Here is a 45,468-nt window from a genome sequence, read left to right as displayed (position 1 = left end):
GTTTGGACATCGATTCCCCAAGAAAAACTAAATTGGAAACCCGATGACGAAGCAATGACTTGTATAGAGATGATTAGGCATGTTCTAGAAGGTGAACATTATTACCATCTAGCTATCCAAAATCAAGGCAGTCTGGCTGTATTTGATTCTCCTTTCGAAAAACGGCCTTTTTCCACTGTAAATGCAGAATTGGAATTTGCAGAACCATATAGAAATCACTTCATAGAAACTATTAAGTCATTTTCTGAAGAAGATTTAACAAGTATCAAAATTGATCGTTCTGATTCAGGTTACATAAGAAGTTTAGGTGACATGCTGCTAAGAATCGCCTATCATGAATCAGTCCATACTGGTCAATTGCTGGATTACCTAAGAATGGCAAGGGTTCCAAGAGTACGAGTTTGGGATTAATTTATCTCACGGTGTAATCACTTAGGTGTTATGCCTTTTCTTTTTTTGGTTACTACGCATTTTGCGTCTACTTATTTCTATCATTCATGTTTTACTTTTATTATGAGAAGGGTTAGACTAATATAGGTTTTATATACTTATTACCGATTACTAAGAAAGGATTTGATGAATGTGGAATCGACTAATTTCAAAGTTATACCTGACAAACTGAAAGGTAGGACGGTTGAAGATGTCGCCATCACTACTAATGCTGTGGTTATTAAATTTACTGATGGTACTTTTTTAGATATCTATCTCGATGAGGCTGCACAAATATTAAAGACATCAACAAACAAGCTGGATAGTTAACTCAACCCTTTACACTTAGCTATCATTTTCCCAGCTTCCTCCTTCACAGTTTACGTCTACTATTTATCTACTTGGTATGCCTGAAGTGTCATATATGCAGCTTCTCCCTTAATGATCTGGTTCTGACTTATAGGAGTTATCCCCGTTGATCTACCACTTTTACCTCGCCGATCGTTTGGCTGTTTGTTTCTCCACACTCATATTTGAGCCAAAGATAGACGGCCATAGTCTTATATATTTCCAAGAGTCCGGTAGATCCGGTTATATAGCAGACATGATAATGTTTATACTCAACAGTACCCTGAATTACATCTCCCGTTTGCGGAGGATTTTGGTTTGGACGGCGAGGTTGCATGATAGCAGAAGATAAGTCCAAGAAGCGAAATATAAAAACCGCGAAAGTCCTTGTATAATCAAGGATTTTCGCGGTTTATTTAGAATTAGGGTATGGGGGCAATATCCAGCCGGAGTAATAATCGATATCTATTTTGAACGCATCAATTAGATATACGAAGTAAGGCACACTCAGCATTGTTACAATAATCCCTGCGGGAATATCCGATTTAAAGCTGACCGTTCGAGCAATCGTATCCGCTACAAGCAGCAATAGCGCACCAATAAGCGCTGAAGTTGGTAGGAGTATTTTGTAGTCGTGATCTACTAGTTTGCGAGCCACATGCGGACTAATCAATCCAATAAAAATGATCGAGCCACCGAGCGCTACACAGCCAGAAGCAATGCCTTCATTGAAGCGGCAAGATATGTTCCGTTACACAATCTATTTAAGTTAATTACATCTTAAACAATGATAATGATTATCGATTAGAATTAGGCAGCTCCTCTATTTTTCAATCGCTGTTTAGTATCGTGCTTGCTGATAGCTTCGCATGAAATTTCGTAAAGTTAAAAAACATCGCCCTAGATCTACGACCCTAATAGCGATGGTTCGGTTAGAAGTGGAGCTTCCTTAGACCCCATCCATATATCCCATCCCTTTACAGTAATCATTCTGAGCGCAAATAGGCTAACGGGGAAAACCCAGAAGGATTGGCCAAAGCAATTTATAACGGCATACGAGCAAAATAAACATCCACGAAAACCACCGGTCTAAGGTGCCCCCGATCTTTCCAATAACCAACACGTATGAACTCTTCATTCAATGCAAAAAAACCCTCCGGGCATGAATTTTAACATACAAATTTATCCCTCATGCCTATGATTTCTTTTATAAACGTACTTGAACTAAAGAGGAATAATCTCTCAACATTGCACCTCCTATAATTTAGCATTAATATAAAATAATGAGACTTACTTAAAATCGTTAATGAGTATCGTTTTGAGGATTATTGCATTTTCGCAAACTCACTAAGGAGTAGGAGTGTTTTTTATATGTTATAGGGGAAAACGAATATTGGGACCAATGACTGAAGCTGATGCTCTACGTGAATGGTTTACTCTTTCCGGTACAGTGAAGGACATTTATATTATTGAGGTTGATGAGAACAATAAAGTAAGGCGCCAGATCGGACCCACAAAGAAGAAAAAGAAATAAGCATTACCTGCAGCAACCTACTATAACTTGATTGAAAAAGCGATAAACCGTAAAAAAGCCCCACCGACCCTTATAGGTTGATGGGGTATTTTATTAAAATGGAAATTTAGTAAGCGAGAATATTAAGAGTACCATCCCAACAATCGAAGACAGAGCCGCCATTTTATCTTTAGTTTTAAAATAGGTAGCTCCTCCATTAAAAATCAGAGCTCCACACATCCCCATCATTGTCCAAGACATGATCACTTGATCCTGACCGCGGAAAAATAGTATTGCCAGAATGATTGTTGCTGCACTAAATAGAATACCGAACAGCCTTAGTGCTTTCAGCAAAAAATCCCCTCCCGAAATATAATGGGCTAATGAATTTGCAGCTTACTCGATATTACAAGAAAAAATGTAGCCAATGGGCCACAAAGCAAAGAAATTAAAAACCAGTTTAATCCACTCCTATTTTTACCTTGTGCTAACCCAGCATTTATTAATGCTAATGTACCCCATCCAACAAAATACCCGTTATCCATCACGCACACGACCTTTCAACATCATTTTATAGGAATACGAATATCCAATATAATGGTTTCATCATACATAGATTACCATTCCTATATCTGGTAGAATTAATTAGTATTTACTATCAGATTTAGGGGGATATAAGATTGAAAATAAAGGCTTTTTTATGTATCGTTGCAACTATTGTACTTCTTACAGGATGTGGTAGTTCCAAATCAAATTCAGAGGAAAAGAAAACAACATCTGCAGAAGTTACTCAGTCTGAAGCAACAGCTGACTCTTCAAAAACAGCTGCTGCAACACCAGTGCCAGAGAAGAAACTTTCAGAATCCGAGAAATTAGCTCTCGATTATGTGGAAATTTTCCTGAATGGTTCGGATATCGAAGCGAAAAAGAAGTTCGTATCCGAAAATATACTTCCTGATGTACAACCAATTTTTCAAATGGCTGAATCTACCGAGACACCTGAGAATAACAAACTTAAGAACGCTTCAGTAATAGAATCAGCTGATTATACAGACAAAGATGGTGGAAAAGATAAAATCGTCCTAATTCAAGGTGAAAAGTCGTCCTCCAGTAGTGAACTTATAATTTTTATGAAGGATGATAAAATTGGTTGGGGATATTCGTCTAATGACAAGAATAAAGAACCCTTTAACGAAATGAGAAAATTCTTCAAAGAGCCCGTAAATAACACATCTGATTCAGGTACAACTGAACAGTCTCCTGAAGCGACACTTAAAGAAATTAGTAATTTTGTCATTTCAGATATTTGGAATGTTGGATTTGTTGATATTAGTTGGTATGCAAGTTCAGGAACTAGCTCTACAGGTGAAGCCATAGATATAGATTTTACAATTGAACAATTAGGAAAAGCGATGAGTACAAAATTAGAATACGATAATTACATCAACAACCTGGATACAAAATACGATTCAATTAAAAACATCTGGTCTAAGCTCTCTGGTGAGATTGATCGTATGTACAAGCAAATCCAAGACACTCCTCCTATAGCAAATGATGCTACCACCAAATTAGATACAGGAATATTCAATCAGTACCAGGATGCTTTTAGTGATGAGGTAGATAAATTATCCAATTCTTAGATTAAGACAAAATCCCTGCCAACCACCCAGGTTGCAGGGATATTTTATACATGCTGAGATTTCAACAACTACTTTATTCTTGTGGAAAAAACGATCCAAAAATACAAAATAAAATGTTTGATATTTTATACTGTAGTTTGATCACCGCTCATATTTTGTACTACTATTTCTCTTTTATCTACTGACACTACATTAACAACAGCAGATGTACCTGCCATATTATAAATAAAAAAATGATCAAAGGAAGAAATGAGAAGATTTTACGATTATTCATATCTATCACCTCCGAGTAAGGATCATCTAATGGACAAAATAGTTACCTCCTATCCATTGCCGAACAATTCTTGTATGTATTTTTCCGACATATATTCTCTAAACTCTTTATCTAATAAGTATATTTCATCTTGTTTTATCCACTGGTAGTTAAAAACAGTTCCACAGTCCTCTCCTTCACCCTCTCCAGTGAATCTCCACTTTTCAGGTAATCTTGTTTCTGGAATCAGAAGGTAGTCATGTCTTTCAACATTTGCATCTATATAATCTTTATAATAATATTGTGTTCCTATTTTCTTTACTAATTTAAATTGTTTAAGTCCACTTTCTTCTTGAATTTCCCTGAATAAGGCTTCTTCTTCTGTTTCCCCGGCATCGACATTACCACCTACTAATCTAAAGGGTACTTCTGATTCATTAAGATAAACTAATAAGGTCTTTTCTCCAATTTCATTGTCTTGCAAAATAAATCCGTATACCTTTTTTCTAATCGGTTTCCCTATCTTCATCGTGTCCCCCTATTTAGCTTCTTAAAAACGAAAATAAAAAAGTATTTGATCATTGATCAAATACTTGCTCAGTCGTACGGTGTTATGAATATATGCTCCCTTGTGGTCATCTACGTTTACGCCATTCGAAAATACCATAAATTTACTTTATTGTATTCCGAAAACATAAATTAAACAAGAGTAACTCTTTAATTCTCACCACTGATCAAAATAGCACTCCGCTTCTGTTTAGCACATTACAATCTATTGTGCATTTTATATAGAGAAGCTTAATAGAAAGGGGTGGAACTGATTGGCAACTCGTCAACCTGATTTGGTATTGATCACTTGGAGCAGAAATCCTTTGGTTCGTGGCTCTGCACGTAGGATTATTTCTGTCCGCATCATTGGAAATGCTGAGCCTTGTCGACCTAGCTTAAGACCCAACGGGCTACTTGACACCGCCTTAGCTTGTTTATTAGATAATGACGTTGGTTTTAAAGTGGTGTTTCGTAAAAAAACTTCAAAGATTAGCGGCTATTTGCTGTTACAACGCCATTAATTTTTCAGAGGGCAGCTAAGTTGCTGCTCTTTTTTAACGTTGAATAGAACCTGAACCTGAATCTGATCGAAATTAGGTGAGTCCATGTACTTACAAGATGTAAAGAAGAGCTATGATTTAATCGTAAGCTTAGGTATGTCTTGTGCTCCTGCTATAAATATGCAAAGAAATAACTTGAGAACATTTTCCATGCCTCTCGACTGGATGATTTCTTATTCATTAACTGATATAAACAGACTTTATAAGAATAGATTTCAGAATTTCATGGAGTTAACAAATCTGAAAATGCTCGAAGAGACACATTTTTTTCTAGAGGATGGAGTGCCCGCTTATCCTAATGGAAACAAGAATGAGTTAGTGAAATCGTATTTTATTCAGGATACCTTTTATAACATTATCTCTGTACATGATTTCCCAATCACCTTGGGTAAACATTGGTCTACGACCTATCCATCTTATAAAGCAAAGCTGGATTTACGAATTAAGAGATTTTGGGACAAATTACTACGCAGTAAAAAAATTCTATTCATTAGATGGTTCGCCACATACGAAGAGGCAATAGAGCTACAAGTGATTTTGTCTGATATATTAAAGCCAAACGAATTCACTGTCCTTATCCTTTATCCCGTTCGAGAATTAACATCAGTACGAGAAATCCATTGGAATATTAATCATATTTGTGTGTTAGAATTTCCTGATGATATGAACGATTATGATAGCTGGGATTATATTTTGAAAGATATACAAGTAACGAGCGAATAATTTATCTCTTATTAAAAAATGACCCTCTCATGGGTCATTAATGTTGTCGGCTTCGGTCAATCAAATGATTAATCATTTCTTGTGCAGCAAAAACATATGGATTCAGATATAACCTACTGATACCTACAAATATAGCAATAGGGCTACTGACTCCAAAATCGCTTTGGCTCCAAAGTGATTTTGGATTTGTAAGTTCAGGCTCTACAAGATCATACTTTTCCATCAGCCTTTCCTTTGTTCCACTATCCATTACAGCTCGGTTTCCTTTATCCGGAAAGACTACTCCTGATGAAAAACAAGCCATGATCAGAACAAAGGAAAAAATGAGTATTGCTAGTTTCTTTTTACACATAATACAGCTCCTAATTCTTTCTATGGTCTACACTAAACTCTAAACCTTGTACCAACTCAAATATTTCTCGGGTAATCGCAGGAAATCTATGTATTCGACATTCTTGATCAGTTCTAGATCATATTCTATAAAAATAATGGGATAAAAAGTATTAAATTCTATAATACACCTTTCTCCATATAAAAACAAAAGCACCCCACAGCTATAATTAGTAGGGTACTTTTGAATAATTTCCGTATTTACAATATCAATATCCCACTAAATATTCTATGGGGTTGGAGTTCCGCCATTGGCATTTAGCGTTTCGCCACTAATATAGCTCGATTCCTGGCTAGCAAGAAATACATACGCCGGAGCCATCTCTGCAGGCTGTCCCGGACGGCCTAGTGGTGTGCTCGCACCGAACTCCTTCAGCACTTCCTCTGGTTGCCCACCCACCACCTGAAGAGGTGTCCATACGGGACCCGGCGCCACTACATTGACTCGAATCCCCTTATCAGCTACTTGCTGAGCGAGAGATTTACTGAATGTATTGATCGCAGCCTTGGTCGTCGCGTAGTCCAACAGGATGGGCGAAGGGTTATAGGCTTGAATGGAAGAAGTGTTGATGATGGTGCTACCCGGTTGCATATGTTTCACTGCCGCTTTACACAGCCAGAACATAGCATATACGTTCGTTTTAAAGGTATCGTCAAAATGCTTCGTAGTAAGATCAGCAATATCGGGGACGAATTGCTGTTTGCCCGCTACATTGGCTAAAATATCAATCCCACCCAGTTGCTTGACCGCAGTATCGACGAGCAGTTCACAGTACTCCTCGTCCTTAAGATCACCTGGGATGGCGATTGCGGTTCGTCCTGCTTCCTGCACCAGCTTGAGAACCTGCTTTGCATCCTCTTCTTCCTCCGGCATGTAGGATAGAACAACATCTGCGCCTTCACGAGCAAATGCAATTGCCACAGCTCGGCCTATCCCGCTGTCTGCCCCTGTAACAATCGCTTTTCGTCCAGTCAGACGTCCGGTGCCTTGATAGGTATCTTCGCCTGTATCAGGCACGGGATTCATCTTCTTCTGAAGCCCCGGCTCTTGTTGCTGCTGTTGAAATTCAGGTCCTGCCTTGGTGTACTGAGTAGTAGGATCTTGCATCGTATATTGGTTAGACATCGATCAATTCCTCCTTTATTTTAGAAAACCATTTTGTATTTAACGAACTCTTTTTTATGTAAACACAACAGTACACCGCTAAACATACCTCATCGATAGCATAGTACTGAATATTTCCACAAAAAATACCCCAACTACCTGATAAGGTGGCTAGGGTATTTCATACTCTAAGTATCATTAATCATTTAATGGCCTTAAATTTCCTCTGACCTGTCTGGAACCGACTCATAACGAGTACGTATTTCACGATTTTTAGCGTAGATGTATAAATCTAAAGCCACTATTCCTCTACGTGCCAATTTTACAAGCAGGACGAAAAAGTAGATTCCCAAACCAATGGATATCAACCAAATTAAAAAGAACAAAACACCTACTCCCCCGCCGAAAAAAAGACCTGTGTGTTCCATACAATTTATCCGCCCCTTAAGCAATTTTCATTTTTTATCAGTCTATATTGCTTAAGCTAAAATAAATATATGGAAACTCACACATGAATCGGGACACCCTCCACACAGTTTCGCGTATACATTACATAAAGGAGTGATAAATCATGGGCTTTTTTATTTTCCTCTTTGTTCTGTTAGCGCTACTTAACATCTTTTTCCCACGATTCGGGTGGTACATGAGATATGGATGGATGGTCAAAGGTGACGTTGAGCCGAGTGAGGCTTATTTATTAATGACCCGCGTTAGCAGTATTGTGGCACTTATTGTCCTCTTAGTTATCTGGTCTAGTTTCTGACTTATCCTAACGCTCTTAATACATCCTCAATCTTACGCTGATGCGACAATACGCCGTAATTCATCCAGGCCATGAAATCCACCTCATATACGCTGCCGTTACGTACAGCAGGCAAGCTGCGCCAGAGTTGTGTATCCAGCAGTTCCCGTCCTCCCCCTTCAAGCTGATCAAAGGTAATAAACAAATGATCCGCAGTCAGATTGGCAAGCTCTTCTTTTGTCAGGTTCACCCTATTCTTTCCACGGGTCAACTTCCGAACCAAGCTATGGGGTTGCAAGCCCAAATCATGATGAAGCACGCTTCCTGTATACCCCAAATGCTCACATCCATAGAGAGTGATTCCGTAGACTGAGATTCTTAAACAAGCTATGGTCTGACTATGGACGGAACGGGTAAGCTGCTGCTTGGCTTGCTGTGCCTGATGCTCATAATTGTCGATCACTTCCTGAACACGTTCCGTTCTGCCAAAGACGGCTGCTGCGGAATACAATGTGGCACGCCAATCCTCTTGATGAACAGGCAGCTTGAACAACGGTGCGATCCGGCTGCACTCCTCCAGATGCCAACGATGAAAGCCATTATCCAGCAAGATCAATTCGGGCGTATACCGGGAGAGCTCCTGCCAATTACGAGTCGAAATATCTACCTCAGGCACATTGTGGAGAGTCAAGTACTCTTGTTTCCCCCACTCGGCGTGAGAATATTGCGCCACAGGCGTAATATCCAGAGCCAATAGATAATCTTCCAAAAAAGGAGCAAACACCCTCAACCCATCCTGATGGAAGCTTCTGTATTGGCCTGGAGTAACACCAACCGATCTTTTAAAACGCCGATTAAAATAATACTCATTACTATATCCGACGGATACCGCGATATCATGCATACGGTCATTTGTCAGCAGTAGCTGCTGCTGCGCTCTTTCGATACGAAGCCCGTTCAAATGCTCCAAGGGAACCCTCCCTGTCACCTCTTTAAATGTTTGTGTGTAACGCGCACGTGTAATACCTGCAACTTCAGCCAACTGATCGACGGTTACGGCTTGGTTATAATGCTCCTCCATATAGTGAATGGAACGCTGTATTGCCTCATGATCACCCGTGACCTGAACGAAAGAGGAATTTGCACGCATGATTAGCAGCAGCAGCTCCTGAAAGCGCGTATGGCCTGCGAACCATTCGATCTCATCTGTGCTTCTACGGCTATTGTAGATAGCCTCTAGCAGTAATTTACATTGTGAAAAGGGTCTACAGCTTAACAAACCAGATCGAAGGATGTCCTCTTTAGTCCTTCCTTCTATTTCACTCTGCCTGTTTTCCCCGGTTTCGATGATTTCAAAAGTAAGCCGATAAAAGCTAAGCCCCCGCTCCTCGGCATTGATTTTGCTTAATAACCCTGGTTCGAACAAGAACCCAGTACCTTTTTCCAGTGGAAACTGCCTCAACTCAGCCTCAACATACCCCTGCCCTTCCGATACAATGAGTAGCGTATGATCCTGAAACACCTCACTCTGTCCGCTTCCTGACAGAGATTGGGTTTCTATATTTATTAAGCTATAGAATAGCTTCCTTCTATTGCTGTCTTGCAAATCTTTTGCCATTCTCCCGCCCCCAATTGAGAACCATTTTCATTTACTTCAGTGTAAAACAAAAAAGAAGGTCTATCAAGGGTGCTGATAGACCTTCTTTTTGCTATTCCTTCAAGGCGGCTGCCGTTTATTTCACAATAGCTTCCAGCAGGTCGTCAAGCTTCATCGAATTGGCCGTGATGGCACCAGTCTGCCAGTGGGAACGTTCCATTCTATAAACATTCCCGTTCTTCACTGCGGGTAGGCTCTTCCACAGCGGCCCATCAAGAATTTGGATCGCTTCCTGATTTCCTTCAGTATCCCAGCCCCCGTTGTCAGGGAATACGATGATATGATCCGCTTCGAGCTGAGGGATAAGTTCTTCGGAAATAATAGATTGATATTCGGTCATTTCTGCAGCCATAGGTACGGGTGTCAGGCCAAATTGAGAATAAATCACACCGATAAAACGGTTTTTAACACCGAACAAAGCAAAGGTCTTATCCGCCACGTTTAGCCGGATCACTGCTACTTTTTCTTGCCCCAGAGCCTGTTGCAGTTTAGCTTTTCCATCTGCCACTTTCTGATCATACTCGGAGAGCACAGCCTCAGCCTTCTCCGGAATACCGAGCGCATCTGCAATCGCTGTAAGCACTTGTCTTGAGTCCTGCAGCGCCGCCTCAGGGAGACGATACGTTGGTGCTATCTTGGAATATTGTTCATACCTCGCCGCATCCGCGCCTCCGTCCGCAATAATCAAGTCAGGATCTTTCTCCAACAACGCTTCCAAGCTTCCGGTGATATCAAATTCTGGCACATCGAGATTTAAGTAATCTTGTTTGCCCCAGCTTGGATGATACCACTGAACCACCGGTGTAACCCCCAATGCCTTCAAATAATCTTCAAGGTAAATCCCGGCCACCCGTTTAGGGTTGACTGGAATCTCAACATCTCCGAATTCCCCTGTAATCGTCCGAGTTGCAACCTCTTCCGAAGCATTTCCACTTTCTTCGCTCGGTGTGCTGCTAGCTGAGGTTGATTCCTCTGCATTCTCTGTTTTAGCAACATTATCTTTCGTAGTATTGCTATTCGTTCCGCATGCCCCCAGCGCGGTCAATGCCATAATAAGTACTGCTGACCATAAAAACTTCCGACCCCATCTTACCATTATCACTTCACTCCAATGCTATATTTTCATTGATTATCATTCTCAATAATCATTATCACAATAGTAGCATGACTTTTATAGCTTTCAATGCACTTTTTCTGCAAAAATCTTATACAAACTATTAACAAGTTTCTTCCCTTCTTCACAAATTTCTTATTATTTACGATTGATTTATACAATGCTTTCGCTTAGAATAAACTCATAAACGCGCGTTTATGAAAAGAGGGGAAACATGCGCAGCGAAGATATAGCTAAGTTGGCCGGGGTTTCCCGAAGTACGGTATCCCGCGTGATCAACAATTATTCCAACGTCCCTGAAGAGACCCGGGCTAAAGTGCTGCGGGTGATTGAGCAACATCAGTACGAACCGAACAGCTTTGCAAGGGCTTTAGCCGGTAAGAAGACCGATACGATCGGACTCTTCGCCATCAGTATGAACGAGAAGGAGAACACTACCCGAATTTATCAGAACAATTACTTTGCTCCATTCGTTGATGCCGTAGTCGACACCTCGAATGCCCGCGGATGTTATGTACTGATTCATACGGTTTACTCTCCCGACGATTTCATCAAGGTAAAGCAAGCTTTTCTTCAAAAACGGATTGACGGCGGTATCATTGTCGGCACTCAGAAGGATATTAATATCGTCCGAGAAATGGTAGGGCTCGACTCTCCTCTCGTATTAATTGATTATGATATCTCTGAGATTATGTCGGAGCATCTTGACCGCAATCATCTGGCCATTGTGAACTCCAAAGATTACGAGGGCACCACAGAAGCGATTGAATATTTGATTTCTCTGGGTCATCAAGAGATTGGCATCATCTGTGGGCAAATGAATACGTACTCTGGACGAGAGCGTTATACGGCTTATGAAAATACGCTGAAGAAACATGGCCTGCCTGTAAATGAGAGATTTATTCTGAAAGGTGATTTTCTGAAAGAGACTGCTTACGAAGAGGTTAAGAAGCTCCTTGCTTCTGGTGAACCTTTGCCAACGGCCTTCTTCTCCTCCAACGATGATATGGCTATATCAGCGATGGAAGCGTTCTCCGAACACGGAATCATTGTCCCTGAAGATCTCTCCATGGTCGGATTTGATGACATTCAGCTAGCATCCCGTATTCAGCCTAAGCTGACCTCTGTACGCTTGCCGATCTATGAAATGTCTAAGGCTGCAGTGGAAAAAGTAATCGAGCTGTGTGATTCACAACAGCCGACGTTTAGCACGATCAGCTTTCCAGCTCGTTTAGTGGAGAGAGATTCCTGTCAACCGCCGAAGAAATAGCTTAAGATCAATCCTTCGCTGAAGAAATCTACATATTTTTCCGTGAAGCTGCTATTTGATTCGGTATCGAAACTACTGCTTTAATTGTCCTGCTTAAAAGTATTGAAAAACTCCCTTCCCTCGAGGGAATTTTTTCTGAAACTTATAAACGCGCGTTCACAATCGAAAGGAGACTTTCTCACATGAAATTCGGAACCTTTGACGACACTCGTAAAGAGTATGTAATTAACACCCCAAAAACCCCTTACCCTTGGATTAACTATCTTGGTAATGAGCAATTTTTCGGACTTATTTCTAATACAGCTGGTGGTTACACCTTCTATAGAGACGCTCGTCTCAGAAGATTGACCCGTTACCGTTATAACAACATCCCACTGGATACTGGCGGCCGCTACTACTATCTTTATGACGATGGTGATTTCTGGACCCCAGGCTGGATGCCAGTAAAACGTGATCTCGACTTCTACGAATGCCGGCACGGTCTTGGCTACACTTCTATTACTGGCGAACGGAACGGAATTTCTGTGAACCAGCTTGCTTTTGTACCTATGGGTCATAATGCTGAAGTACATCGTCTTGTAGTGAAAAACACGGGCTCCGCTAAAAAATCCGTGAAACTGTTCTCTTTTGCAGAGTTCTGTCTCTGGAATGCACAAGATGATATGACCAACTTCCAACGCAATCTCAGCACCGGTGAGGTTGAAGTGAAGGATTCCGTTATCTATCACAAAACAGAATATCGTGAGCGCAGAAATCACTATGCTTTCTACTCCGTAAATAAAGAAATCGCTGGTTTCGATACTGATCGTGAAGCTTTCGTAGGGATGTACAACGGTCTGGAAAGCCCACAAGCTGTAGTTGCAGGTGAACCTACTAACTCCGTAGCTAGCGGCTGGTCCCCTATCGGATCACACGCACTTAACATTACGCTTGAACCAGGTGAAGAACAAAGCTTCATCTTTGTACTCGGCTACATCGAGAACCCTGAAGAAGATAAATGGGAATCCCTGAATGTGATCAACAAAAAACCAGCAGAAGCTATGATCGCACAATTTGCTACAGATGCACAAGTAGATGCTGCACTCGCTGCACTTGCTGCTCACTGGGATAACCTGCTGTCTAAATATCAAATCCAAAGCGGCGACGAGAAACTGGATCGCATGGTTAACATCTGGAATCCATATCAATGTATGGTTACCTTCAACATGTCCCGTTCTGCTTCCTACTTTGAATCCGGTATTGGCCGTGGTATGGGCTTCCGTGATTCTAACCAAGACTTGCTCGGATTTGTTCATCAAATTCCTGAACGTGCTAAAGAACGTATTCTCGATATTGCGGCTACACAATTTGAAGATGGCAGTGCCTATCACCAATACCAACCGCTCACTAAAAAAGGTAACAACGAAGTCGGCACCGGCTTTAACGATGATCCGCTTTGGTTGATCCTAGGAACGGCTGCTTACATTAAAGAAACTGGCGATACCTTGATTCTTGATGAGCAGGTTCCTTTTGACAGTGATCCGAATAACACCGCTACGCTGTTTGAGCACTTGAAACGTTCCTTCGAGCATGTAACTAACAATCTCGGACCTCACGGCTTGCCGCTGATCGGGCGCGCAGACTGGAATGACTGCTTGAACCTCAACTGCTTCTCTACTGAGCCGGGTGAATCTTTCCAAACTACTGCCAACATCGAAGGTCGCGTTGCGGAATCTGTATTTATCGCGGGTCTGTTCGTCTTCGTTGGTCCTGACTATGCAGAAATCTGCCGGATGCGCGGACTTAACGATGTAGCTGTGGATGCAGAAGCTAAGATTGACAACATGAAAGAAATCACCTTGACACACGGCTTCGATGGCGATTGGTTCCTGCGTGCTTATGATCACTATGGCGACAAGATCGGTTCCAAAGAAAATGAAGAAGGTAAAATTTTCATCGAGCCACAAGGGATCTGCGTAATGGCCGGTATCGGTGTGGAAAATGGGCAAGCTGAAAAAGCTCTATCATCCGTACAAGAGCATTTGGATACTAAATACGGTATCGTATTGCAACAGCCACCGTATTCCAAGTACTATCTTAACCTGGGTGAAATTTCTACGTACCCTCCGGGCTACAAAGAAAATGCCGGTATTTTCTGCCACAACAACCCTTGGATCATGATCGCTGAAACTGTACTTGGACATGGCGACAGAGCGTTTGAAATTTACGCTAAAATTGCTCCTGCTTACCTGGAGGATATCAGCGAAATTCACCGCACAGAGCCTTATGTTTACTCCCAAATGATCGCAGGTAAAGATGCCGTTCGTCACGGGGAAGCTAAAAATTCCTGGTTGACTGGTACTGCTGCATGGAACTATGTAGCTATCACTCAATCGATCCTTGGCATCCAAGCGGATTTCAATGGTCTGAAGATCGATCCTTGTATTCCTACTGAATGGGATAGCTTTGAAATCACACGTGTCTTCCGTGGAGATACTTATGTGATTCAAATCAAGAACCCGAACCATGTATCCAAAGGTGTAGTTAGTCTTACCCTGGATGGCACAGCTGTAGAAGGTAACATCATTGCTCCAGTTGGAGACGGTGCTGTACACCAAGTAGTTGTAGAACTGGGTTAAAAAAATCCGCTCAACCGTTCACTTGAACGATTGGGCGGATCTATAATTAACGCTGGATGACTCCTGAACTCTTCAGGGGTCATTTTTTACCCTTCCACAACATCTGCTCTTAAATCACTCGCAACCTCAAGCATTCTCGGGATCACAGCTTCATTATTTCCAGAAACGTAAATATCGCCTTGATAATGCCTAAATGGGATTGTAGTATCACCAAAGCCCCACATAAAGAAATCTCCCTCAATGGACATCGTAGTGGCGCCTGCTACTGTATAAACTGATGTATAGGTGAAATCAGGTTTGGATGCGAAGTACTGCTTGCACTCTTCTAAAGATATGGTTTGTGTTGAACCTCCATCATTTTGCATAGCTCGTGTAATTCGATAACGTTTGCTCATTGTGATGCCTCCAATATTTTCTGTAAAATAATCAGCTACCTTGTCCCGATCAAATATAGCATACAATAAAGCGTAAATCCCAGCTATCCTAAACCTTAAATTACTTTGCCTGTCCCATAACTCACATACTACCTTCCGGAATCCATACCTTCATTTCACCACTGCCACGATTGCCCCACAAGTAATATGGAACAGCTTTGACCTTAACGGATTGAAGAGGTGCTTTCTCTCTGCTGTAAAGTCCACCACTCCAGCTCTCTTGATCAACACACAGTCCATCTGCCTCGACAACAGCAGCGCCACCAAGCAAAGTCTCATCAAAAGCCGCCGTAAGTTCACCGTCTTCTTTTAAAGAAATAGAGCTTAAAGGCTCACCATTATCGATACTTTCAAGGCAATACACAAGCGGTCCGCGTTGAATCGTTACTTTTTGAGCATCTGCACGCAGATTGGGATGAGCGTAAATGCGATGTGCCTCCATTGGGTCATTCACTTCGATTATGTCTCCTGCTCTCCACATTCTCCGAATAACGAGGTATCCCTGCTCGATGTTCTCAGCAGCGTTCAGTGCTTCACCATTGACTCTGATTTCTATTCCTAGACTCCACGATGGAATCCGTAAAGCAATTCCGAACTCCGCTTCCTCTTTCGGATTGATCTTCATCGAGACTGTACCTTTCCATGGATAGGTACTTTGTTGTTGAATGGCGACATCCGTTCCGCCCAGCTTTGTTGTCAGCTCACTGCCAATATATAAATTCGTATAGAGTGTATCGCCATGAACCGTGTAAATATATTGATTGAGCGAAGTAAGTAGACGCGCGACATTCGGAGGGCAGCAGGCGCAGCCAAACCAGCCTTGACGTTCAGACTTCACATGATGTTTCTCCGGGTTGCAACTGCATGCCTGAGGCCATACTTCTAGTGGGTTCACATAAAAATAGTGCTTGCCATCCTGTGCCATCGAGCCCAGTACATTGTTGTATAGCGCCCGCTCCATGACATCGGCATAACGTGCATCCGGTGATATTCTCAGCATACGTTGTGCAAAAAAGATCAACCCAATAGAGGCACAAGTCTCTGCGTACACCGAATCGTTAGGCAGATCATAATCAAAGGTGAACGCCTCCCCTCTATGTGTAGAGCCGATCCCGCCTGTGATGTACATTTGCTTGTTCGTAATGTTATTCCACAGTCTCTCGCATGCTTCACGAAGTGATTCATCTCCCGTAATAGCGGCAAGATCAGCCATAGCAGTATACATATAAACCGCACGTACAGCATGGCCTACAGCCACCTTCTGCTCTCTTACTGGAAGATGACTCTGGTAATATTTTAAATCAAGATCCTCCTTCCGACCTGTGAAAAAATTGATCTTCCCCAGATTTTCCCATTGTTCCTTTAAGAAATTCGGCTGTTGACCTCGCTCATTAATAAAAAAGCTGCTGAGCTTCAAATATCGTTCCTCACCTGTCAATCGATACAGCTTAACGAGTGCGAGTTCAATCTCCTGATGCCCATCATAGCCCTGCATTTTGCCTTCTTCCGGTCCAAACACAGAATCGATATGATCAACCATTCGGCACATGATGTCGAGCAGTTTTCTTTTGCCAGTAGCTTCATAATAAGAAACGGCAGCCTCAATGAAATGTCCAGCACAGTACAGCTCATGACAATCGTTCAAATTGGTCCAGCGTTTACCCGGTTCTTTTATCGTAAAATAAGTATTTAAGTATCCATCTTCCTGCTGCGCCTCGCCAACGAGGTCAATCACTTCATCCGCTTGACGCTCTAACTCAGGATCACGTGTGATGCTTAAGGAATAACCAACAGCCTCTAGCCACTTAGCCACATCACTATCTTGAAATACCCAGCCGTAAAACTCGCCATTCTTCCGGCCTGCAGCAATCTCAAAATTAGCAATGGCATGGCTGGGCTCAGCTCCCAGTGCTCTATCGTTCAATACCTCATATTGATAGGGAATAACAACGTTCTGGACCAGCCTAATATATCGACCCCAGAAATCATCTTGAATGGTAACAGTTTGATCTTTTACAACTTCTTGATTCTGTATAGTTTTGTTCATCCTCATCTTCCCCTCAGCCTTATTTCATACTCGCTAATAATAATTATAGGGGGTAGAATAGATTAAAAATACGATCAGAAGCAACCCCTTTTTTGTACTATTTCACACTTTAGAAAGGAGGGATAATTAAAAATGGGCCCTTCATTTATACATTTCGCTGCGCCGCCATTTCCTTATTTTCTAGAATGCAATCGCACGGTTTATCAACCCGGAGATCAGCATCCGAATAGAAGCCATATTGGAGTGTTTGATCTACTTATTGTAGAACAAGGCTGTCTATTTATCGGGGAGGACCATATTCAATGGGAGGTTTCGGCGGGACATACACTGCTATTGCTGCCCGATCGCTATCATTACTCCGTTAAGCCATGTGATGAGACCACTTCATTTATATGGATTCATTTTCATACCCTTGCAGATTGGTCTAGCTCTGAGGGTGGACCCGTGTATATCAACCGTGAAACACATTTTCGGCAGTTTCTTACTCATCCGTATACCATTCGAGTGCCACAGTTCGGCCCCCTCCCTGACCCTTTTGAACGGAGTGGACAAGCACAGATGCTATTACAACTGTCTACTAGCCGGCGTTCCAGCGCAGTTTGGCAGCAGCAACGGATATTTGAAGAAATGCTGCGGATGATGGATCTGGCGCAGCATGATACTTCAGAAAGTCACGCGGTGGAAATCGCAGAGCAGACGGAGACTTATATCCGTAATCATTATGCGGAGCCTCTCTCCAATGCCTCACTAGCGGACGCACTGCATTTTCACTATAACTACCTTACTCGCTGCATGAAACGAGTATATGGGCTGACTCCGATGGAGTATTTGACGGATTACCGTTTGGAACAGGCTAAGCTATTGCTGCTTAAGACTGAGCTTTCTATAGCCGGAATCGCAGAACGTACCGGCTTCGAGAGTGCCGCCTACTTCTCGCGTCGATTTGCTCAGCAGATCGGAATCTCTCCGCTTCGCTTTCGTAAGCGTTACTCCCGTTAATTACTTGTCTGGCGTACTTGGTATCTAATACGCGTTTCGATCCCTAACCCACACACACTACGTAACATAAGACACTTTAAGCCTGGTTTCAATCAGGTTTTTTTGTTCATCTGCAATTTTTTGGAAGTGACAAGCATATTTATAGACATGCCTTTAATGTGGAGATGTTAAATATGCGGCCATTAAGATACCTTATCATTCTTTTAGGAAGCTTACTCGTTGCTGCGGGAACTAATTTTTTTCTCGTACCATATAAAATCTTGGATGGGGGAATAATAGGGATAGCCCTCATTATTAATTATTTATCCGACGCTAAAATTGGCGTAGCTATAATTCTCTGCAGCTTTCCTATCTTTCTGCTCGCTTGGTTAAAGGAACGCGATATCTTTTACAACAGTGTACTCGGCCTATTGATCTCATCATTTCTGATCGAGCTTCTCGGTCCTTTCCAATATCACTTTCTATATTATTTTGAGTTTGGTTCCATTTCTAGCGCCATTATTGGCGGTTTTTTGATGGGAACGGGACTTGGGATTATGCTGCGGTTTAAAGCTAGTACGGGTGGCACCGATCTGCTCGCTCAATTTATAAAAAGGTATGTCCCGCTGAACCTTGGATTCATCATTTTTTTGACCGACTTTATGATTATCGGCGCGGGGGGACTCCTGATTTCCAAGGAAACCTTCTTCCACTCCATCCTCACGATTATCTCCGGGGGCGTGGCTACGGGTCTATGCACACTTGAGACGAAATAAATGGAAATAAATAAGAATACGCACGATCATACGTTCGTATTATAATAAGAAGAAAAAATATAAGGTATCTCTACCTCACCTGGAGCGTGTGAACCTATGAATAAAGAACGTGTCATTATGCTATCTGATTGCCAAAGCTTCTATGCCTCCGTGGAAAAAGCCTCTAATCCGCAGTACAGCAATAAGCCGCTGATCGTTGCTGGGGACCCAGCTAGACGGAGCGGTATTGTGCTGGCTGCCTGCCCTATAGCCAAATCCTATGGCATTACTACCGCTGAGACGTTGAAGGAAGCGCTGGCAAAATGCCCCGAAGTCATCGTGGTCAGACCACATATGCAGCAATATATCGATGTCTCCTCTCAAATCACAGATATTCTACGTAAGTTTAGCGACCAGGTAGAGCCCTATTCTATCGATGAACAGTTTATTGATGTCAGCGGTAGCCTCAGCTTATTTGGCAGTCCAAGGGAGATCGCTACCGCCATTCAGGATCTAATTCGTAGAAACACAGGTGTGCGTGCGCGCATCGGCATTGGATATTCCAAGGTTACCGCCAAAATGGCTTGCGACCTGTGGGCCAAGAAGAACGCAGATGGTATATTCACCCTCGCTCACGAGGAGCTTCCGAATGTGCTCTGGCCTCTCCCCATTAGCGAGCTATTCATGGTAGGTCGCCGCATGTCCGCCCATTTCCAAAGTATGGGTATTACGACGATTGGCCATTTGGCACAGATGCCGCTAAGCGAGCTAAAATGGCGCATGCGGGAGAAATTTCACAAAAAATGTGATATCGACGCCGAGCTATATTGGCGGATAGCCAATGGCATCGATGACAGCCCCGTGAGCCCAAGCACCTATGAAGTCGCACCCAAGAGTGCCGGGCACCAAATGACGCTACCAAGGGATTACTATAAGCTGCAAGATATTAAGACCATCATTCTTGAGCTATCTGAGCTTGTATGTAGACGTTGCCGCAAACTGAATGTGCATGGTGCAGTCGTGTCTGTCGGCTGCCAAGGTGCCAGCTTTGATGAACCCACAGGCTTCTCAAGACAGACTACAATGAGCGATCCTACAAATGCCACCCTGCTGGTATATGAGGCAGCTCTTTCTCTCTTCAAGCTCCACTGGGACGGTCAGCCTGTGCGTAGAATCCACTTAAGCCTGTCCAATCTATCTGACGAAAGCCAGTACCAGCTAACCCTATTCGAGTCTCGCCCTCGCTATCGTGAACTCGAACGTGCGACCGATGCCCTCAAGAATAAATATGGGGAGACGATCATTGGGCGAGCAGCTTCATTTACAGATGTCGGGCAGCTTAAGGACAGATCTGGAAAGATCGGCGGACACTATAAATAAAAACTATATTAAAATACACACCATATCGTTTATAATGCTATATTGGGGTTGTTATTTTCACGTAGATGAAGCGACAATCGAAATATGTAAACATAGATAATCACATTCCAGAGGAGGACCGGAGAAGTTGGATAGCACGAGCAACACTAACACTACGTATTATGAAATCGTTGATCTCTGTCTTCTTGCTGGCAAGATCATGCTGCAAAATGGTGCAGAAACATCCAGAGTTGAAGATACGATGACACGAATGGCAGGATCCCTCGGGTTCCCAGGAGCACATAGCTATGTGACGCCAACCGTTATTATGTTCACCACAAATAGAATAGAACCTGTTAAGTTATACAGAATTGCGGAGCGAACAACAGATCTGCAGAAGGTATCGGAGGTCAATGACATTTCTCGGCGTCTAAGCGAACGTCAGATTACAGCTGAGGAAGCTCGTGCAAAATTAGGAGAAGTCGATGAAGCCTCACCTGTCTATCCCGTATGGCTGCAGATCTTAGCAGCCGCCCTTACTGGTGCTTGCTTCACCGTTATGTTTAAAGGCAGTTTGTGGGATGCTCTCCCCGCCTTGCCGATTTCCGGACTAGGCTTCGCTGCGGTCATCTATCTGCATCGTTTAGTGCAAACTAAATTCTTTGCAGAGTTTTCTGCTTCCTTCCTGATCGGACTTCTAGCCTTCTGTTCTATAAAGCTGGGGATAGGTCAAGAGATGGACAAAATCATTATCGGCTCCGTTATGCCTCTAGTACCCGGACTACTCATTACTAATGCCGTTCGTGATCTGATGGCCGGTCATCTGGTCTCAGGCATATCCAAGGGAGCCGATGCCTTTCTAACTGCATTTGCGATCGGTACAGGTATCGGGCTTGTACTATCACTATTTTAATATCCATGTGAAAGAGGTTAGCCCTTCATGATTTTGCAACTTATAACCAGTTTTATCGCCGCGGCAACCTTCTGTATTCTATTTAATGCGCCTAAGCGCTCACTACTACAGTGTGGTTTTGCCGGAATGGTGGGCTGGATGGTGTATGTGCTTCTAAATGTAGAGTTCGGTCCTGTTGTAGCTACGTTTGCAGCTAGTGTAATAGTGGGCATCGTCAGCCAATTTTTTGCGCGATCCTTCAAAATGCCGGTTATTATTTTTAGTGTAGGTGGTATTATCCCGCTTGTTCCGGGTGGTCTCGCTTACGATGCTATGCGTAAATTTGTGGAAGAGGACTATACTCTGGCTGTAGAAATCGCTGTTCGGGCATTAATGCTCTCTGGCGCCATTGCAGCTGGACTCGTGCTAAGTGATGTAATTGGACAAATGTTCCGTCGACGTGCAATCAAATAACAGCATACTTCTTCAAAAAAAAGAAATCGCCTGTTGGTACAATGGTGGTCACCCATCCATCTCCCAATGAGCGATTTCTTTGTTCATCTCTATGCAAATAACGCTTCAGGGTAGGCTAAAGGCGCAGCACCCGGATGAATACTATTGATGCTAGTGTTCTTGATCCAGGACAGCCCTACAGTACCCTCACCCGCATGAACAGCCACAGCAGGAATATAGGTCATAATCTCAGTTCGTAAGTCAGGCGCCATTGCTTTGATGTCCTCTTCTAGCTTGAGTGCCATCTCTAAATTATTTGAATGCATGATACATACATCACTAACAAGCCCTACATCCTGTTTAAATATCTCCAAAAGCGCCTGTTGCGTTTTCTTCATTGTACGGATTTTCTCCACAACAACGACCTTCCCTTCGTCAAAACGAAGCAGCAAGTTTATACGCAGCAATTGGCTAAGTACAAATTGTGATCCAGAAACACGTCCACTGCGATGAAGCTGTGTCAAGCTTGCAGGAATTAAGTAAAAGGACATATTCTGAATAATATTTTCAATCTTCGCTTTAATTTCTAGTCCAGAAAGACCCTTCTTCTGCCAATGTATACCGCGCATGATCATTTCTCGGATAGGATAAGCGCCAACCTTAGCATCAATTCCAATTACATTGGCCTCCGCTATTTCGGCGCCTTGCATCGAAGCATTGTAAGTGCCACTGAGCTCTGAAGAAAGATGTACAGCAATAATTTCATCGTATTCTTCCTTCAACCGTTCGTATAGCTCAATAAACTCACCGATTGGAGGCTGTGAGCTGCCTACCTTCTCATGCTGGCGCATTTTCTCATAGAAGTCATCGATCGTAATATCTATATTCTCTTTATAACATTCGTTGTTGATAATAATCCGTAACGGAATAATATATACATGATTATTCTTAGCGAACTCCGGATCTATAATACTTGTACTGTCGGTTACCCAGGCAATTGATTTCATGGTCATTTGTCACTTCTCTCTCTCATAAAAAGGAATAGTAGAATGAATGAGGAGACAAGGGCCAATCATCTCTGACCAGTGAATCACACGCTCATCCTGAATAATCAACTTAAGAATTGAACAGCGGTTAAGGACTCCGCGTATTCGTAAATTATACAGGATAACAAGCGTGAATATAGGCAAAACAGGCCGTTCGTGCAAATTTTAATCCATTTAATTCAACATTATTCGACATTTTTTCACATTATATATGACGAATATACCTATCCTAATAGCGCCACTTCATGTTATGAAAAAGCTAAACCACAGCAAAAATATCCCCGTCCCCGCCCTCACTATTCTTTCATAAATCAACGCGTGGTAGTTACATTAATAGGTACACTTTACATTTGTAACAGTACGGGGCTAAATTATAATTTGGTCAGATATGGCCCGGCATCTGTCGATTGTCCAACTTTCCCTGTTGGCGGGCTGCGTTCACCTTTATGAAGATCAGTTACCTTCTGCTGTGGTAAATCTTACTATGGTGTAATTAAGGATACCGTCCAGTTCTTCTCCTGAATCTTAAAATCCAACTCACGGTAAGACTTGGACAGCTCATCCATCTGCTTCTGAATCTGAGCGACATCCACCGTTCTTTGAAAACGAACCTCCGAGCGGCTGTAGCGATCCTGAGTAATGGAAGCCTGTTCGAGCAAATCGCTAAACAGCTTGCGTAGCTGTAGCATTTTGTCCCGTTCCGCTAGCGCATCGGCGATACTCCAATTCTCATTGAAGGCTACGGATGAATTCGTTCGATTGATCGCTCGGATCAAAATCGTCTGTTCATTCACAGCTCTTTCTAACTCCTGCAAAAGAGCTTCTGGTTGTTCAGCCGGCTCCTCACCCTCTTGAACTTTAACGACTCGATCCAGACGCTGCTTTAGCTGCGCGATTTTACGGGTTAGATCACTTCGATTCACTAACGCTTCCGCAAGTTTCATATCTGGATTCCCCCTAAAATTTTCTGATAGCTGGCGATATCCAATCTTCGACCAAATTTACAGCCAATCTCCTTAAAGTAGGCACATTGTTCATATCCATTATTTAAAAAAAGCTGGCGACTGCGTTCATTCTCTGCGCATATGGTTGCCACTAACACATGGAAATCCAGCTCGGCAGCCTTTTTTTCTATAAAGCGTAAGGCATGCTGTCCTATTCTTTTACCCACACAAGCTGGTTTCAAATACACACTGATCTCCCCTGAGCTATCATAAGCAGGTTTACTCTTATGTCTAGCAATCAGTACATAACCCTGAATGATATGATCCCAGGATAAAATCACGTACGATTTGAATCGCGGATCATCATTCATTACGGATTGACGCATTTCGTCCAAACTTAAGGGCTCCGTGTGAAAAGATACGGTGGTGTTCAGCACATAGTAGTTATAAATATCAAGTACATCCACCAGATGCGCTTCCCGAATTTCAGTGAATAACAAGCTTTCTCCCACTACTTTGTTCAGCATAGCTAATCCTCCCAAATCGATGTCTCTAAATGATCTACGAACTTGCGTAATTTTCCGGCAAGCTTGCGGTTAATGGTTCCATCCTGATACATTTGCTGCACCTTATCACGCTGCTCTTGAATGGCTTTCAGCTTCATTTCAAGCTTTTGATCATCAACAAGACCATCCTTTGTCCAGCCTTTCCCTTGCTCCAGACGAGAAATTAACTGCTCATAACTGCATGCAACCTTCTCGGCTGCACTTCGGTTGTTCTCATTCTTACTGACATTAATAGCAGCTATAGCAACATGGGCCATGGCAATTTTCGCTTCTCTAGCACACTCAGCCTGCTCAAGCATTTGTTGGCTAGCTTCCCCTTCATTCTGTCCTGAGAACATTCCCGCAAACAGCCGTCTAATCTCGGTAATCGATATTCTGATTTGTGAATTTAAACTTCTGGCTAGAAAGACCTCACTATGATCCAAGAATTCTCCCAGCTTCTGAGCCACTGATGCGGGAATCTCATTGTTCTCTAGCAATCGGTTCAGTTCTTTACGTTCAGCTTGCAGACCCACAATCCTCGCTTCAACACCCAGTCGGCGAAAGTTCTCGAGTGCTGGATCATTCGATTGGTCCTCACGGTTTAGACTATAAACCTTTTCTCTAAATTCACTCAAAGCTGGTTGTGCGGATTCCTTACTTTCTTCTGTCATCATACTTTGCAGCATGGTTAAACCGGCAGCAATAACTTTAGACTTAGCCGCCTGCTCGGCTCCTGTCTCACCTGATTCAGCAACTGGCTCTTCTTTACCTGCTAGAATTGGCAAAAAGATACTAGCGATCAGCAGCGACATTAGAATAACACCTGCGGCGATAAAGATGATTAAATCACGCTCAGGAAATGGTGATCCATCCCCAAGAAAAAAGGGAATCGAGAACGCACCTGCTAAGGTAACCGCTCCACGCACTCCTGAAATGGTGAGGATTAATAGTGATTCAACAGATGATTTCTCCATTTTTCGCAGACGAGATCCTATTAAAGAGAACACATACACCCATACAAACCGTAATACAAACAGCAGCATAGTAATGGCTAATACATAACCCACAACTATAAGATTATCCACGGCCGTATCACGGTAGATCACTTCAATAACGTCTGGAATAGATAAACCAAGAATAAGGAAGACCAGGCCATTCAATATATAGAGCAGAACAGACCATGTACTAGCGGATACCAGTTGTAGCTTATACTGCGGAGATACAGCACGGTCCTTCTCAACCGCATGAATAATCCCCCCTGCAACCACTGCCAAAATGCCAGATACCCCTATCTCTTCACTGATCAAATAAATAATAAAAGGAGTTAGGATTTGCAGCAGCACATGCACTGTGATATCCTCCATCCCCAGTCTGCGAATAATTACGCTTAGCCGAATCAGAAGGAAAGCCAATAATGCCCCAACGATCAACCCGCCTGCAGCTATAACTACAAAGCTAATGGAGGCTTTCGGTAAAGAAAACATACCCGTAACTGCTGCAGCAATGGCAAAGTTAAAGGCAACAAGCCCTGAGGCATCATTCATTAATGATTCGCCCTCTAGAATGCGGTGAATACTCTTAGGAAGATGCACTCTCCCAGCGATTGCGCTGACCGCGACCGCATCTGTAGGTGACAAGATCGCTGCCAGAGCAAATGCAGCTGCTAGCGGGATCGTTGGAATCATCCAGTTGATCGAATATCCAGCAATGAGCACAGTAGCAAAAACCAATCCCAGCGCCAGCATTAATATCGGACCCCGTAAGTTCCATAATTCATTTCTTGGCGTCCGTTTCCCATCATTGAACAAAAGCGGTGCAATAAACAATACGAAAAACAGCTCTGGTTCCAATGTCATATGTATTCCCAAAGGCATTAACACAACCATTACACCCAGACCAATTTGAATTAACGGTATTGGCACAAAGGGAATAAATCGGTTTATGATGTTGGAAATTGCGATAAGGCCCAGTAGGACGAGTACAACTAGAAAAGTCTCCAAACCACATCAACCCCCTTTTTTATTTGGTTATTATATCGTAAAGCTTCGGGTAAGGGAAAAATATAGAAATAGAAGTTCTCAACAATAATGTCCCCTAGAAATTACACAAAAAATACATCAGATGTATATTGACAAAAATATTTATTTATGTTATAATTATAAATTAAGCTATTGAAATTACATTTTATTTTAAGTATTATATGCATTAGCCTAACGGCATCGCTCTTATCATCAATCATGGAGGGATCTTATGCATATTGCTAGTGGAATAGAAATGTTAGAGATTACAGCACAGGTTATGGGCGGGAGTGACACGATTTACCCCGCGCTGCTCTGGGATCAAAATTCTGCTGTACTCGTCGACACTGGATTTCCGGGCCTGCTCCCAAAATTCAAAGAAGCTCTAAAAGAAACCCACGTGCCTTGGGAACACCTGCGCACCGTAATCATCACACATCAAGATCTAGATCACATCGGGAGCTTACCTGATCTACTGTCAGAAGAATGTCTAGAACTGACAGTTCTGGCTCACGAAATCGAGAAGCCTTATATTGAAGGAGAGCGAATGCTCCTTAAACACACCCCTGAAGCTTTAGCTGCGGCAGAAGCCATGATCCCCCCTCATGTACCAGAGGAATGGCGCCGCGCTTTCCTGTCCGTGTTATCTCATCCACCTAAAGGAAGAGTAGACCGAACCATAGTGGACAGGGAAATACTGCCCCTTGCCGGTGGAATTACGATTATTCATACACCAGGACATAGCCCTGGACATCTGAGTCTATACCATCATGATAGCCGTACGCTAATTGCCGCGGATGCTCTTACCGTTCAAGGCGGTGAGCTGCAAGGCCCCACTCCTTCGGCAACGCCTGACATGAAGCAAGCTTTATCCTCTCTGACGAAGTTCGCCGAGTATGAGATTGAAACGGTCATTTGCTATCATGGCGGAATTTATCGCGGAAACGCAAACAAACGGATTGCTGAAATTGCGGAAGCAAGAGAATAAACAAATGCAAGAAAGCAGAGCCCCGATCTGGCTCTGCTCTCTTTTATATATATATCCCCTAATCGTTATACTCACTTATGATTCCGAAACAACTGTAAACCGTTCACGAATATGCTGTGGCTGTTCAATTTCATCTACAATAGCAATCGCATAATCTTCATAGCTGACATAGCTCTCACCTTTGGAATTCACAAGCAGATGATCTTTGCCTTTCTCATAAGAACCCGTTCTAGACCCAATTGCAAAATTAGCGGATGGACTAACAAAGGTCCAAGACAGCGAGTCTGTACCTTGCAGGATCTCCAGGTTCTTCCCTTGGTTCGTAGCCGTTGGCTTAATAAAGTCAGGAAAATCAGGGGTATCTACCACTTTAAGCGTCTTAGCTTCATCTACATATAAACTTCCCGCACCTCCAACTACAATCAATCTTGTATTAGGGGCATCCTTTAATGCTTCAATAAGCACATTTCCGGCATCCACATGCAGATGCTCTTGTCCAAATGGTGCTCCAAAAGCATTCACAACAACATCAAAACCCTTCAAATCTTCAGCGGTAAGTGCAAATACATCCTTTTCGATGACCTCGGTCTTACGATTTGCAACTTTCGATGCATCCCGTACAATGGCTGTAACTTCATGGCCTCTATCTAGCGCTTCCTGAGTGATTCGGCTTCCGGCTTTTCCACTTGCTCCTACAACTGCGATTTTCATATTATTTCCTCCTGTATATGTTTACGATGTTTTTACTTTAATATTTATATCAAAGAGATCCTGAACGATGCTTCTGTCGATATCGAGATCAAACTTCCTCCCCCAAAAGCATTCTGTACCCGTACGAGTGATCCGGTCATAATCTTCTATCGTTAGTGTTCTTGGATAATCCGGTCCTGTTTCCCAGTCTGTATACCTCTTAATTTCACTCCGTACATTGTTCTTAAACCCACTATTCAAAATAATCGTATGGAAGAAGATTTCATCTCCACATAATGTGTTCTTAAAAAATCTAACATACTCTGGAGAAGTAGAAGTAAACTCCATGATGTATTCCATACATTCACCTGTAATAGACATCCAGTTAGAGCCTTTATACAGCGATTTTGGCAGAACACCCAACCTTCTTTGCAAGAATGGAACGTTCATTACTGCTTTAATATACCTCATCCTAATGGCAGCCATACGCCTGGTTCTTGAGATCAGGAATCTAGGATAATAAACCGACACCCTCTCATAACATCCCCACGTTTCAGAAGTATTCGGTAATTGCTGATACTTCACAAATTCGTCCCCCTGATTCTTCTCAAAGAAATCAAGAATAACTTCGTTGGAAGCTAAGGGCAGATCCTGACCACTTATGATGTGGATATAATTGAATTTCCCATGTTCTTTGATCAGCGTAAAACACTTCAAAACACATTCAATCTGACTGTAATGTCCCCACCGTACATCAATAGGCTCTTTGACAAAGTGAATATCGTTACGGTGAGTAATATCAGCTTCAATACCACTCTTCTGATCGACATGAAGGAAAAACTCGACGGAGTCATTAGTTAAACTATCGATTAGCATATTGATCTGCTCAGGATTTTTGTGACAAAGGATCACATACGCCATTTTGAATGATTCCAACACCCTTCACCCTTCCGCCCATCTTTTTCCAAATATTATAAAATAAATGGACAAAAATGGATAGTCCTTTCTATCCAGAAAAAGGTGAATTCGATTGGTGATTAGTTATTTCGTATGACTTTTCACTATAAGTCTGATTCCAATGTTCCATGGATCTTTGAATGTAGGGGCTCCATTCTCTTCAACAACGGTGTAACCCGCCTGCTTAACACGCTCCACTACAGACGTACGCTCCTCTTCATTCGGAAGAAGTAAGGTGAAATAATCAATTCCTACTGCATCAGCAGGTGCCACAGGTGCGCCTTGCCCTGCCCATATATTCAATCCAATGTGGTGATGATACCCACCTGCTGAGATAAACATTGCCGCACTGCCATAATTAGCTACTAGATCAAAACCAAGCAAACCAACGTAGAACTCCTTCGCCTTAGTTAAATTACCCACATGAAAGTGTACATGTCCGATCACCGTTCCAGCTGGCAGCCCGTTCCATTGCAAACCTTCAGAAGCCGCCAACAAACCATCTACATCCACTGGGTCCGTTGTCATCATTACATGCCCTTCCGCATCATACTTCCATGTATCCCTAGGACGATCTCTATAAATTTCGATTCCGTTGTTATCCGGGTCCTGAATGTACAGCGCTTCACTCACCAAATGATCTCCCTGACCCACTTCAATTCCCGACGCGATCAAATTGCGCACAACGAGTCCCAAGCTAGGACGATCCGGAACAAGGATAGCAAAATGATACAATCCAGCCACTGAGTTCGGACGAAGAACCCTTGCATTCTCAATCTCCCGCAGAATCAATAACACATTCTGACCATCAGCAGTCATTTCCACCTCACGGCCAGATTGCCGCAAGACACTTAACCCCACCACGTTCTGATAAAATGTGAGCGAACGCTCTAAATTACTTACTCTAATTTGTACCAGACCAATCTCTACGTCCGGATGAAGTGTTGTTTTAGTTGTCATTATATTTCCTCCCACTATTCCTGTAACTTGATCAGTTACAAATTAACTATCTTTAGTATAGTTACCTTCTATATGTTTGTCAATTACCAATTGAAAATATCCTGTGTAAAATTATCACCTGGTTCTTGTCATAACCAGACCATAAAATCCACAGCTTCTTGTGCATGAACATTGGATTCAGCTTCGCTTGCATATAAGATATCCAGAATAAGAACAAAATCACCCTAGCTGGTGTTAGGGGGTGTTAGTTTTGACCGCAGCTTACATAGTACACATTGCAATACTTTCTGCGGGATTTCCTGTAGTTTGGCGCGTAGGAACTCCTGTGTAATGAAGGACGTGCTTAGGAGTCGAATTTTGCTTAGGTGACAAGCGTTATAGGGAAAACTTCCCTATAAATTAGGTCATAGCTGTTATTATGAGTAGCTTATAAGGAAATCCTCCCTATAAAATGGAGGATTTCCTTATAATTCCCCTATATCAGTCGAAGTATATGGAATAATTCCCTATATTCTTTCAAAATGATCTTCAATCATAGGATTATAGGGAGTAATTCCCTATAATCCCAACAGATTGACCCTGAAGATGAGTAGATAGCATTAAGAAGGCAGCACCAAAGAAGTTTATGTATAAGCGCAGAACGCAACTCCCATCAAGAACAAGATCACTCTAACCACATCCAGCGCTGCTTCTGTGATCAGGGCGTGAATGTACGGGTTAGGTTTCACATCGCGTCAACTTTACACGTGAAGCATATATCTACTTTTTTAGATTTTATGATTTCCTAAACAATAAAAAAAATCATGCCGACTGGTTAACAGCCAGGCATGATTCATAAGAAACCTTAAAAAGTAATCAAGCATAAACCCCTTCAGCGTCCTTATCCGGACTCATGTTTCCTAAAAAGGTTTGCGGGTATTTCAGTTCTCCTTCGATCTTCTGAAGCGCGCCTTCCTTCAACTCACAGACCATAAATACATTGTCAGGTACTTCAAATTGCTTCAGTTCGAAATCATGTTGCCTTGCAGGTTGAAATCCGAACTTAGGATAATATTCCGGATGGCCGATCAGAAAGACAAGTTCATAGCCGAGCGTTCTACATCTGTCCAACCCTTCATGGATAAGCGCCCTGCCGATACCCTGCTTCTGAACGTTAGGCATAACCGCTATTGGGGCTAGGGCAATCATATCATATAACTTCTCACCATCTTGGACTACTACTTTACTTAGTAGCAGATGTCCTACAATCTCATTATCTTGTTCCGCTACAATCGAGAGCTCCGGAATAAACCCTTCCGAATTTCTAATCCTTTCGACTAAACGTGCTTCATCTTCCCGGTTATCAAAAGCCTTAACATTGACTTGATACACGCCATCATTGTCTGCCACAGATTCCGTCCTAATTCTCATCTTAGACGCCCCATCCCTGGAAATACTCAGACACGCTGGACTCCAGCAGCCCAATTAAGTCTTCATCCATATATTTATAATCATCCGATATATTCAGACAAATTATTCTTTTGCCGATTACACCGTCTCTGAATTTATCTTGAATTCTTCGAACATGTTTCTTCTCCATCACAAAAATAACATCTGCCCAGCCCACATGCCCTTCAGAAAGTTTGATTCTGGCATGATCCTCTGTTCCAGCAGATCTCACATCATGACCATCGATTCCTTGAAATATCTTCTCCGCAGTTAGACTCCGCCAGCGATTCTGGCTGCAGACAAACAGTAGTTTAATAGAAAGCACCTTCCTTATCCGAGTAAAACCTTATTTCGTTTGTCCGTTCAGATAAACTCTCCTATTTAAGGAGGCTTCCGCAACCCAATTTGATAATAAGTCTTTGTTAAAAAAATATTTATTGTCTACATTTATATAAGGAAAAGGAGTTCCAGGAAAAGTACCAGACTTACTATGCTCCGTTGTAATAATATTCATCACTTGTTCTTCAGTCAGATTTAAGTATAAGGCCGTCTCTTTAATATCCATCAAAAGCTTATCTGCCGTTACTATGGATGGAGTCTGGTCTTGATCAACTTCCAACTCTTTATCGCCATTAGTTATTGAACATCCAATAATAAATGAAATCCCTAGAATAAGACTCGCCACGATCATTGAGATTTGATTAGACTTCATTGATCACCTCCACCATACACTTCATGAAGAGGTCTGAAGCTTGGGTGTTCTTCGATTTGCGTAACTACAACACCTCGCTCCGAGTCCATCACACGGTAGGCTTTAGCTTCTTCTCTGGTCGACATCACCTTATATTCATTATCCTTGTAGATGATGGCACAGTTATTATCCACTGCGATTCCGGGTATCCCCCCACCTTTAACCATTCGCGAAAAATCCTCAACCCGAATATCCTCATTATAATGCGGACAATGAATACCTGGCAGAATCCCCATCGCTTCAAGCTTAATATACCGCCAGTTCCCTTGGTCTTCGAACGCTTCAGAGTCACTATGGCCATATTCAAACCAGCAAATGGAACCTGCACTCAGCCCTGTCAAAATAGTCCCCGAGTTGTACGCTTCTTTTAGAAGAGCATCTACGCCGGTATTTTTCCAAATCTCCAGCATCTTTCGGGTATTGCCACCACCAACATAAATCAGATCAGCGGATATAATTAACTCTGCGATTTCTTCATGGGTATAGGTTTGGCTCACAAGTAATAAATGACTTGTTTCACATCCTAGAATCTCGCCGTACACTTTGTTGAACGTATCACAATAACCTGGTGCGTCACTGCTAGCTGTTGGAATAAACAACGCTTTTGGATTAGCTTTTTGGGTTAACTTCACAACTTCACGATCCATTTCAAGCGTTTCTAGATCAATTAGCTCTCCGCCACCGATTACCACGATAGTCCCCATAATCTCCCCTACTTTCACTAGGATCTGTTTTCTCCCTTTCCGTATTCCTCAGCAAGAATGCTGTAAATCTCCAAATCAATGAGCCCTTTACCTGACCATACATGGGCTTGCCTTAACGTTCCTTCTTTCATAAAGCCACTTTTCAAAAGGACCCGCTTAGACCGCTCATTAAAAGGCATGACTTCAGCTTGGATTCGATTGACCTCTGCCGTCTCAAATAAATATTTCTTCACCGTTTCAACGGCCTGAGTTGCAATCCCTTTTCCCCAATAAGACTCCGCCAAAAAATAACCAATCGTGACCATATCCACTTTTTGATTAAAATCCATAGCTTCGATGATACCTAGCAGTATGTACGGATTATTTTTACGGAAAATCCCCCACTTCACTCTTAACCCTTTATTAAAATCACGTTCGAAATGTCCGATCATATTCTTTACTGTATCTTTATTATGTTTCGGAATAATTCCGCAGTACTCAAACACTTGATCATTGCTATAAATTCCGAATACCTCTTCAAGGTTACTAACTTCAATTTTTTTCAGTGTTAGTTGTTCGGTTTCCAAAGTAGGGAATTGCTCAAATACATGACTAAGCTTCAATTCGTTCCCTCCGTTACTTTTTGATGGTTCTATCCCCGTACATTCCCTCTGTACTGCGCAGTTCTAAGCTCTCGAATATATGGCTCTGTAGCTGGCATAACCGCATCTATGGCTTGTTGAATGGCTAACTCAATATCATAAGGAACTCTTACAAATTGTATATTCAAAGACGCTGTTGTCAGGCCTCCATACTCCCCCTCCAAAATCACATAAGATGCCTGAGTGACATCTAGAGGATTCCCCACACTGCCAACATTAAATAAAGTCTTCCCTTCTAAATGTTGTATAAAAGCATTGTGAATGTCCCCATAACCTACGATATCCGCTTGTCGTTTCTCCTGGCAGAGATCAGAATAACCAAACATAGACAGCCGCTTCTCATAATCGTCCCAAGGCTGAATCCGTTCATAGTAGCTTCGCGGTGAAGCATGAAATAATCGGATAAACTTACCACTCATCATAAACTCAATCGAGAACGGTAATGTACCTAAATAAGCGAGGCGGTCTTTCCCTAACAAATTCCGACTCCACCGGGCCATTTCAAAATCAACATCCTGATTCATTAAATCATCCCAGTTTCCCATAACACTGATTTCACAATTGTTCTTAATGATATCAACGGCTAGATCTGAATTTGGTCCTTTACCAACAATATCACCTAGGCAAAATATCCTGCTAATTCCACGCTGCTTAATATCCTCTAATACGGCTGTCAAAGCCGGGATATTTCCATGAATATCTGAGATTAATGCGATTTGTTCCACTGTAAATCCTCCGTTCATTTTCCACTTCAGCATATTAGAGTTTCCCTATATGAAGTATGATCTGTTTTATGCCTTCTAAATACAGATTCTATGATTACGCCCTACTTCCCTTCTTTAAGTCACTAACTCTCCTGACCCGAGCCATTCGGAGCCTCTTGATATGTTTCCAATAAAAAAAAGACCACAATCACGTTAGCACATGTTGTGGTCTTCATTCTACGTTGCGATATGGAGTGGTTATATTTCAGGCATTTCATTCACAATTTGCTCCAAAGTAACCTCCTGAAGGACATTCTCCATCGCCTTTTGCGCGAACGAGAATACCGGCACAATGGCGCTGGCTATATTTTTGCCGACTGGACAATCCGGGTTAGGGTGCTCATGAACTGAGAACAACGAATCCTCCTCCACCGCGTTTACTGCCTTATAGATCTGAAGTAGTGTAATCTCAGCGCTACTACGTGAAAGTGAGGCTCCTGCAACTCCGGGGCGGGCCGTTACCAGTCCTGCTTTTTGCAACATACTAGTTAGCCGGCGGATAACTACAGGGTTGGTGTTCACACTCCCAGCTATCCACTCCGAGGTACTTTTACCCTCTTTATTACTGTCGATTAACGTTAATATATGAATGGCTACCGCAAATCGGGTGCTTATGTTCACTATAAATCTCTCCTTTTGCCATACTACCCGGCTAGCAACAAGTGCATTATTCAGATGCAACAATAATAGTTACATTTTATGCATTTGTCAAACACTTAAGGAGATGCACTTCAGGATCGTAATTAGTGAATATTATGCTTTTTGAAATTACCACCCTTAACTTCTGCTACATCATATACTACGACAAAAGCGTTAGGGTCAATTTCATGAATGATTTCCTTGATTTTGCTTTCTTCCAGACGGTTAATTACACAGGTAATTTCTTTGAATTGTTCATTGGAGTAACCACCGTATGCGTCAGTATAGGTTGCCCCACGTCCCAATCGGTCACGAATCGTTTCCACCATAATTTCCGGTTGAACGGTGATGATTTTGAAAGTTTTAGATCCGCTCAAACCTTCCTCAACGATATGAATCACCTTAGAAGCAATAAAATAAGCAAGTGCGGATAGAATCGCCCCTTGTAGCCCAAATGCAGTTGAAACAACAATAAAGACAAACATATTTAGGAATAAGATTAGATCACTTGTCCCAAAAGGTATTTTTCGTGAAAGCAATACAGCCAACATGTCGATCCCATCTAACGCCCCACCATTACGTAACGCTAAACCCATACCAAAACCGATGATAATCCCGCCTACAACAGTAATTAATAATGTATCTCCTTCAATAATCGTTGGCACATGGTGCATTAAGCTTGTACCAATGGCTAATGAGGCAATACCGATAATGGAATAGATAGCAAAGCTTTTACCAATTTGCTTATATCCTAACCAAACAAAAGGGATGTTAATTATAACAATAAGCAGCCCTAGCGGTAATCCAAACAGCTGTGAACCAACGATACTTAGGCCTGTTACACCACCATCTGAAACATTGTTAGGTATTAATACGGATTCCAGGCCATATGAAGTTATAAGTGCCCCTATAATAATTAATATGACTTTTGAAAATATCTTCAGCTTATTTGATTTTTGATGCTGTCTTATTCCATGCATTCCATTTCCCCACTTCAAATTAGTTTTTTATATCACTGCAAGTGAAAAACATCCACTGGACAAAAGCCGATAAAAAATAGTCTATAACAATTTTCACTACTTTGGCAAATCGGACATCACTAGTATAATGATCATTTATTTTACCCATCTGACTTAAAATAATTTTATCGTTCCACAAAAAAAATAAAAAACCAGACTACGAAAATTCGTAATCTGGTAATCTTCTCTATCACACCTTCATGTATTCGTTATATAATTCCTCAAAAGTATCGTATCGTTCAACTTTCCTTCCCACCTTATTATATTCTTCCAGATATTCATCCATGACCTGCAGGAACTGCTCTTTAAATAAATGCAGATGATCTGAATCAAAATACTGCATAATATCAAACTTTTTTGTTCCCCTTGATTCTGTCATTTCATCAAGGAAATTTTGTATGCCCATGGCTGCATAATAAGCATAAGATTTATCATTTAATTCCACACTTGCTATAACCTTATTGCGGCAGTTACACCATAATTCCTCAAAGGTGCCACCAAGATTATCATAGGTTGGGACAGGCTGAATCACAAAATCCCTATACATTTTATTATATAAATCATTGACGCTTTCTAAAAATCTATATGATGCACTTCTGATTTCAACGATTGTCTTCGCATCGATCACAGTCATATATATATTTTCAAAATCATCAGGAACATAACGATACGTAGTTATTTCCTCCAGGTATCTCTTAAGTCCCCTTTTAAAATAGGTATTGTTCAAATGTGTTAGAGCATTTACCAAATTGTATACAACTTCACATGAAGCATACCTCACTGCTCCGATATCTTCAGAAAGTAATGTATTCGTATATTCTTGTTTTGCTATGTCTATATTCTTTTTTGCTCTACCAATACATTCACTCCCTATAGGCTTTGCCAAAGCATCGAGAGCTCTCTGTTTATATAAATTTAGTTTTTCCAGATATTCGGGTTTCGCACAATATAACAGCTCTAAATCTATCAGACATGAAATCATTGGGCTCTCTAGATTCGCTTGATCTTCTATCCTTGTTTCCCATGGCGTACAATAGATGTCGTATCCAACATCCTCCAGAATAAAACACGAAGATATCCCCCAGCCTTGGGCCGTGTTATTAATTATAATTAGATCAAGATCGCTTTTTTCATGAAAATCTCCGGTACTGAAAGAACCTGTAAGCCCAATGATTGCAATGTCATCAGGAAAATCTCTCTTAGTACGTTCAATAACCATACTAATAAGTCTGTCATTTTTATTTAGAATTTTTTGTCTAATATCAGCATCCATATCCAATTCTCCTCTTACTCCATTTTAATTCCATTGTATATGGATATAGCTCCAGTAAGTATTCCGACTTTATATATATTCAATCTATACCAAGCACAAGCCTTCCTCCTCCCAGGTAAACAAATAACGCGCTGGCGAGAGTACGGCTCTTCTCTACCAACGCGTTATCTAGTAATTATGAATGCTTTTCTCACAGCTTGCTTTAGTAAATGAAAATTTCATCTAAAGGTCTTCCGTCACAAGGATTAAAATCAATCCCTAAAATCTTTGCCATCGTAGGAGCTATATCTACCATTTTGAGATCCTCTATGGGAAAATCACTTTTCACCTTATTCCCTGAAATCACCAAGTTGCATCTATAATCCTCTTTATCGGGAGAGTAGCCATGCGTAGCATATTTAATCCCTTGTTTGTCCAAATCAACAATCATAGGTTCATCCATGCTCTCATCGAAACAATAGCCTCTCCTAGCTTCAAGCATATATTTAGTAGAAGGGCCCACATGAAGTTGATTCAGCCGCTCTCTAGTATACATTCCCTCTATACCTGAAGCGTCATCTTCCATATATTCCTGAATAACAGCTAGCGCTAATTGTTCAGCTTCTTCATCACCTTCTTTAATATGCAGATAAGCGGATCCGCCCCCACACTGAAAGTAAGCTCTCCACTTCATTTCGCCGTTCTCTTTATAGATCAACCCTTTTTCCTGCAAAAGGTTGTTCAAATGCACTTTGTACCGAACATTGAACTGGCCATGGTCACCCAAAACTAAAAAAACGCAGCATCATAAATCGTGGGCACCTTTATCGCATTTCTGAACCAGAACCAGCTTTGCTCCTTTTCCTTCACAAACGGCTGAAATGGATTGTTATGGTGGATACCATGCTTATCTGGATATACACCGGTTGCTATCGTAGTGTGTACCACATAAGTGAGCGTGGGATATACACTTTTTAATTGATTACTATGCGCTCCGTTCTTAATCAATTTCGATAGGTTTGGAAGACGGCTGGCCATTTCCCATTGGTCTTCTGAAAAGGCATCGTAAGAGATGACAATCAGATGTTTGGCCATTGCCGTTTGTTCTTTGCTTGACTTCATAGGATAAGTCCCTTCGGTTCATCTTGTTCAAGCTTCTCTTTTGGTAAAGTTATAAATACGAAGAATCCAATAATGAATAGTGGGATAATCGCTAAAATACTAAATTTAGCGTTGCCTGTTAGGGTAGTTGTTAATGACATTACAGCAGGACCCACAATCGCCGCAAACTTGCCAAAGATATTGTAAAAGCCAAAGAATTCATTGGATTTTTCCTTAGGAATAATCTTCGCATAATAAGATCTGCTAAGCGCTTGAATCCCTCCCTGGGCAGATCCAATTAGCGCTCCCAGAATAAATATATGCCACACTGAAGTAATAAAGTAAGCTGCGATACAAGAAATGATATATGTAAAAATCCCCACGATGATCATCGTTCTAGCTGAGTATTTTTTGGCAAGATTACCGTACAAGATAGCACACGGAAATGCGATGATCTGGATAACTAATAAGATCCCCAGTAAAGTAAAGGTATCAAAAGCATCCGCACCCAGTACCGATGTGGCATATGGCACTACCATTTTAATAATCGTATCTACCCCATCAATATAGAGAAAGTAGGCGATCAAGAATACAAATACTACTTTATGCTGTCTGACATTTTTAAACGTGTCTCCCAGTCTTTTAAAGCTATTAATGATCGGTTTGGGTTCAGGTTCTATGTAATATCTTTGCTGCACATCCTTGATCATAGGCATGGTCAGCAGTCCCCACCAAAGGGCAGTGATTATAAATCCAATCTGATAGCCGATTGATTTATCCATCCCCATAAACAGAATCAGCAGTAGGCTGATACCGAATGGAATAACGCTGGCGATATATCCAAAAGCAAACCCTTTTGAGGATACCTTATCCATCCTTTCATCCGTGGTTACATCCACCAGAAAAGAATCATAAAAAATATTGGCCCCGGCAAATCCTATGACTGACAAAATATAAAATACAATCAATAACTGCCACTGCCCACTCGCAGGTGCAACGAAAGCCAGCGAAGCAGTAGCTATCACGCCGATCAATGAGAAAAATATGAAGAAGCGTTTTTTCTTATCCTTATAATCTGCAATTGTCCCTAAAATCGGGCTAAGGATGGCCACCAGAATACTCGCTATGGAATTAAAATACCCCAAATCCATGCTGTTGTTAACATTCGAAAACATCCCAAATACAATAGGCAGTAAAGCCGTTGTAACCGCCATCGAATAAGCCGAATTTCCACAGTCATATAAAATCCATGATTTTTCCTCTTTACTTAGTTTCATCTAACAGCCACCTTTTCACCTAGTTCCTTCTGTTATATCACTTAAGCATATGTGGCATGTTAAATGCATGTAAAACTACACTTCATAATTCCAATGGAGAGCTGATCCTCATGTCCTCTCCTGTATTGTCAAACTTTTAAAGACCTCAGCAACCTGTAGAGCATACTTTTTACTCAAACGTGACTTACCAAGATTACTCTTCACAATCTTAATCATTCGGGTATCTCGGCTCTTAGCGAATTTCTCCAGCATGGCAAAACCCGCTTCAGGTTCACAAGCCACAAATACACTTAAGCTGTATTCCAGTCCCTTTGATAATACACGAAAATGCTCAGCGTCCTCATATTGTACTTCCCCACTACCCACACTCTCCATAATTCGAGTAGCCAACTGAAGACAATAAAGCGTATTCTCTTTCTTTTTTAAAAGAGGAGGATGCGCTAACGCTGCTACAAAAGCTCGTTGTTCAAGCCTATTCGCACCTATCTCCCACATGTCGATCAGCTGCCTGACAAGGGAAAAACCATCCTCCCCTATACTTTGCAGCGCCATAGCAGACGCTTCACGCATCCTCCATCTAGAGTCGTTCATAGCTGTCTTAATAATGCTCTGAATCACAATTCGCTGCTCTTCTTCAGCGTAGCTATAATAAGCGCCCAGCGCTCTAACCGCACAAAACGGCAGAAACTCACGGGGATCATTCACCCCAGCTTCTGCCTCTGTAAGATTAGCCCATGCATTAAGAAACTCCCAGTCTGTTTCCGTTAGTTTAGGATGGGCAAAATGTTTGGCAAATTTGCCTGATAGCTCCAAATTTACTCGTGGTCCGGGAAGATTGCTCTCCTTCATCAGGAAATCTCTAAGCTGTACCCACTGCTCCTTATCGCTTACCCATTGCTGAAACAGTATAACCATCATTTTTTGTCCAGCCCTCTCTGGTCCCTCCGGTTTTCACCTTCAGATTCTAACAATCCCCTGCATCTCGTATGGATAATCAATCTGCTTTTTTACCGAATTCATCGCTGCTTCTCCAGTCAAGTGTGAAATCAGATATAACCCCAGATCAATGGAAGTGGAAACTCCACCACCTGTAATCACATTACCATCATGCACAATACGGGTCTCCTCAACTTCTTCACAGTAAGGTTTTAGTAATTCATAGGCAGATGGATGGGTAGTAGATCATAACGAAGTTTCCGCGTCCCCATTCCTCCAGGTACAAATACCATGTCATACTCCGAAAGCTCTGGCAGCACTTTTCCAGCTTTAACTGTGAAACCTAACTCATCCGTCACATCCTCCGACGCTGCACATATATCCCAAGACAAATTTTTGCCGATTTCAAATTGCCCCAATCGATAAATAACATCATAGAACCCCGCAAAATCTAAGAACGTAATCCCGTCAAAAAGTATAAAGGCGATTTTCAATTTCGCACTCTCCTCTTTATGGCTTGGTTAGGATAATAGGCTCACCTTTAGTCACAATAATCGTATGTTCAAACTGTGCTACCCGGCCATTGTCTACGACACTCAGTGTCCATCCATCCGACTGCTGCTCCACGTAATCTGCTCCAGTAGAAAGGAAGGGTTCAACCGTAATCACCTGTCCCTCTTTTAACACTGTAGTCACTCTTGGATTGTAGAAAGGTAAGATTTCAAAAGGCTTCTCATGGAGTGATTTACCAATCCCGTGGCTGCACAGATTACGTACCACTCTATAGCCGCGTTTCCGAGCTTCGAGTTCCATCATTCTGCCAATCTCATTGACCTTCATCCCTGCTCTCAGATGATTGATCACGCTCATCATAGTTTCCTCTGCACTCTGGCATAGACGAAGAATGTCATCATTATAAGGTGGTAATTGAAACGAAACTCCGGCGTCCCCATAATAACCATTCAGTTCAGCAGATACATCAATATTGATCAAATCACCAGCATTAATCACTCTAGGACCAGGAATCCCATGAGCAACCTCTTCATTCACACTGATGCAGGTGCTGCCTGGAAAATTATACGTAATCATTGGGGCTGAAGATGCTCCGAATCCCGCTAGAATTTCAGCTCCAATCTTATCAAGCTCCGCTGTTGTCATACCTGGAGTTACTTCCTTTTTCATCTCGGCGATGGTATGTCCTACTACTTTCCCTATGGCTTTTAGCCCTTCTAAATCTTGTATGGTATCACTCGTCATCTATCACACATTCCTCTCACTTCTGGTATGAATCACTTGTCTAACTTCTGAAATGCATTTCCATTCCACTGAAAAATATCTTCCATCTGTCTACCCGCTACATTATCGTAATAACTTCTCTTGAAGCTATGATCATCCACTTTATCAAGCTTTATCGAATACCCCTTAGGACTGCTAATAAATAAATCAGAGCCGAGTTTGATCCCTAATTCCTCTATAACGTTATTTTTTCTAAGCGTAAATAGCTTGTAGAAGTAACCATTACTGGATCCGTACTGACCAATAGTAAAATCCGGATCGCCGTCCCCATTATAGTCCTCAAACTGAATTTGAAAAAAATCATTAAATATTATGGGATCCTCAAAATGTTCACTGAGTGGAAAGCAATTCAAAGTTCTACCTTGATTATCGATAAGCGCAAGCCCAAATCTGCCACTCCAATTTCTTCCCATCAACGGACCTGGTATTGTCCAATCCTCACTGTAGGTTCCATCTAAAAGCTGCAGATTCAAGAATCCGGTTCTATTAGTTAAGGGATAGAGATCATTATGTGATATCGTTACTGGCCCTGTAACCTTAACAGAAGACTCCAGCGACTCCGTCTGTTCGATGTTCGCCTGATCTGCTGTCCCAAAAATGAGTTTCCTTAATTGATCCGAATTTTTCACCGGAATAGAGTAGCCCTGACCACCATTCTCAGCTGTAGTAAAAACTCCTTTATAGCCCGGTTCATCACCTATTGCGATGTAATAATCCTTCGAGTAACCATCACCATAAACAAGATTCATTTTAAATTCAGGAGCCCAATCCAGCTCTCCCGATAATTTATCGCTCTTGTTCATAGCCTCCGAAAGTGCCTTAATCAGAGCGGAGTCCTTCAGTATTAGGGTCTCAAAATGTTCGGGTCGATCAACTTGGTTCTGGTCACTAGTTGTTACAGGGGTTAATGACACTCCGGTGATCCACCTAGCATTGATGAAGCCCACATCATTCTTACATCCGCTTAACAGCGTTACCACTAACAATGATACAACACACAGTAAATACCTAATGCGAACCGCCTCCAAGAAAAGAAACATAACCCAATTATAACAGCGTCCATAAATTTAAAGAAATCGACTTTCCGAAGTGTTTAAGCGAGAAATATAAGGATAATTTATAGCATGGAACATATAAATTCTTATATTTTAAAAAAAAGACTAAAACCTGCTCCTTTAATGAGTGGTTCTAGTCTTATAAAATCAAGTAAATATGTAGTGATTTGATCAGACGACTAAGCTTGAATTGCGCCTACCGTCTTAAGCCAAGCCTCTGCAATAAGTGCATGGCCCGCAGGTGATGGATGTACTCCATCCGGAGCCCAATAAGCAGGTTCTGCTTTCACGGATGCCGCAGCAAACAGGCCATCCAACGGTACAAGGGGTGCACCATATTCACGTGCCAGTTCACGAACAATGTGAATTTTAGGGTCCAGATCCTGGCGCCAAGTTCTACGATCTTCTGGGACAGGCAACACAAATGGCTCGATTAAGACTAAATTGGCAGCCAGCGAATGCTGCGTGCGTTCGATCAGGTCACGATACGCAGCTTCAAATTGTTCAGGCGTTGTTTCCTGACCAGAATCAAAGCGGCGCCAAGTGTCATTTATCCCAATATATATGGACACCCAAGTCGGCTTCAGATTCAGGCAATCCTTCTCCCAGCGTTCCTGCAAATCTACTGCACGGTTGCCGCTAATTCCACGATTATAGAACGTAAGATTCTTCTCAGGATATAAATGCCCCAGACGAGCGGCGATCATCAATGCATAACCTACACCAAGCGATGAAGCATCTTCATAATTGCGACCCCAATCCGTTATACTGTCGCCTTGAAACAGAATGACATCGTTTTGTTGGAATAACATCATGTAATCCTCCCCTATTTTCCCCTGTTAATATTAGCCAATATAGTATATCAAAAATGAATACTACGTACTAGGACAATCATTAACAATTCATGGTAGAAACCACTAGGGATCAACAAAAAACCTGCTCAAATTTGAGCAGGTTTTCCAAAAATACAATTAATAAGCTAAGCTAAACAATCCTTTAATGTGGGACAGGTAACGAATATTACTTGCTTCCTTCATCAAGGTTGCAGGTAATCCTTTTAGCGGAGTTGAGCTAGCACCAACAATGGCTACACCATCTTTACGACCTAAGCTCGCAAGTGTGCCTGAGTTGATCGGACTAAAGGATTCAAATGATTTATCCTTCAAGTATGCATAAAGATTGTACCCGATCAATTCGCCCATTTGCCAAGCGATTTGTGCAGTTGGTGGATATGGACGACCATCTTCGGCAAAAACAACGGCGCTGTCACCAGCAACGAATACGTCTTTATGTGATGTGGATTGCAAGAATTCATTTACCGTCGCACGACCACGGTTCACTTCAAGACCGGACTCACCAATCAGTGGATTTCCTTGTACGCCGCCAGTCCATACGAAGGTGTTAGCAATAATTTTTTGACCATCTTTCAAGTCAATGACATTATCCGCTACATTCGTTACAGGAAGTCCTGTCAAGAATTGAACACCACGTTTTTCTAAGCTTGCCACTGCGCGTTCGATCAATGCATCTGGCAATACTGGTAGAATCTTAGGACCTGCTTCAACTAGCATCAGTTTAATTTCTTTAGGATCCACGCCATATTTCTTAGTGAGTGTTGGCAACACATCAGCGATTTCACCAACAAGTTCAACACCTGTTAAGCCACCGCCACCGATTAGGATGCTTGCATCCGCTGGATTTTTAGACTTCGCATATTCACGGATACGCTCATCAATATGACGATGAATTCTGTTAGCATCTGCTGCCGATTTCAATACCATACTGTATTGCTCCAGACCTGGAATGCCAAAATAAGCCGTAGTGCTTCCTAGGCCCACAACTAAAGCATCGTAGGACAATGTCACACCATCAGATAGTGTAATTTGTTTGTTCTCAACAGAAAAAGAATTCACCTTTGCAATTTTCAGGTCGATATCTTTACCTGCAAAAAGCTTAGCTAATGGCATAGCAACAGCACCTTCTGCAACACTACCCGCTGCAAGACGATGCAATTCTGTAATAATTTGATGTGTAGGATATTGATTAACGACTGTAATTTTAGCTTCGTCCTTCTTCAGGTACTTGCGTACAGTTAAGGCGCTTAGTAGACCACCATAACCTGCTCCTAGAATGACAATATGTTTAGACATGATGTTTCCTCCGTCCTTACGAATGAGATATAAAAAATATTATTTCTGTTGACTGCGTTCGCCGGCAACTTGAAGATAAGCATTTACGAAACGGAAAAGCTTCTGTGCTTGTGGATCTTTCATCATCTTCATAAGACCAAATACACCGATCACATCGCTATTTTCATTCGCACGATCTTGCGCTTCGATCACTGTAGCTGCCATATTCTTCGCTGAATGCACCACTGGTTCAGCAAGTTCTTTAATTGCACTTACCGTATCACTTTTCAAGACTTCATCCGCAGCAACAGTTTGAACAAAGTCATATGACTTTGTGAGCACGCCGACAAGCTCTGTTAATTTTGGCAACTGTTCCACTAAGACAGTTAACGACTCCTGAACTTCAGGCTTCAATAGCTGCTCTAGAACATTCATTTGTTCTTGAGTGACAGCTAATTTTGGTGATTCTTGCTCAGGTTGTGTTTGAGTGATTGTT

Annotated in this window: 51 protein-coding genes; 15 read left to right on the top strand and 36 right to left on the bottom strand. The window is 42.0% G+C overall.

The features are described from left to right. A partial coding sequence (locus ACWNM1_RS22840; protein WP_449602752.1) for a DinB family protein occupies positions 1 to 411 on the top strand: 411 nt, incomplete at its 5' end. Between the two features lie 171 nt (positions 412 to 582). Then, positions 583 to 759, top strand: coding sequence for a hypothetical protein (locus tag ACWNM1_RS22835; protein WP_449602751.1), 177 nt, complete (start codon positions 583 to 585; stop codon positions 757 to 759). Positions 760 to 1,189: 430 nt separating this feature from the next. Here the strand turns inward: ACWNM1_RS22835 and ACWNM1_RS22830 are convergent, their stop codons facing one another. After that, the gene (locus tag ACWNM1_RS22830) at positions 1,190 to 1,498 is read right to left on the bottom strand and encodes an iron chelate uptake ABC transporter family permease subunit (protein ID WP_449602755.1); all 309 of its coding nucleotides are present in this window, start codon (positions 1,496 to 1,498) and stop codon (positions 1,190 to 1,192) included. A gap of 672 nt (positions 1,499 to 2,170) precedes the next feature. Here ACWNM1_RS22830 and ACWNM1_RS22825 point away from each other — a divergent pair. Next, positions 2,171 to 2,311 carry a hypothetical protein gene (locus ACWNM1_RS22825; protein WP_156113100.1) on the top strand — a complete coding sequence of 47 codons (141 nt, stop codon included), beginning with the start codon at positions 2,171 to 2,173 and terminating at the stop codon, positions 2,309 to 2,311. A gap of 93 nt (positions 2,312 to 2,404) precedes the next feature. On the opposite strand, the gene ACWNM1_RS22820 is transcribed toward ACWNM1_RS22825, so the two are convergent. Continuing rightward, positions 2,405 to 2,644 (bottom strand): hypothetical protein, encoded by a 240-nt coding sequence (locus tag ACWNM1_RS22820; RefSeq protein WP_076282962.1) that lies wholly within the window; start codon positions 2,642 to 2,644, stop codon positions 2,405 to 2,407. Between the two features lie 326 nt (positions 2,645 to 2,970). On the opposite strand from ACWNM1_RS22820, the gene ACWNM1_RS22815 reads away from it, so the two are divergent. Further along, positions 2,971 to 3,930, top strand: a complete 960-nt coding sequence (locus ACWNM1_RS22815; protein WP_449602750.1) for a hypothetical protein — start codon at positions 2,971 to 2,973, stop codon at positions 3,928 to 3,930. 323 nt (positions 3,931 to 4,253) lie between these two features. Here the strand turns inward: ACWNM1_RS22815 and ACWNM1_RS22810 are convergent, their stop codons facing one another. Next, positions 4,254 to 4,712, bottom strand: coding sequence for an NUDIX domain-containing protein (locus tag ACWNM1_RS22810; RefSeq protein ID WP_449602749.1), 459 nt, complete (start codon positions 4,710 to 4,712; stop codon positions 4,254 to 4,256). Positions 4,713 to 5,004: 292 nt separating this feature from the next. Between ACWNM1_RS22810 and ACWNM1_RS22805 the strand changes: the two genes are divergently transcribed. Both ACWNM1_RS22805 and ACWNM1_RS22800 read left to right on the top strand, forming a co-directional pair. Beyond that, complete coding sequence (locus ACWNM1_RS22805; RefSeq protein ID WP_449602748.1) at positions 5,005 to 5,253, top strand: hypothetical protein; 249 nt, start codon at positions 5,005 to 5,007, stop codon at positions 5,251 to 5,253. 84 nt (positions 5,254 to 5,337) lie between these two features. Beyond that, positions 5,338 to 6,015: a DUF1796 family putative cysteine peptidase gene (locus ACWNM1_RS22800; RefSeq protein WP_449602747.1), complete on the top strand. Its 678-nt coding sequence runs from the start codon at positions 5,338 to 5,340 to the stop codon at positions 6,013 to 6,015. A gap of 37 nt (positions 6,016 to 6,052) precedes the next feature. Here the strand turns inward: ACWNM1_RS22800 and ACWNM1_RS22795 are convergent, their stop codons facing one another. Continuing rightward, positions 6,053 to 6,367, bottom strand: a complete 315-nt coding sequence (locus tag ACWNM1_RS22795; RefSeq protein WP_449602746.1) for a hypothetical protein — start codon at positions 6,365 to 6,367, stop codon at positions 6,053 to 6,055. A gap of 267 nt (positions 6,368 to 6,634) precedes the next feature. Further along, the gene (locus ACWNM1_RS22790; RefSeq protein ID WP_449602745.1) at positions 6,635 to 7,531 is read right to left on the bottom strand and encodes an SDR family oxidoreductase; all 897 of its coding nucleotides are present in this window, start codon (positions 7,529 to 7,531) and stop codon (positions 6,635 to 6,637) included. 550 nt (positions 7,532 to 8,081) lie between these two features. On the opposite strand from ACWNM1_RS22790, the gene ACWNM1_RS22785 reads away from it, so the two are divergent. Then, complete coding sequence (locus tag ACWNM1_RS22785; protein WP_449602744.1) at positions 8,082 to 8,273, top strand: DUF6199 family natural product biosynthesis protein; 192 nt, start codon at positions 8,082 to 8,084, stop codon at positions 8,271 to 8,273. Position 8,274: 1 nt separating this feature from the next. Here ACWNM1_RS22785 and ACWNM1_RS22780 read toward each other — a convergent pair whose 3' ends face one another. Both ACWNM1_RS22780 and ACWNM1_RS22775 read right to left on the bottom strand, forming a co-directional pair. Next, a complete protein-coding gene (locus tag ACWNM1_RS22780; RefSeq protein ID WP_449602743.1) occupies positions 8,275 to 9,870 on the bottom strand; it encodes a helix-turn-helix domain-containing protein in 1,596 nt (531 codons plus the stop codon). A 115-nt stretch (positions 9,871 to 9,985) separates the two neighbouring features. Then, positions 9,986 to 11,005: an ABC transporter substrate-binding protein gene (locus ACWNM1_RS22775; RefSeq protein ID WP_449602742.1), complete on the bottom strand. Its 1,020-nt coding sequence runs from the start codon at positions 11,003 to 11,005 to the stop codon at positions 9,986 to 9,988. 232 nt (positions 11,006 to 11,237) lie between these two features. On the opposite strand from ACWNM1_RS22775, the gene ACWNM1_RS22770 reads away from it, so the two are divergent. Further along, positions 11,238 to 12,293, top strand: coding sequence for a LacI family DNA-binding transcriptional regulator (locus ACWNM1_RS22770; protein WP_449602741.1), 1,056 nt, complete (start codon positions 11,238 to 11,240; stop codon positions 12,291 to 12,293). A 182-nt stretch (positions 12,294 to 12,475) separates the two neighbouring features. Continuing rightward, complete coding sequence (locus ACWNM1_RS22765; RefSeq protein WP_449602740.1) at positions 12,476 to 14,911, top strand: GH36-type glycosyl hydrolase domain-containing protein; 2,436 nt, start codon at positions 12,476 to 12,478, stop codon at positions 14,909 to 14,911. 86 nt (positions 14,912 to 14,997) lie between these two features. Here the strand turns inward: ACWNM1_RS22765 and ACWNM1_RS22760 are convergent, their stop codons facing one another. Both ACWNM1_RS22760 and ACWNM1_RS22755 read right to left on the bottom strand, forming a co-directional pair. Next, positions 14,998 to 15,306, bottom strand: a complete 309-nt coding sequence (locus tag ACWNM1_RS22760) for a hypothetical protein (RefSeq protein ID WP_341054025.1) — start codon at positions 15,304 to 15,306, stop codon at positions 14,998 to 15,000. A gap of 121 nt (positions 15,307 to 15,427) precedes the next feature. Then, positions 15,428 to 17,392: a glycoside hydrolase family 127 protein gene (locus ACWNM1_RS22755; protein WP_449602739.1), complete on the bottom strand. Its 1,965-nt coding sequence runs from the start codon at positions 17,390 to 17,392 to the stop codon at positions 15,428 to 15,430. Between the two features lie 132 nt (positions 17,393 to 17,524). Here ACWNM1_RS22755 and ACWNM1_RS22750 point away from each other — a divergent pair, with 132 nt between their 5' ends. From ACWNM1_RS22750 to ACWNM1_RS22730, 5 genes are all read left to right on the top strand, one after another. After that, a complete protein-coding gene (locus tag ACWNM1_RS22750) occupies positions 17,525 to 18,391 on the top strand; it encodes a helix-turn-helix transcriptional regulator (RefSeq protein ID WP_449602738.1) in 867 nt (288 codons plus the stop codon). 164 nt (positions 18,392 to 18,555) lie between these two features. Further along, complete coding sequence (locus tag ACWNM1_RS22745; protein ID WP_076283375.1) at positions 18,556 to 19,146, top strand: YitT family protein; 591 nt, start codon at positions 18,556 to 18,558, stop codon at positions 19,144 to 19,146. 96 nt (positions 19,147 to 19,242) lie between these two features. Next, positions 19,243 to 20,505: a DNA polymerase IV gene (locus ACWNM1_RS22740; protein ID WP_449602737.1), complete on the top strand. Its 1,263-nt coding sequence runs from the start codon at positions 19,243 to 19,245 to the stop codon at positions 20,503 to 20,505. A 127-nt stretch (positions 20,506 to 20,632) separates the two neighbouring features. After that, the gene (locus ACWNM1_RS22735) at positions 20,633 to 21,397 is read left to right on the top strand and encodes a threonine/serine exporter family protein (RefSeq protein WP_449602736.1); all 765 of its coding nucleotides are present in this window, start codon (positions 20,633 to 20,635) and stop codon (positions 21,395 to 21,397) included. Positions 21,398 to 21,424: 27 nt separating this feature from the next. After that, entirely contained in the window at positions 21,425 to 21,850 is a 426-nt protein-coding gene (locus ACWNM1_RS22730; protein WP_042126727.1) for a threonine/serine exporter family protein, read from the top strand. A gap of 89 nt (positions 21,851 to 21,939) precedes the next feature. On the opposite strand, the gene ACWNM1_RS22725 is transcribed toward ACWNM1_RS22730, so the two are convergent. The 4 genes from ACWNM1_RS22725 to ACWNM1_RS22710 form a co-directional block, all read right to left on the bottom strand. Further along, positions 21,940 to 22,842: a DegV family protein gene (locus tag ACWNM1_RS22725; protein ID WP_449602735.1), complete on the bottom strand. Its 903-nt coding sequence runs from the start codon at positions 22,840 to 22,842 to the stop codon at positions 21,940 to 21,942. Between the two features lie 515 nt (positions 22,843 to 23,357). Further along, positions 23,358 to 23,819 carry a DIP1984 family protein gene (locus ACWNM1_RS22720; RefSeq protein WP_449602734.1) on the bottom strand — a complete coding sequence of 154 codons (462 nt, stop codon included), beginning with the start codon at positions 23,817 to 23,819 and terminating at the stop codon, positions 23,358 to 23,360. Then, positions 23,816 to 24,346, bottom strand: a complete 531-nt coding sequence (locus ACWNM1_RS22715; RefSeq protein ID WP_449602733.1) for an N-acetyltransferase family protein — start codon at positions 24,344 to 24,346, stop codon at positions 23,816 to 23,818. Before ACWNM1_RS22715 ends, ACWNM1_RS22720 begins: the two co-directional genes overlap by 4 nt. Positions 24,347 to 24,348: 2 nt before the next feature. Continuing rightward, the gene (locus tag ACWNM1_RS22710) at positions 24,349 to 26,367 is read right to left on the bottom strand and encodes a Na+/H+ antiporter (protein ID WP_449602732.1); all 2,019 of its coding nucleotides are present in this window, start codon (positions 26,365 to 26,367) and stop codon (positions 24,349 to 24,351) included. Between the two features lie 250 nt (positions 26,368 to 26,617). Between ACWNM1_RS22710 and ACWNM1_RS22705 the strand changes: the two genes are divergently transcribed. Then, on the top strand, positions 26,618 to 27,373 hold the full coding sequence (locus tag ACWNM1_RS22705) for an MBL fold metallo-hydrolase (RefSeq protein WP_449602731.1): 756 nt from the start codon (positions 26,618 to 26,620) through the stop codon (positions 27,371 to 27,373). Positions 27,374 to 27,448: 75 nt separating this feature from the next. Here ACWNM1_RS22705 and ACWNM1_RS22700 read toward each other — a convergent pair whose 3' ends face one another. The 23 genes from ACWNM1_RS22700 to ACWNM1_RS22590 form a co-directional block, all read right to left on the bottom strand. Further along, positions 27,449 to 28,084, bottom strand: a complete 636-nt coding sequence (locus tag ACWNM1_RS22700; RefSeq protein ID WP_449602730.1) for an NAD(P)-dependent oxidoreductase — start codon at positions 28,082 to 28,084, stop codon at positions 27,449 to 27,451. A gap of 21 nt (positions 28,085 to 28,105) precedes the next feature. Beyond that, complete coding sequence (locus ACWNM1_RS22695; RefSeq protein ID WP_449602729.1) at positions 28,106 to 28,999, bottom strand: beta-1,6-N-acetylglucosaminyltransferase; 894 nt, start codon at positions 28,997 to 28,999, stop codon at positions 28,106 to 28,108. Positions 29,000 to 29,104: 105 nt separating this feature from the next. Continuing rightward, positions 29,105 to 29,980, bottom strand: coding sequence for a VOC family protein (locus ACWNM1_RS22690; RefSeq protein WP_449602728.1), 876 nt, complete (start codon positions 29,978 to 29,980; stop codon positions 29,105 to 29,107). Positions 29,981 to 30,835: 855 nt separating this feature from the next. Continuing rightward, complete coding sequence (locus ACWNM1_RS22685) at positions 30,836 to 31,390, bottom strand: GNAT family N-acetyltransferase (protein WP_449602727.1); 555 nt, start codon at positions 31,388 to 31,390, stop codon at positions 30,836 to 30,838. A gap of 1 nt (position 31,391) precedes the next feature. Next, positions 31,392 to 31,724 carry a low molecular weight protein tyrosine phosphatase family protein gene (locus ACWNM1_RS22680; RefSeq protein ID WP_449602754.1) on the bottom strand — a complete coding sequence of 111 codons (333 nt, stop codon included), beginning with the start codon at positions 31,722 to 31,724 and terminating at the stop codon, positions 31,392 to 31,394. A gap of 30 nt (positions 31,725 to 31,754) precedes the next feature. Then, positions 31,755 to 32,120: a hypothetical protein gene (locus ACWNM1_RS22675; protein ID WP_449602726.1), complete on the bottom strand. Its 366-nt coding sequence runs from the start codon at positions 32,118 to 32,120 to the stop codon at positions 31,755 to 31,757. Next, positions 32,117 to 32,863 (bottom strand): Type 1 glutamine amidotransferase-like domain-containing protein, encoded by a 747-nt coding sequence (locus ACWNM1_RS22670; RefSeq protein ID WP_449602725.1) that lies wholly within the window; start codon positions 32,861 to 32,863, stop codon positions 32,117 to 32,119. The genes ACWNM1_RS22675 and ACWNM1_RS22670 overlap by 4 nt, the downstream gene beginning before the upstream one ends. 17 nt (positions 32,864 to 32,880) lie before the next feature. Then, the gene (locus ACWNM1_RS22665) at positions 32,881 to 33,465 is read right to left on the bottom strand and encodes a GNAT family N-acetyltransferase (protein ID WP_449602724.1); all 585 of its coding nucleotides are present in this window, start codon (positions 33,463 to 33,465) and stop codon (positions 32,881 to 32,883) included. 29 nt (positions 33,466 to 33,494) lie between these two features. Continuing rightward, a complete protein-coding gene (locus ACWNM1_RS22660) occupies positions 33,495 to 34,229 on the bottom strand; it encodes a metallophosphoesterase family protein (RefSeq protein ID WP_449602753.1) in 735 nt (244 codons plus the stop codon). A gap of 237 nt (positions 34,230 to 34,466) precedes the next feature. Next, positions 34,467 to 34,889, bottom strand: coding sequence for an Rrf2 family transcriptional regulator (locus tag ACWNM1_RS22655; RefSeq protein WP_449602723.1), 423 nt, complete (start codon positions 34,887 to 34,889; stop codon positions 34,467 to 34,469). 122 nt (positions 34,890 to 35,011) lie between these two features. Next, positions 35,012 to 35,887, bottom strand: a complete 876-nt coding sequence (locus ACWNM1_RS22650; protein ID WP_179085712.1) for a YitT family protein — start codon at positions 35,885 to 35,887, stop codon at positions 35,012 to 35,014. A 229-nt stretch (positions 35,888 to 36,116) separates the two neighbouring features. Then, complete coding sequence (locus tag ACWNM1_RS22645) at positions 36,117 to 37,199, bottom strand: nucleotidyltransferase domain-containing protein (protein WP_449602722.1); 1,083 nt, start codon at positions 37,197 to 37,199, stop codon at positions 36,117 to 36,119. A gap of 202 nt (positions 37,200 to 37,401) precedes the next feature. Continuing rightward, complete coding sequence (locus tag ACWNM1_RS22640) at positions 37,402 to 37,872, bottom strand: hypothetical protein (protein ID WP_449602721.1); 471 nt, start codon at positions 37,870 to 37,872, stop codon at positions 37,402 to 37,404. A gap of 95 nt (positions 37,873 to 37,967) precedes the next feature. Further along, positions 37,968 to 38,300, bottom strand: a complete 333-nt coding sequence (locus ACWNM1_RS22635; protein WP_449602720.1) for an alkaline phosphatase family protein — start codon at positions 38,298 to 38,300, stop codon at positions 37,968 to 37,970. Beyond that, the gene (locus ACWNM1_RS22630) at positions 38,297 to 39,556 is read right to left on the bottom strand and encodes an MFS transporter (protein ID WP_449602719.1); all 1,260 of its coding nucleotides are present in this window, start codon (positions 39,554 to 39,556) and stop codon (positions 38,297 to 38,299) included. The genes ACWNM1_RS22635 and ACWNM1_RS22630 overlap by 4 nt, the downstream gene beginning before the upstream one ends. Before the next feature lie 108 nt (positions 39,557 to 39,664). Beyond that, on the bottom strand, positions 39,665 to 40,474 hold the full coding sequence (locus tag ACWNM1_RS22625; protein ID WP_449602718.1) for a hypothetical protein: 810 nt from the start codon (positions 40,472 to 40,474) through the stop codon (positions 39,665 to 39,667). A gap of 39 nt (positions 40,475 to 40,513) precedes the next feature. Next, entirely contained in the window at positions 40,514 to 40,669 is a 156-nt protein-coding gene (locus tag ACWNM1_RS22620) for a hypothetical protein (RefSeq protein WP_449602717.1), read from the bottom strand. Positions 40,670 to 40,704: 35 nt separating this feature from the next. Beyond that, on the bottom strand, positions 40,705 to 40,986 hold the full coding sequence (locus ACWNM1_RS22615; protein ID WP_449602716.1) for a hypothetical protein: 282 nt from the start codon (positions 40,984 to 40,986) through the stop codon (positions 40,705 to 40,707). A 16-nt stretch (positions 40,987 to 41,002) separates the two neighbouring features. Further along, on the bottom strand, positions 41,003 to 41,749 hold the full coding sequence (gene map, locus ACWNM1_RS22610; RefSeq protein ID WP_449602715.1) for a type I methionyl aminopeptidase: 747 nt from the start codon (positions 41,747 to 41,749) through the stop codon (positions 41,003 to 41,005). Positions 41,750 to 41,781: 32 nt separating this feature from the next. After that, positions 41,782 to 42,702 carry a hypothetical protein gene (locus tag ACWNM1_RS22605; RefSeq protein ID WP_449602714.1) on the bottom strand — a complete coding sequence of 307 codons (921 nt, stop codon included), beginning with the start codon at positions 42,700 to 42,702 and terminating at the stop codon, positions 41,782 to 41,784. 320 nt (positions 42,703 to 43,022) lie between these two features. Next, a complete protein-coding gene (locus ACWNM1_RS22600) occupies positions 43,023 to 43,658 on the bottom strand; it encodes an SGNH/GDSL hydrolase family protein (RefSeq protein ID WP_449602713.1) in 636 nt (211 codons plus the stop codon). Positions 43,659 to 43,814: 156 nt separating this feature from the next. After that, positions 43,815 to 44,993, bottom strand: coding sequence for an NAD(P)/FAD-dependent oxidoreductase (locus tag ACWNM1_RS22595; RefSeq protein WP_042187216.1), 1,179 nt, complete (start codon positions 44,991 to 44,993; stop codon positions 43,815 to 43,817). A 39-nt stretch (positions 44,994 to 45,032) separates the two neighbouring features. Beyond that, positions 45,033 to 45,468, bottom strand: a 436-nt coding sequence (locus ACWNM1_RS22590) for a DUF1641 domain-containing protein (RefSeq protein ID WP_449602712.1), incomplete at its 5' end; no start/stop codon positions are given.

Source organism: Paenibacillus sp. Marseille-Q9583 (assembly GCF_976954365.1).
The sequence above is the reverse complement of the archived record's forward strand: the minus strand, read 5'-3'. Positions and strand labels throughout refer to the sequence as shown.

What these genes read in the sequence shown, in the direction of transcription:
- ACWNM1_RS22810 (WP_449602749.1), bottom strand. Translation starts at nt 4,712, where the DNA reads ATGAAGATAGGGAAACCGATTAGAAAAAAGGTATACGGATTTATTTTG.
- ACWNM1_RS22800 (WP_449602747.1), top strand. Translation starts at nt 5,338, where the DNA reads ATGTACTTACAAGATGTAAAGAAGAGCTATGATTTAATCGTAAGCTTA.
- ACWNM1_RS22795 (WP_449602746.1), bottom strand. Translation starts at nt 6,367, where the DNA reads ATGTGTAAAAAGAAACTAGCAATACTCATTTTTTCCTTTGTTCTGATC.
- ACWNM1_RS22790 (WP_449602745.1), bottom strand. Translation starts at nt 7,531, where the DNA reads ATGTCTAACCAATATACGATGCAAGATCCTACTACTCAGTACACCAAG.
- ACWNM1_RS22785 (WP_449602744.1), top strand. Translation starts at nt 8,082, where the DNA reads ATGGGCTTTTTTATTTTCCTCTTTGTTCTGTTAGCGCTACTTAACATC.
- ACWNM1_RS22780 (WP_449602743.1), bottom strand. Translation starts at nt 9,870, where the DNA reads ATGGCAAAAGATTTGCAAGACAGCAATAGAAGGAAGCTATTCTATAGC.
- ACWNM1_RS22775 (WP_449602742.1), bottom strand. Translation starts at nt 11,005, where the DNA reads ATGGTAAGATGGGGTCGGAAGTTTTTATGGTCAGCAGTACTTATTATG.
- ACWNM1_RS22770 (WP_449602741.1), top strand. Translation starts at nt 11,238, where the DNA reads ATGCGCAGCGAAGATATAGCTAAGTTGGCCGGGGTTTCCCGAAGTACG.
- ACWNM1_RS22765 (WP_449602740.1), top strand. Translation starts at nt 12,476, where the DNA reads ATGAAATTCGGAACCTTTGACGACACTCGTAAAGAGTATGTAATTAAC.
- ACWNM1_RS22760 (WP_341054025.1), bottom strand. Translation starts at nt 15,306, where the DNA reads ATGAGCAAACGTTATCGAATTACACGAGCTATGCAAAATGATGGAGGT.
- ACWNM1_RS22755 (WP_449602739.1), bottom strand. Translation starts at nt 17,392, where the DNA reads ATGAACAAAACTATACAGAATCAAGAAGTTGTAAAAGATCAAACTGTT.
- ACWNM1_RS22750 (WP_449602738.1), top strand. Translation starts at nt 17,525, where the DNA reads ATGGGCCCTTCATTTATACATTTCGCTGCGCCGCCATTTCCTTATTTT.
- ACWNM1_RS22745 (WP_076283375.1), top strand. Translation starts at nt 18,556, where the DNA reads ATGTTAAATATGCGGCCATTAAGATACCTTATCATTCTTTTAGGAAGC.
- ACWNM1_RS22740 (WP_449602737.1), top strand. Translation starts at nt 19,243, where the DNA reads ATGAATAAAGAACGTGTCATTATGCTATCTGATTGCCAAAGCTTCTAT.
- ACWNM1_RS22730 (WP_042126727.1), top strand. Translation starts at nt 21,425, where the DNA reads ATGATTTTGCAACTTATAACCAGTTTTATCGCCGCGGCAACCTTCTGT.
- ACWNM1_RS22725 (WP_449602735.1), bottom strand. Translation starts at nt 22,842, where the DNA reads ATGACCATGAAATCAATTGCCTGGGTAACCGACAGTACAAGTATTATA.
- ACWNM1_RS22720 (WP_449602734.1), bottom strand. Translation starts at nt 23,819, where the DNA reads ATGAAACTTGCGGAAGCGTTAGTGAATCGAAGTGATCTAACCCGTAAA.
- ACWNM1_RS22715 (WP_449602733.1), bottom strand. Translation starts at nt 24,346, where the DNA reads ATGCTGAACAAAGTAGTGGGAGAAAGCTTGTTATTCACTGAAATTCGG.
- ACWNM1_RS22705 (WP_449602731.1), top strand. Translation starts at nt 26,618, where the DNA reads ATGCATATTGCTAGTGGAATAGAAATGTTAGAGATTACAGCACAGGTT.
- ACWNM1_RS22700 (WP_449602730.1), bottom strand. Translation starts at nt 28,084, where the DNA reads ATGAAAATCGCAGTTGTAGGAGCAAGTGGAAAAGCCGGAAGCCGAATC.
- ACWNM1_RS22690 (WP_449602728.1), bottom strand. Translation starts at nt 29,980, where the DNA reads ATGACAACTAAAACAACACTTCATCCGGACGTAGAGATTGGTCTGGTA.
- ACWNM1_RS22685 (WP_449602727.1), bottom strand. Translation starts at nt 31,390, where the DNA reads ATGAGAATTAGGACGGAATCTGTGGCAGACAATGATGGCGTGTATCAA.
- ACWNM1_RS22675 (WP_449602726.1), bottom strand. Translation starts at nt 32,120, where the DNA reads ATGAAGTCTAATCAAATCTCAATGATCGTGGCGAGTCTTATTCTAGGG.
- ACWNM1_RS22670 (WP_449602725.1), bottom strand. Translation starts at nt 32,863, where the DNA reads ATGGGGACTATCGTGGTAATCGGTGGCGGAGAGCTAATTGATCTAGAA.
- ACWNM1_RS22650 (WP_179085712.1), bottom strand. Translation starts at nt 35,887, where the DNA reads ATGCATGGAATAAGACAGCATCAAAAATCAAATAAGCTGAAGATATTT.
- ACWNM1_RS22645 (WP_449602722.1), bottom strand. Translation starts at nt 37,199, where the DNA reads ATGGATGCTGATATTAGACAAAAAATTCTAAATAAAAATGACAGACTT.
- ACWNM1_RS22640 (WP_449602721.1), bottom strand. Translation starts at nt 37,872, where the DNA reads ATGAAGTGGAGAGCTTACTTTCAGTGTGGGGGCGGATCCGCTTATCTG.
- ACWNM1_RS22635 (WP_449602720.1), bottom strand. Translation starts at nt 38,300, where the DNA reads ATGAAGTCAAGCAAAGAACAAACGGCAATGGCCAAACATCTGATTGTC.
- ACWNM1_RS22630 (WP_449602719.1), bottom strand. Translation starts at nt 39,556, where the DNA reads ATGAAACTAAGTAAAGAGGAAAAATCATGGATTTTATATGACTGTGGA.
- ACWNM1_RS22625 (WP_449602718.1), bottom strand. Translation starts at nt 40,474, where the DNA reads ATGATGGTTATACTGTTTCAGCAATGGGTAAGCGATAAGGAGCAGTGG.
- map (WP_449602715.1), bottom strand. Translation starts at nt 41,749, where the DNA reads ATGACGAGTGATACCATACAAGATTTAGAAGGGCTAAAAGCCATAGGG.
- ACWNM1_RS22600 (WP_449602713.1), bottom strand. Translation starts at nt 43,658, where the DNA reads ATGATGTTATTCCAACAAAACGATGTCATTCTGTTTCAAGGCGACAGT.
- ACWNM1_RS22595 (WP_042187216.1), bottom strand. Translation starts at nt 44,993, where the DNA reads ATGTCTAAACATATTGTCATTCTAGGAGCAGGTTATGGTGGTCTACTA.